General features: G+C 45.1%; 16 protein-coding genes (1 of these 16 running past the window's edge). 7 read left to right on the forward strand and 9 right to left on the reverse strand.

Annotated elements, in window-relative coordinates:
• A partial coding sequence (locus Xind_RS07300) for a non-ribosomal peptide synthetase (RefSeq protein WP_187649757.1) occupies positions 1-3,832 on the forward strand: 3,832 nt, incomplete at its 5' end.
• Positions 3,829-28,494: a non-ribosomal peptide synthetase gene (locus Xind_RS07305; RefSeq protein WP_187649758.1), complete on the forward strand. Its 24,666-nt coding sequence runs from the start codon at positions 3,829-3,831 to the stop codon at positions 28,492-28,494. The genes Xind_RS07300 and Xind_RS07305, both read left to right, overlap by 4 nt.
• Positions 28,495-28,543: 49 nt before the next feature.
• On the opposite strand, the gene Xind_RS07310 is transcribed toward Xind_RS07305, so the two are convergent.
• The 9 genes from Xind_RS07310 to pntA form a co-directional block, all read right to left on the reverse strand.
• Complete coding sequence (locus Xind_RS07310) at positions 28,544-29,500, reverse strand: fimbrial protein (RefSeq protein WP_052189618.1); 957 nt, start codon at positions 29,498-29,500, stop codon at positions 28,544-28,546.
• 12 nt (positions 29,501-29,512) lie between these two features.
• Positions 29,513-32,011, reverse strand: coding sequence for a fimbria/pilus outer membrane usher protein (locus tag Xind_RS07315; protein WP_187649759.1), 2,499 nt, complete (start codon positions 32,009-32,011; stop codon positions 29,513-29,515).
• Positions 32,012-32,090: 79 nt separating this feature from the next.
• On the reverse strand, positions 32,091-32,693 hold the full coding sequence (locus tag Xind_RS07320) for a fimbrial biogenesis chaperone (protein ID WP_338114338.1): 603 nt from the start codon (positions 32,691-32,693) through the stop codon (positions 32,091-32,093).
• A gap of 195 nt (positions 32,694-32,888) precedes the next feature.
• Positions 32,889-33,437, reverse strand: coding sequence for a fimbrial protein (locus Xind_RS07325; RefSeq protein WP_187649761.1), 549 nt, complete (start codon positions 33,435-33,437; stop codon positions 32,889-32,891).
• Between the two features lie 345 nt (positions 33,438-33,782).
• Complete coding sequence (locus tag Xind_RS07330) at positions 33,783-39,785, reverse strand: non-ribosomal peptide synthetase (RefSeq protein WP_187649762.1); 6,003 nt, start codon at positions 39,783-39,785, stop codon at positions 33,783-33,785.
• Positions 39,782-44,500, reverse strand: a complete 4,719-nt coding sequence (locus Xind_RS07335) for a non-ribosomal peptide synthetase (RefSeq protein ID WP_246432483.1) — start codon at positions 44,498-44,500, stop codon at positions 39,782-39,784. The genes Xind_RS07330 and Xind_RS07335 overlap by 4 nt, the downstream gene beginning before the upstream one ends.
• Positions 44,497-48,018, reverse strand: coding sequence for a non-ribosomal peptide synthetase (locus Xind_RS07340; protein ID WP_187649763.1), 3,522 nt, complete (start codon positions 48,016-48,018; stop codon positions 44,497-44,499). Before Xind_RS07340 ends, Xind_RS07335 begins: the two co-directional genes overlap by 4 nt.
• A gap of 545 nt (positions 48,019-48,563) precedes the next feature.
• Positions 48,564-49,952, reverse strand: coding sequence for a Re/Si-specific NAD(P)(+) transhydrogenase subunit beta (gene pntB, locus Xind_RS07345; protein ID WP_047682070.1), 1,389 nt, complete (start codon positions 49,950-49,952; stop codon positions 48,564-48,566).
• Between the two features lie 10 nt (positions 49,953-49,962).
• Positions 49,963-51,492: a Re/Si-specific NAD(P)(+) transhydrogenase subunit alpha gene (gene pntA / locus Xind_RS07350; RefSeq protein ID WP_187649764.1), complete on the reverse strand. Its 1,530-nt coding sequence runs from the start codon at positions 51,490-51,492 to the stop codon at positions 49,963-49,965.
• A gap of 413 nt (positions 51,493-51,905) precedes the next feature.
• Here pntA and ydgH point away from each other — a divergent pair, with 413 nt between their 5' ends.
• The 5 genes from ydgH to Xind_RS07375 all read left to right on the forward strand — a co-directional run.
• Positions 51,906-52,859 (forward strand): DUF1471 family protein YdgH, encoded by a 954-nt coding sequence (ydgH, locus tag Xind_RS07355; protein WP_187649765.1) that lies wholly within the window; start codon positions 51,906-51,908, stop codon positions 52,857-52,859.
• A gap of 477 nt (positions 52,860-53,336) precedes the next feature.
• The gene (locus Xind_RS07360; protein WP_047682076.1) at positions 53,337-54,728 is read left to right on the forward strand and encodes a basic amino acid/polyamine antiporter; all 1,392 of its coding nucleotides are present in this window, start codon (positions 53,337-53,339) and stop codon (positions 54,726-54,728) included.
• An 849-nt stretch (positions 54,729-55,577) separates the two neighbouring features.
• Entirely contained in the window at positions 55,578-56,117 is a 540-nt protein-coding gene (locus tag Xind_RS07365; RefSeq protein ID WP_047682079.1) for a fimbrial protein, read from the forward strand.
• A 115-nt stretch (positions 56,118-56,232) separates the two neighbouring features.
• Entirely contained in the window at positions 56,233-56,919 is a 687-nt protein-coding gene (locus Xind_RS07370) for a fimbrial biogenesis chaperone (RefSeq protein WP_052189556.1), read from the forward strand.
• A 40-nt stretch (positions 56,920-56,959) separates the two neighbouring features.
• A protein-coding gene (locus tag Xind_RS07375; protein ID WP_187649766.1) for a fimbria/pilus outer membrane usher protein crosses the window boundary here: on the forward strand, positions 56,960-57,671 show its start. 1,829 nt of this gene lie beyond the right edge of the window; 712 of the gene's 2,541 nt are visible here — the first part of the coding sequence; the start codon lies at positions 56,960-56,962; the stop codon falls past the right edge of the window.

A 57,671-nucleotide genomic window follows, 5' to 3' on the forward strand; every position in this document is an offset into this window, starting at 1 on the left:
TGCCGACTATATGTTACCGGGCGCCTTCGTCACCCTTGAGGCTTTCCCGCTGACGCCTAACGGCAAAATTGACCGTCGGGCTCTACCGGCACCGGATTTATTTGCAGTGGCAACACGTGGCTATGAAGCACCAATGGGTGAGATAGAAACCACTCTGGCTCAAATTTGGCAGGATTTATTGGAGCTGGAACAAATCAGTCGTCATGACCACTTCTTTGAGCTTGGTGGTCACTCATTAATGATTGTCAGCTTAATTGACAGGTTACGCAGCTTCGGTTGGCGGCTTGATGTTCGCAGTGTGTTCTCTGCGCCGATACTCACTGAAATGGCGCAATCTATTTTGGCATATCAAGATGATGTAAATACCTTTGCAGTACCACCAAACCTGATCCCTGAAGAGTGCACTGCCATCACCCCTGATATGTTGCCGCTCGTTTCACTGGCACAGGCTGAAATCGATGTTATCGTCGAGTCAGTTCCCGGCGGGGCAAGTCATGTTCAGGATATTTACCCACTGGCACCGTTGCAGGAAGGTATTCTGTTTCATTACCTGATGCAGACACAAGGTGATACCTATCTGTTACAGAGTATGCTCGCCTTCGATACCCGTGAAAATCTCGATATCTTCCTGAATGCTTTACAGCAAGTCATTGACCGCCACGATATATTACGTACTGCGGTCTGCTGGCAAGGGTTGACACAAGCGGTTCAAGTGGTCTGGCGTCAGGCATCTCTGAATATCAATATCTTTACCCCCGCTATGTCGTCGGACAATATCGCTGACAATGTTCTGGCTCAACTACGTGCTCACACGGATCCGCGCCAGCATCGTCTCGACCTAAGCCGCGCACCCCTGTTTGCCGCAGATATTGCTTTCGATCCGGCTCTGAACGAATGGCTATTGGCGCTACGCTTCCACCATCTGGTCAGCGACCATATGACAATGGAACTTATCTTTGCTGAAATTGAGCTAATATTACAAGGCCGCACTGAAATGCTTCCTACTGCTCTGCCTTACCGTAATTTTATTGCTCAAATTTCAAGTATTCCGGCCACAACACATGAAACCTATTTCCGTGGTCGGCTTGCCGATATTGATTCTCCGACAGCACCATTTGGTGTACTCACAATATCAAGCAACGATACTCCAATTGCTGAAACGCGTCTTTCTGTCGAACCTGCACTGGCGAAGACGATTCGCATCCAGGCACGTCGTCTGGGTGTCAGCCCAAGTGTGCTTTTCCATGTGGCCTGGGCACAGGTGCTGGCACAGACCAGTGGCTGTAACGATGTTGTCTTTGGCTCTGTACTGTTGGGCCGCTTACAGGGAGGAATTGGTGCTGATCAAATATTGGGGATGTTTATCAATACGCTGCCGATACGGATTTCTCTGAACGGTAATAATGTACAAGACGTGGTGCAAGCTACCTACCGTGATTTAATGATGCTGCTGGAACATGAACAGGCACCATTGACATTGGCCCAACGCTGTAGCAGCGTCCCACAGCCTATGCCACTATTTAGTGCTTTACTGAATTATCGCCATTCTCAGGCCAGCAAGGCAGATACCGCGAACACAAATCCGGCTAAAAACGAATTCTGGTCAGGTATGCGTGTCATCGCAACTAAAGAGCAGACAAACTATCCACTTACTTTGTCGGTAGATGATTTTGGCACCGGTTTCCATCTGACGGCTCAGGCTGTGATTGATATCGATCCTGCCCGGATAATCGATTATATGGTGACAGCGATCAGCGGTTTGGTCGAAGCCCTGGCTCATGCTCCGCAAACACAGATTCAGGCGTTACCCATATTACCGCTGTCAGAACGGCAACAATTGTTAGTCGATTTTAATGCCACTCAGACGGATTTCCCCCAAGATGCTCTGCTCCATCAATTATTCGAGGCTCAGGCAGTACGTCAACCTAATGCCACAGCGGTGGTATTCGAAGACCAGACGCTTAGCTATGGTGAACTTAACCGTCGGGCCAACCGGCTGGCTCATCATCTGATGGCATTGGGTGTACGTCCGGACGACCGTGTAGCAATTTGTGTCGAACGCAGCCCGAACATGGTGGTGGGTTTACTGGCTATCCTCAAAGCCGGCGGTGCTTATGTCCCACTCGATCCGAACAACCCGCATGAGCGGTTAGCATATATGCTCAATGATGCAACGCCGATGGCCTTATTGACCCAAACAGAGTGGCTCAACAAGCCAGGCAACTCTGTACCTGATTCAATACCGATAGTGTTACTTGATATGCAGGAAACGGCTGCTCGGCAAACCTCTCCAGCCACGCAATCCACCGATAATCCAGATGCACAAGAGTTAGGTCTGACATCACGTCATCTGGCCTATGTGATTTATACTTCCGGTTCCACCGGATTGCCCAAGGGGGTAATGGTCGAGCATCGCAATGTCCTGCGTCTGATTATCAATAATGGCTTTGCCGATATCGGGCCTGATGACTGCATCGCCCATTGTGCAAATATCTCATTTGATGCGGCTACCTGGGAAATCTGGTCTGGTTTGGTGCATGGGGCACGTATCCTGTTGATTCCCGAAAAAACCTTGCTACAGCCAGCTCACTTTGGTCAGTGTCTGTCATCGGAAGGGGTCAGCGCGCTGTTTCTTACTACGACGTTGTTTAATCAATACGCCAGTTTGATTGCCCCCTCATTATCGGGTTTACGCTATGTCCTTTTCGGTGGCGAACAAGCCGATAACCATTCCGCCATTCGTTTGAAGGCTGATTACCCACCGGAGCACTTACTGAACGGATACGGGCCAACGGAAACAACCACCTTCGCAACAGTCTATGAAATACCATGTATTGAAAGAACTGCTATTGAAAGCACTATTGAAGAAAGTACTACTGAAGAAAATACTACTGAAAACGAAGGTAGAAAAATTCCCATCGGACGACCGATCAGTAATACCCGGATTTATATTCTGGATAAACAACGTCATCCCGTTCCTCTCGGTGCTGTTGGTGAAATTTATATCGCTGGCGCAGGTGTTGCCCGTGGTTATCTGAATCGCCCTGAACTGACCGCTGAATGCTTCCTGCCTGATCCGTTCTTTCCAGACGCAGATGCCCGTATGTATAAAACCGGCGACCTCGGCCGTTGGTGGCCTGATGGCAATATCGAATACCTCGGTCGCAGTGATTTTCAGGTCAAACTGCGCGGCTTCCGTATTGAACTTGGCGAAATTGAGTCAAGGTTAGTTCAATGTGATGGGGTACGTGAAGCGGTGGTTCTTTTGTGTGAAGAGGAAAAGCTACAAGAACAACTGGTCGCTTACGTCATACCTCAGGCTGGCGTTGAATTAGTACCGGCTGAACTACGCCAGCAACTGGCGCAACACCTCGCCGACTATATGCTACCCAGTGCCTTTGTGGTGCTTACAGCCTTTCCTCTCACTCCTAACGGCAAACTTGACCGTCAGGCATTGCCGGCCCCTGATGCATCGGCTGTCGCAGCACGTGGTTATGAAGCACCGGATGGTGAGAAAGAAACTATTTTGGCTCAGATTTGGCAAGACTTGTTGGGGCTGCAACACGTGGGCCGCCACGATCACTTTTTTGAACTCGGTGGTCATTCTCTGTTGGTCGTGCAATTAGCAATGCGCATACAAACAGAATTTTTAGTCGATATTCCTGTCGCTTCACTGTTTCTTGCACCCAAATTGATGGAACAGGCCGACATCATTTTGGCAGCACAAATGGATGCTATAGGAGAAAGTGATATTGAATCACTCCAAAACGCGCTTGATTCAATGTCAATGGAAGAATTGATGGCAATTATAGGTGGAGATAATAATCAATGACAAAGACAGACATGAACCTCAATGCTCTGAAACGTGCTGCTCTGGAAAAGAAAATTAAAGAGCAATTGCAAGCTCGGCAACATCAGCAGCGACCTCCTATTAAGCAGGCTGAGCGTGGGTTTCCTTTACCCCTGTCCTTCGCCCAACAGAGATTATGGTTCCTCAATCAATTCGATCCTGCTGCCAGTCTGGCTTACCATATTCCGGTGGCGCTGCGTCTGACGGGACAGCTTAGCCAGCACGCCTTATCTACCGCACTTGATCGCCTGATTGCCCGCCACGAAAGCCTGCGTACCCGCTTTGTCCTGATTGACGGGCAACCCTGCCAGCACATTGACCCCGCTGATATTGGTTTTACTCTGTCCTGCCAAGATCTGTGTTCATTAACGCCAGAAGAACAGGCTAGTCACATTGCGGAGCTTACCACTCTTGAAGCCCAGACACCGTTTGATTTTACTCAAGGCCCACTGATTCGAGGTCAACTGCTGCAACTGGATGATGAAGAGCATGTATTACTGCTGACTCAGCATCATATTATCTCCGATGGCTGGTCCATTGGTGTATTGGTACATGAACTGGGCTCGATTTACCGAGCAGTTCTCGACGACCACGATGATCTATTGCCACTACTGCCTATTCAATATGCCGACTATGCCGTCTGGCAACGTGACTGGTTGCAGGGAGATGTTCTCGCGACACAACGCGATTTCTGGTGCCAACAACTGGCAGGTGTGCCGGCCTTATTGGCCCTGCCCACTGACCGGCCACGCCCGCCAGTGCAGACTTATACGGGTAACCAAGTCTTGATCCACCTTGATGTCGCCTTGTTGGAATCACTTAAATCACTCGGACAGCACCATAACACTACCCTATTTATGACCCTTCTGGCGGCCTGGAGTATCGTACTCTCCCGGATGAGTGGTCAGGATGATATTGTTATCGGTACGCCAGTCGCTAATCGTTCAAATCCTGAACTGGAAGGCTTAATCGGTTTCTTCGCCAATACTCTGGCTTTGCGTGTCACGCTGAATGATACTCCCCAAGTGGCTGACCTGCTTGCACAGGTTCGGGAACGGGCGCTGGCCGCCTATGCTCATCAAGATCTGCCTTTTGAGCAAGTGGTAGAAGTGCTACAGCCAGAACGCAGCCTCAGTTACAGCCCGATTTTTCAGGTGATGCTGGCCTTAAACAATACGCCATCACAAACCCTGACATTACCCGGCCTGCAACTAACGCCAATTGAGTCAGTGCGCCAGAGCGCCCATTTCGACTTGACATTATCGCTGACTGAAACCGATGCCGGTCTGGTTGGGGATTTAGAATATGCTGCCGATTTATTCGATTCTGCAACAATTAAACGCATGGTGGGATATTTGAAGCAAGTCCTGTTAGCCATGACAACCGATGCAACACAAACTATTGCCAGCCTGCCAATGCTACCTGCTCTGGAGCGGCGACAACTGCTAATAGAATTCAACGCCACTCAGGCGGATTTCCCGCAGGATGCCTTGATTCACCAACTGATTGAAAATCAAGTTGCCCGCACTCCCGGTGCAACGGCTGTGGTATATGGAGAGCAATCGCTCAGTTATGCAGAACTGAACAACCGTGCCAATTGTCTGGCCCATCATCTGATTACGTTGGGAGTACAACCTGATGATCGGGTCGCCATTTGTGTTGACCGTAATCTGGAGATGGTGATTGGCCTGCTTGCCATCCTGAAAGCCGGTGGTGCTTATGTGCCACTCGATCCGACCTATCCCGCTGAGCGGCTGATCTATATGCTGGAAGATGCCACGCCGATAGCTTTGCTGACTCAAACGACACTCGTCGACAAACTCACCAACTCTGTTCCCACAGTAATGCTCGATACTCAACAACCGTATCTTGAAACACAGCCGGCTCGTAATCCCGACACGCAGACGTTAGGATTAACAGCACATCATCTGGCCTATGTGATTTATACTTCCGGCTCCACCGGTCAGCCCAAAGGTGTGGCGATCACTCATCGTAATGCAGTGAATTTCCTGACCTGGGCACAACGAACTTTTAGCCCGGAAGAACTGGCACATACCCTTCTTGCCACTTCGCTGAATTTTGATCTGGCGGTATATGAATGTTTTGCTCCACTGATTTCGGGTGGCACGGTTTATCTTGTCCCCAATGTGCTGTCGCTGGTCACAACGGAGCAACCTGTCAGTCTGATCAATACCGTACCCTCTGCCATTACACAGTTAATTGAAGCGAATGCGGTTCCCATGACCGCCAAAACCGTCAATTTAGCCGGAGAAGCACTAAAACCCCATGTCATTGAACATCTGTTTGCCCGCTCGTCTGTTCATAATGTGTGCAACCTGTATGGCCCTTCCGAGACGACGACTTATTCAACCTGGACACGCATGCACCGGACGGCAGGTTTTGTCAGCCATATCGGCCGTCCAATCGCCAACACGCAGATCTATCTTCTCGATCCGCATGGTCAGCCGGTGCCTCTTGGTGTGACGGGGGAAATCCATATTGCCGGAGCCGGCGTAGCCCGTGGCTATCTGAATCGCCCTGAACTGACGGCCGAACGTTTCCTGCCTGATCCCTTCTCTGCCTTGCCGGACGCCCGTATGTATAAAACCGGCGACCTCGGCCGTTGGTTGCCTGATGGCAATCTCGAATATCTTGGCCGCAATGATTTTCAGGTTAAATTGCGCGGTTTTCGTATTGAACTTGGTGAGATCGAAGCCAGATTAATGCAATGTAACGGAGTACGCGAAGCCGTAGTGCTGGCGCGTGAATATATCCCCCATGAAGAACCTATTGCTGATAAAAACGATTTCCATAAAAATAATTCCTATAAAAACACAGCGGGGCAAAAACGTCTGGTGGCTTATGTCCTGCCTCAGCCTGGCGTTGAACTGGTGCCGGCTGAACTACGCCAGCAACTGGCACAATACCTTGCCGATTATATGCTGCCCAGTGCCTATATCATACTGGAAGACTTCCCGCTAACCCCTAACGGCAAGCTGGATCGTCAGGCGCTACCTGACCCTGATTTATCGTCTTTTATCGCACGCGGTTATGAAGTGCCAGTCGGTGAAATCGAGACGGCGCTGGCGGAAATTTGGCGAGACTTGCTAGGCGTGGAGCAAGTGGGTCGCTACGACCATTTCTTTGAACTCGGCGGTCATTCGCTGATGATTGTCAGTCTGATTGAACGGTTGCATCATTTCGGTTGGCAACTTGATATGCGCAGTGTATTTGCAACGCCTGTTCTTGCTGAACTGGCGCAAGCTATCTTGGCAGATCAGGACAGCAATTGTATTTTTGAGGTGCCTTCTGTTTTAATCCCCGACGGTTGCACTACCATCACGCCGGATATGCTGCCGCTGGTTTCACTGTTTCAAACTGAGATTGATACCATCGTCGAGGCAACTTCCGGCGGGGCTGGTAATATCCAGGATATCTATCCGCTGGCACCGTTGCAGGAAGGTATTCTGTTCCATCATCTGTTGCAGACACAAGGTGATGATTATTTACTCCAGAGCTTGCTTGCCTTCGATACCCGCGAACACCTTGATGCTTTCCTCTCTGCCTTGCAGCAAGTCATCAACCGTCACGATATCCTGCGTACCGCCGCCTGTTGGCAAGGGCTGGCCCAACCGGTTCAGGTGGTCTGGCGTCAGGCATCGTTAACGGTTAATGTTTTTACCCCCGCCACTGCGGAAGACATCCCGTCTCAGCTACGAGCCTACACAGATCCGCGCTGGCATCGGCTTGACCTGAGTCGTCCCCCCCTGTTTGCTGCGGATATCGTCCATGATCCGGCACAGGAGGAATGGCTGCTGGCGCTACGCTTCCACCATCTGGTCAGCGATCATATGACACTGGCGCTGATTTTTGCCGAAATTGCCCAAATATTACAGGGCAAAGCTGAAACACTGCCCACGGCATTACCGTACCGCAACTTTATCGCCCAAATCCTGAGCATACCGGCTGCTGTACACGAAACTTATTTCCGCGCCCAGCTTGCTGATATTGACGAACCAACCGCACCGTTTGGCATACTCAAAGTACAAAACGGCAGTAACCCTGTCAGCCAAGCTCAGTTTCCGCTTAACTCTGCGCTGGCAAAAACGATTCGTACCCAAGCCCGCCGTCTGAAGGTCAGTCCAAGTGTGCTGTTTCATGTAGCCTGGGCGCAAGTACTGGCACAAACCTGCGGTCGTGATGATGTGGTCTTTGGCTCGGTGTTACTGGGGCGTTTACAAGGAGGAACTGGTGCCGACCGGATATTGGGCTTGTTTATCAATACTCTACCCGTGCGTGTTTCTTTAAATAAGCGCAATGTACAGGAAGTGATACAAGCTACCTACCGCAATCTGATGACGCTGCTGGAACACGAGCAAACACCGTTAGTACTGGCGCAAGGTTGTAGTGGTGTAACTCAATCCATGCCGCTGTTCAGCACCTTACTGAATTACCGTCATAGTCAAATTGGTAAAGCCGATACAGATGCAAACGAGACAATTTGGGCCGGTATGCGTGTCATTGCCGCCGAAGAACGAAGTAACTACCCCATTACTCTGTCGGTAGATGATCTGGGAACTGATTTCCATCTGACCGCCCAAACTGTGGATGGTATCGATCCCGTTCGCATAAACACGTATCTGGTCACTGCTATCAGCGGTCTGGTTGAAGCGTTGATTCGTGATCCACAACAAGCTATTGTGCAAATCCCCATTCTGCCAATCTCGGAGCGACAACAATTATTAGTTGACTTCAACGCTACTCAGGCGGATTTCCCGCAGGATGCTCTCATTCACCAACTTGTTGAGATGCAGGCAGTACAGTGTCCAGAAGCGATTGCTGTGGTATTTGAAGAGCAAATGTTGAGTTATGGTGAACTCAATTGCCGCGCTAATCGCCTGGCGCATTATTTGATTTCATTAGGCGTGCGCCCGGATGATCGGGTGGCAATATGCGTCGAACGCAGTCCAGACATGGTGGTAGGCTTATTGGCTATCCTTAAAGCCGGTGGTGCCTATGTACCGCTTGATCCGGCCTATCCGTCTGAGCGACTGGCGTATATGCTTGAAGACGCTACTCCCGTGGTATTACTGACCCAAACCGTGATCCAAACTACCCTGGTTGACCTGCTGAACCGCCCTGTTCCTACTGTGGTACTTGATGTACAAGCAGCCTTGTTAAGAACACTGCCTGCTCACAATCCAGATGCGCAGGTATTGGGATTGACGTCACGCCATCTGGCCTATGTGATTTACACCTCAGGTTCTACCGGATTGCCTAAAGGGGTGATGATCGAGCACCGCGGCCTGACTAACCTGATTGTCAATCAACAAAATACACTGGCGCTTACCTCCAACAGCCGTATCTTGCAATTTGCCTCAAACAGCTTTGATGCCTGTATCTGGGAGTGCTGTATGGCACTTGTGGCAGGGGCCAGCCTCCATCTTGCTTCGCGTACAAAATTGTTGCCCGGTGAGGCTTTGTTGAAAACACTGGAAACACAGGCTATTACCCATGTGCTTCTGCCGCCAGTTGCATTGTCAGCGATGGATGCTGTACCAGAAACATTGGAGACTTTGCTGGTCGGGGGTGAAGCCTGCCCGTCTTCGCAGGTCAAACGCTGGGCAACAGGGCGGCGTATGATTAATGCCTATGGCCCGACAGAAAATACTGTTTGTTCAGCGATGTATTTATGTGACAGTCAGGAAACCGAAGCACCGCCCATCGGACGCCCGATTGCCAACACGCAGATCTATATCCTCGATCCGCAGGGTCAACCGGTTCCCATTGGCGCGGTCGGTGAAATCTATATCGCTGGCATGGGAGTTGCCCGCGGCTATCTGAATCGTCCTGAACTGACGGCCGAACGTTTCTTGTCTGATCCATTCTCTGCCTATCCCGATGCACGTATGTATAAAACCGGTGATCTCGGTCGCTGGCGCTCTGATGGCAATATTGACTATCTTGGTCGCAATGATTTTCAGGTTAAACTGCGTGGGTTCCGCATCGAGCCTGGCGAAATTGAAGCAAAATTGATGCAATGTCACGGGGTAAAAGAAGCCATCGTGTTGGTTCGTGAAGACTTACATAAAGACCTACATAAAGAACAACATGAAGGAATGTCTGATGAGAAAACAGGTAACCAGAAACGGCTGGTTGCTTACCTGCTCGCCGCGGAAGGCGTTGAACTGAAGCCCGCCGAACTGCGTCAGCAACTCGCACAACATCTTGCCGACTATATGCTGCCGAGTGCCTTTGTCACGCTTAAAGCTTTCCCACTGACACCTAACGGTAAACTTGACCGTCAGGCATTACCAATGCCGGATTTATCCGCAGTGATAGCACGTGGTTATGAAGCCCCCGTCGGTAAAACTGAAATCATACTGGCTAAAATCTGGCAAGACCTGCTAGGGGTTGAAAAAGTCGGCCGTTACGACCATTTCTTTGAACTGGGCGGACATTCACTGTTTGCTGTCCAGCTCGCTTCACGCGTGCGTCAAGAACTGGCACAAGAATTACCATTGCAGCAACTCTTTGCCCGGCCTCTGTTGGCAGATCTGGCACAGGTGATCAACGATACTTCTGCCGATTTCTCAGCGACCGAACAAATCACCATTATCTCTCCGGCTGAGCGTAACCACCCGTTGCCCCTGTCTTTCACCCAACAGCGATTATGGTTTCTTGACCAACTCGATCCGGCAGCCAGTCTGGCTTATCATGTTCCGGTAGCACTACGTCTGACAGGACAACTTAATCAGCACGCTTTATCTGTCGCACTTGATTGCCTGATTGCCCGTCACGAAAGCCTGCGTACCCGCTTTATTTTGGTTGAAGAGCAACCCTGTCAGTACATTTCCCCGGCGGATATCGGCTTTGCGCTGTCCTGCCAGGATCTGCGCCAGTCAGCACCAGAAGAACAGACTCATCACATTACGGAACTTGTCACTTTTGAGGCACAAACACCGTTTGATTTGACTCAGGGGCCACTGATCCGCGGTCAATTGCTGCAACTGTCGGACGAAGAGCATGTGCTGCTGTTAACGCTGCACCACATTATCACTGATGGCTGGTCTGTTAGTGTGCTGGTGCATGAACTGGGGGCGTTCTACCGGGCTGCCCTCGATGGCTACGATGCTCTGCTACCACCACTGCCCATTCAATACGCCGACTATGCCGTCTGGCAGCACGGCAGGCGACAAGAAGAGACTTTTGCTGAACAACGTGATTTCTGGTGTCAGCAACTGGCAGGTGCACCGGCCTTATTAGATCTGCCCACTGACCGGCCACGTCCGCCAGCACAGACTTATGCCGGTAGACAGGCGTCCTTTAAATTTGATGTCGCTTTACTGACATCCCTCAAGAAACTAGGACAACACCATAACGCGACCCTATTTATGACCCTTCTGACGGCCTGGAGCATTGTTCTTGCCCGCCTCAGTGGTCAGGATGAGATTGTTATCGGCACTCCAGTTGCCAACCGCCAGCATCGGGAATTGGAGGGATTGATCGGTTTCTTCGCCAATACGCTCGCTTTACGTGTCACATTGGATGATACCGCCAGCGTTACCGATCTTCTCATGCAGGTTCGGGAGCGGGCGCTGGTCGCCTATGCGCATCAGGATCTGCCCTTCGAGCAAGTGGTAGAAGCACTGCAACCTGAGCGCAGCCTCAGTTACAGCCCCATTTTTCAGGTGATGCTGGCTTTAAACAATACGCCAGCCCAAACATTGTCACTACCCGGTTTACAGCTTTCAGCGGTTGAACCAGTGCGCCATAGCACCCAATTCGATATGACATTGTCACTGAGCGAAACGGATGTTGGTTTGCTCGGTAATTTAGAGTATGCCACTGATTTGTTTGACTCAGAGACTGTCGTGCGCATGATCAACTACTTGCAGAATGTACTGACGGCGATGGTCGCTGATCCGACACAAATTATTAGTCGCTTGCCCATGTTGCCGGAATCGGAACGACAACAGTTACTGAACGGATTTAATACCACCCAAGCCGATTTCCCGCAGGATGCCTTAATTCACCAATTGTTTGAATCTCAGGCAGAACACCATCCTGATGTCACTGCTGTGATATTTGAACAACAAACTATCAGCTATGGCGAACTGAACCGCCGGGCCAATCAACTGGCACATTATCTTATTGGGCTAGGCGTGCGTCCTGATGATCGGGTAGCAATTTGTGTCGAACGTAGTCTGGATATGGTGGTGGGCCTGCTTGCTATCCTGAAAGCGGGTGGGGCTTATGTTCCGCTTGATCCCACCTACCCCGCGGAGCGGTTGGTCTATATGCTTGAAGATGCCGCTCCTGTGGTATTACTTACCCAAACGACGTTGATCAATAGGCTGGATAGTTTTGTAGACAGTTTTATAGATCGTGTTGTAATCACCGTGGTACTTGATGACCCGAAATTGCCACTGGCAATCTACCCGACTCATAACCCAGACGCACAGGCATTGGGCTTGACGTCACGTCATCTGGCCTATGTGATTTATACTTCAGGATCTACCGGTAAACCCAAAGGCGTTATGATTGAACACGCCAATGTTATTCGTCTGTTAGCCGCAACCCAAGCACGTTTCCAGTTTGATAGTGATGATGTCTGGACGTTGTTTCACTCGTTCGCGTTCGATTTCTCTGTGTGGGAAATATGGGGTGCTCTGTCTTATGGTGGTCGGCTTGTCGTGATCCCGGCTGATTGTACCCGTTCACCACAGATGTTTTATGCGCTGTTATGCCATGAACAGGTGACGATCCTGAACCAAACCCCCAGTGCTTTTCGCCAGTTGATTTCAGCTCAGGAAGATACCCCCCATGCACTACGCTGCATCATCTTTGGTGGTGAAGCATTAGAATTGCCTACACTTGCCCCGTGGGTCGCACGTAATCCCACACAGCAGACACGTCTGGTTAATATGTATGGCATTACTGAAATTACTGTACATGCAACTTACCGTGAACTCACGGAAGCAGATATCTACGCTGGACGTGGTAGTTTAATCGGTCAACCACTCGCTGACCTGCGTGCTTATATTCTCGATACCTACAGTCAGCCCGTTCCTATTGGTGTGACCGGCGAAATTTATATTGCCGGCGCCGGTGTTGCCCGCGGTTATCTGAATCGTCCTGAATTGACGGCTGAACGTTTCCTGACCGACCCCTTCTTCCCTGCGTCAAAAGCCCGCATGTACAAGACCGGTGACCTCGGCCGCTGGCTCCCTGACGGTACTATCGAATACCTTGGCCGCAATGATTTTCAGGTTAAGTTACGCGGCTTCCGTATTGAACTGGGAGAAATCGAAGCCAGATTGATGCAATGTCACGGAGTACGTGAAGCCGTGGTGCTGGCTCGCGAAGATATTTCCAGTGAGAACACGATTTCCAGTAAGAACACAACAGAGAAACGGCTGGTTGCCTATTTACGTCCTTTGGATGGTATCGAACTGATCCCCGCCACGCTGCGTCAGCAACTCGGCCAGCATCTTGCGGAATATATGCTACCTAGCGCTTTCGTGATACTGGATGCTTTTCCGTTAACACCTAACGGTAAACTTGACCGCCAGGCATTGCCTGCACCGGATTCCTCTGCGATAGCCACGCGCGTTTATGCTGCTCCGAATGGTGAAGCAGAAATCGCTTTAGCTCAGGTTTGGCAAAATCTGCTAGGGTTAGAGCAAGTTGGTCGTCACGATCACTTCTTTGAACTGGGCGGTCACTCATTGATGATTGTCAGCCTGATTGAGCGGCTACGTAATCTCGGTTGGCAACTTGATGTTCGTAGTGTATTCACTGCACCAACCCTCACCGATATGGCGCAAGTTATCCGGCGTGATACCCATGCCTTGGCCGTATCAGGTAATCTGGTAGCAAACAACCTGGCACCGGCCAATCGTATTCCCGCAGATTGCACGACTATCACGCCCGACATGTTACCGCTGGTTTCACTGGCACAAAATGAAATTGATGCTATCGCTGAGACAATCCCCGGTGGAGCAAGTAATGTACAGGATATCTACCCGCTGGCGCCATTGCAGGAAGGGATTTTGTTCCATTACTTATTACAGGAACAAGGTGACGACTATTTGCTGCAAAGCCTGCTCGCCTTCGATACCCGCAAACGTCTTGATACCTTCCTGATCGCCCTGCAACAGGTGATTGATCGTCACGATATCCTGCGTACTTCTGCTTACTGGCAAGGACTGGTACAACCGGTTCAGGTAGTTTGGCGTCAGGCTCCCCTCCATGTTAATAATTTTATTCCTGCTACAGTGGATGACGTTCCGGCTCAATTGCGAGCTTACACCGATCCGAAACAGAACCGCCTCGACCTGAGCCACGCGCCATTGTTTGCTGCTGATATTACTTATGATCCGGTACAAGAAGAATGGCTACTGGCGCTACGCTTCCACCATCTGGTCAGCGACCATATGACACTGGCGCTGATTTTCGCGGAAATTGCGCAGATACAACAGGGTTGTGCCGCAATGCTGCCCGAAGCACTACCCTATCGTAACTTTATTGCCCAAACCTTAAGTGTGCCGATCTGCGAACACGAGGCTTATTTCCGCACCCAACTTGCCGATATTGACGAACCGACCGCTCCGTTTGGCATCCTCAACGTAAAAACCGGCGGTGCCCTCGTCATTGAAGATCGTCTCCCTATCGCACCCGCGTTGGGGGAAGCTATCCGCATCCAAGCCCGTCGTCTGGGCGTGAGTCCGGGTGTGTTGTTTCATGTAGGCTGGGCGCAAGTACTGGCGCAGACCAGCGGCCGTAATGATGTGGTCTTTGGCTCTGTGCTGTTGGGCCGACTACAGGGAGGCGTTGGCGCTGATCGGATATTGGGTATGTTTATCAATACATTACCAATACGGATTTCTCTGACCAACAAGACTGGACAAAAAAACAAAACCGAACAAAAGACGGTACAAGAAGTGGTGCAGGCGACTTACCATAGTCTGATGATGCTACTGGAGCATGAGCAAGCACCGTTGTCGCTGGCACAACAGTGCAGCAATATGGCGCAATCGACACCGTTGTTCAGCACATTATTCAATTACCGTCACAATCAAATCAACACAGCAGATGCGGCGAACACAACTTGGGACGGTATGCGTGTCTTGGCCGCAGAAGAACGTACAAATTATCCTATTACCCTGTCGGTAGATGATCTGGGAACCGATTTTCAACTGACCGCTCAAACGGTAGAGGGCATCGATCCAACTCGCGTTACTGCCTATCTGGCTACGGCCATGAGGGGTTTGGTTGATGCGCTGGCCCACAACCCACAACAATTGATTCGGAATATCCCGGTTTTGCCTCCCGAAGAACGGCAACAACTATTGATGAATTTCAATGCCACTCAAACAGATTTCCCGCAAGATAATCTCATCCATCAATTATTTGAAGCTCAGGCAGTGCAGCGGCCAGATGCTATAGCCGTGACGTTTGAAGAGCAGATGTTGAGTTATGACGAGCTCAACTGTCGTGCCAATTGTCTGGCTCACTACCTGATTGAACTAGGTGTTCGCCCGGATGATCGGGTGGCGATTTGTACTGAACGTAGCCTGGATATGGTCGTGGGCTTACTGGCTATTCTCAAAGCAGGTGGTGCTTATGTGCCACTCGATCCCACCTATCCAGCCGAACGGCTGGCTTATCTGTTTGAAGATGCCGCCCCTGTGATCTTGCTGACCCAAACAGCCTGGAGCGATACGCTGGATAGCCCCGTACCTATTGTATTACTGGATGTTCAAGATTCAGCTATAGCGACACAACCTACCCACAATCCAAAGCCACAGGCGTTAGGTTTAACATCGCGTCATCTGGCCTATGTGATCTACACTTCAGGCTCCACTGGATTGCCTAAAGGGGTGATGGTCGAGCACCGCAACGTGCTTCGTCTCATTATCAATAATGGCTTTGTTGATATTGGCCCCGATGACTGCATTGCTCACTGTGCCAATATGGCTTTCGACGCTTCGACGTGGGAAATTTGGTCTGCCTTGTTAAATGGCGGCTGCTTATGTGTCATTCCGCAATCAACGTTGCTTGATCCAGAAAGTTTCCGCCACTCACTTATCAGAGGACAGGTGACAGCTCTCTGGTTAACGTCGGGTTTATTCAATGAGTATTTAGACGATCTTGAGTGCTTGTTTGGTCAATTACGTTACTTGCTTATTGGCGGCGATGTACTTGACCCAAGCAAGATACGACGCGTTCAGTCGGCTGAGTCGCAGCCAGCACACTTAATCAACGGTTATGGCCCAACGGAAACCACAACATTCGCTGCAACTTATACCATGACTTCACTTGTTGATGCGGCTCGCTCTATTCCTATCGGCCGCCCGATAGCCAATACTCAGATTTATATTCTCGACGCCTTCGGTCAGCCTGTTCCCCTCGATGTCGCTGGCGAAATCTATATCGCTGGTGCGGGAGTGGCCCGCGGCTATCTGAACCGCCCTGAACTGACGGCTGAACGCTTCCTGGTCGATCCGTTCTCTTCCGATCCGAATGCACGCATGTATAAAACCGGTGACCTCGGTCGCTGGCGCTCTGATGGTAATATTGATTATCTCGGCCGTAATGATTTTCAGGTCAAGCTCCGTGGATTCCGCATTGAACTGGGAGAAATCGAAGCCAGATTGATGCAATGTCACGGGGTACGTGAAGCCGTCGTGCTGGCTCGCGAAAATATTTCCGCTGAGAACACAGCAGAGAAACGGCTGGTCGCCTATCTGCTACCGTCAGAAGGTGTTGAACTGATTCCCGCCGAACTGCGTCAGCAACTTGCACACCATCTCGCCGACTATATGTTACCGAGCGCCTTTGTCACGCTTGATGCTTTCCCATTGACGCCTAACGGTAAACTTGACCGTCAGGCACTGCCTGTGCCGGATTTATCCGCCATGATTGTACGTGGCTATGAAGCCCCCATCGGTAAAACCGAAATCGTTCTGGCGCGGATCTGGCAAGAACTACTAGGAGTGGAACGGATCAGCCGTCACGACCATTTCTTTGAACTGGGAGGACATTCGTTGCTCGCTGTCCAGTTTGCCGCGCGTATACGTCAGGAATTGGCACAGGAATTACCGTTGCAGCAACTCTTTGCTCAACCTATCTTGATGGAGCTGGCTCGCTCACTCATCAGTGTTTGTCCAACTTCTCAGAGTGTTATCCCTACGGCTGACCGCAATCAACCACTGCCACTCTCCTTCGCTCAACAGCGTCTATGGTTCCTTGGACAGCTTGATGAAGCAGCCAGCCAGGCTTACCATATTCCAGCTGCACTCCATCTTACCGGTTTGCTTGATCGTCATGCTTTGACCACCGCACTTGATCGGCTGGTCATCCGCCATGAGAGTCTGCGTACCCATTTTGTTCTGATTGAGGGGCAACCTTATCAACACATTGAGCCTGCAAATATCGGCTTTACCTTATCCAGCCAAGACCTGCGCTCGTTAGCGTTAGAAGAACACGCTCATTACATTGCGGAGCTTGCCGCCCTTGAAGCCCGGACGCCGTTTGATTTTGTTCATGGCCCACTAATCCGAGGTCAGTTGTTGCAACTGGCGGATGAAGAGCATGTACTGCTGATCACTCAACATCATATTATCTCCGATGGCTGGTCTGTCGGTGTGTTGATACATGAACTGGGTGCGTTCTACCGTGCCACCCTCAGCGGCCAAGATGAACCATTGCCGCCGCTGCCCATTCAATATGCTGACTATGCTGCCTGGCAGCGCAATTGGTTGCAGGGAACCGTTTTTGCCGAACAACTCGATTTTTGGCGTCATCAACTCCAGGGGGTTCCGACCTTACTGACGCTGCCAACCGACTATCCGCGGCCATCAGTACAAAGCTATGCTGGCGACCGGGTGCCTCTCTGCATTGATGCGGCCTTATTGACATCTCTTAAGACACTGGGGAAACGTCATAACGCCACTTTATTTATGACCTTATTGACGGCTTGGGGTATCGTCCTTGCCCGACTCAGTGGGCAAGAGGATATTGTTATCGGCACGCCAGTCGCTAACCGCCCGTATCATGAACTTGAGAATTTAATCGGTTTCTTCGTCAATACACTCGCTTTACGGGTCACGCTGAGTGATACATCCAATATAGCCAGCCTGCTTGCTCAGGTTCGGGAACGTGCGTTGGCCGCCTATGCTCATCAGGATTTGCCCTTTGAACAGGTGGTAGAAGCACTACAGCCAGAACGCAGCCTCAGCTACAGCCCGATCTTTCAGGTGATGCTGGCTTTAAACAATACGCCGGCTCAAACATTGTCACTGCCCGGCTTGCAACTTTCAGCGGTTGAGCAAGTACGTCACGGTGCTCACTTCGATCTGATGCTGTCACTGACCGAAACAGAAGCAGGGTTAGTGGGTGATCTGGAATATGCCTCCGATTTGTTCGATGCCGCAACCATTGAGCGTATGGTTGGTTATTTAATGAAAGTACTGGCGGCAATGGCAGCGGATGCAACACAAGCAATAGCAACCCTGCCGATGTTGCCGCAAGCAGAACAGCAACAACTATTGGTGGATTTCAACACAACACAAGCAGACTTCCCGCAGAATGTCTTGATTCATCAATTGTTCGAAAAACAGGCAGCGATCAATCCCAATGCAACAGCAGTGATATGCGGAAAGCAATCGCTCAGTTACGACACTCTGAATCGCCGGGCCAATCAACTGGCTCATCATCTGATCACACTGGGCGTTCGCCCGGACGACCGGGTGGCAATGTGTGTCGAACGCAGTCTGGAGATGGTCGTGGGCCTGCTTGCCATCCTGAAAGCCGGCGGTGCTTATGTTCCGCTGGATCCGGCCTATCCGGCTGAGCGACTGACTTATATGCTTGAGGATGCGACTCCCACCGTGTTACTTACCCAAACAACATGGCGCAATACTGTGTCTTATGCCGGGCCAGTCGTGTTAATTGATATACAAAAACTCGATACACTTGAGTTCGATACGCAAGACCCTTGCATGGCAATGCAGCCGGATCACAATCCGGTGGTATCAGGTCTGTCTCCACACCGTTTGGCCTATGTTGTTTACACTTCCGGTTCAACAGGGCTACCCAAAGGCGTGATGAACAGTCACCAGGCCTTGTGTAACCGACTGTTATGGTTCGTCCGCGATATCGTAACAACGCCATTGGTAGCGGCTCTGAAAACCAGCATCAGTTTTGTCGATTCTATAACCGAGACGTTGGGCGTGTTGTTATCCGGTGGCAAACTGGTGGTGTTCAGTGATCATGAGGTGAAAGATCTCAGCCGTTTCGGTGATGGTTTACGCCGTTCTGGCGTTAATTATCTGGTAGTGGTGCCTTCGCTGTTAAAACACTTAATCCAAGGCCATCATGATGAGTTGAAATCCATCAGGACGTTGGTTTGCAGCGGAGAACGGCTAGCGCCTGAACTGGCCCGACAAGTTGTGACAGATTGCCCGTGGCTCCGTCTGTTAAATTTCTATGGTTCATCCGAAGTCAATGGTGATGCTACCTGGTATGAATACAAGGCTCAGGCCGGGATACCGGAAGCATCAGTGATTGGCCGACCTATCGCCAATACCCAGATTTATCTTCTCGACCCTCATGGACAACCTGTCCCTCTCGGCGTGACAGGTGAAATTCATGTTGCTGGTGCTGGTATTGCCCGTGGTTACCTGAACCGTCCTGAACTCACTGCCGAATGCTTCCTGGCCGATCCGTTCTCTTCCGATCCGAATGCCCGCATGTATAAGACCGGTGATCTCGGTCGCTGGTTGCCTGACGGCAATATTGACTATCTCGGCCGTAATGATTTTCAGGTCAAATTGCGCGGCTTCCGTATTGAGCCTGGAGAAATTGAAGCAAAATTGATGCAGTGCCACGGTGTACGCGAGGCGGTAGTGCTGGCTCGCGAAGATGAACCTGAGCAGACACGTCTGGTTGCCTATCTGCGACCTCTGGATGGCATTGAGTTAGTGCCGGCCGAACTGCGTCGGCAATTAGCTCAACACCTCGCCGAATATATGTTGCCTGGTGCCTATATGGTACTAAAAGCGTTTCCGCTGACCCCTAATGGCAAACTCAACCGTCAGGCGTTCCCTGCCCCTGATCAATCAGCCATAGTCACCCGCAGTTATGAAGCTCCCGTTAATGAAATAGAAATGGTTCTGGCGCAGATTTGGCAAAATTTACTGGGACTGGAGCGAGTCGGCCGTCACGATCATTTCTTTGAACTCGGTGGTCATTCTTTGATGATTGTCAATCTTATCGGACAATTGCATGGTTTCGGCTGGCGCCTCGATGTTCGCAGTGTATTTGCAACTCCGGTTCTCACTGAACTGGCACAATCTATCTTGGCACATCAAAATAATGCAGATGCCTTTGTTGTGCCACCTAACCTTATTCCTGAAAACTGTACCGCTATCATTCCTGATATGCTGACATTGGTTTCACTGTCGCAAACTGAAATTGACGCTATTGTCGGTGCAGTCCCCGGTGGCGTAAGTAATATTCAGGATATTTATCCGCTGGCACCGTTGCAGGAAGGTATTCTGTTCCATCATTTGTTACAGACACAAGGCGATGATTATCTATTACAAACGTTGCTCGTTTTCAATACCCGTCAGCGTCTCGATATTTTCCTGTCAGCGTTGCAACAGGTTATCGATCGCCATGATATCCTGCGCACTGCGGTTTATTGGCAAGGGCTGGCACAGCCTGTTCAGGTAGTCTGGCGTCAGGCACCGCTGCATATTAACCGTTTTACGCCTGCTACACCGGATGATGTCCTTACTCAGCTACGTGCCCATACTGATCCTCGTCGATACCGCCTCAACCTGAATCGCGCGCCGTTGTTTAGCGCGGATATTGCCTATGATCCGGTACAGGATGAATGGTTGTTGGCCCTGCGTTTCCACCATTTGGTCAGTGACAACATGACAATGGCACTTATCTTTGCCGAAATTGTGACGTTGTCACAGGGAAATGCCGAATTACTGCCTGCCGCATTACCTTATCGTGATTTCATTGCTCAGACCTTGAGTGTACCAACCTCGGTACATGAGGCTTATTTCTGCAATCAACTTGCCGACGTTAATGAACCAACAGCACCGTTTGGCGTACTCAAAGTACAAGATGACAGTGAACCTGTCATCGAAGCCTTCCTCCCACTCGAACCTACTCTGGCAAAAGCGATTCGGACGCAAGCCCGCCATCTGGGTGTCAGCCCAAGTGTATTGTTCCATGTGGCCTGGGCGTTGGTGCTGGCTCAAACCAGTGGTCAAGATGATGTTGTTTTTGGCTCTGTACTGCTAGGCCGATTACAAGGTGGAGCCGGTGCTGACAGAGTACTGGGCATGTTTATCAATACCCTGCCAATACGCATCTCTTTGGCAGGTCATAGCGTACAAGACATCGTACAAACGACTTATCGTAGTTTAACCATGTTGCTGGAGCACGAGCAGGCACCGTTGACGCTGGCACAACGGTGCAGCGGCGTAATTCAACCGATGCCACTGTTCAGTGCCTTACTCAATTACCGCCATAATCAAACCAGTAGTCAAACCAGCGAAGCTGACACAACCTGGGCGGGTATGCGAGTCATTGACATCGAGCAGCGGACTAACTATCCCGTCACGCTGTCAGTCGATGATCTGGGTGTTGATTTCCGTCTAAGCGCCCAGACCGTAACCAGCATTGACCCAAATAGATTAACCCATTATCTGGCTATCGCCCTTCGTGGTCTGGTGGATGCTCTGACGCTCGACCCGCAGCAGTCAATCCTGCAAGTGCCAATCCTGCCAGAATCAGAGCGGCAGCAGTTGTTAACAGGGTTCAATACCACTCAGGTAGACTTCCCGCAGGATGCACTGATCCACCTGCTTTTTGAAGTTCAGGCAGCGAATCATCCGGAGACTACCGCAGTGGTGTTTGAGGAACAGATTCTCAGTTATGGTGAACTCAACTATCGTGCCAATCAACTGGCTCACTGTTTAATTGCACAGGGAGTGCGACCTGATGATCGGGTAGCGATTTGTGCCGAACGCAGTCTGGAAATGGTGGTGGGCTTGCTCGCTATCCTGAAAGCAGGCGGTGCCTATGTACCGCTCGACCCCACTTACCCTACGGAGCGGCTTAATTATATTCTGACAGATAGCGAACCTGTGTTAGTTCTGACCCAGAATGGTTTACAAAATCACTTACCAGAAACCGATGTTCCGATCTGGATATGGGAAAGCGAAGAATTCCAGAAAAATGTCGCTAATCAACGGCAGGATAACCTGCCTGTTACTGATTTAGGACTCACATCCCGTCATTTGGCTTATGTACTCTATACCTCCGGTTCAACCGGTCTAGCCAAAGGGGTTATGAATGAGCATCGCAGCGTCGTCAACCGTTTGTTATGGGCCAAAGATGAATATCAATTAAATCAGTCTGATCGCATATTGCAGAAGACCCCATTCAGCTTTGATGTTTCCGTATGGGAATTTTTCCTGCCTTTACTCTCCGGTGCTCAACTCATCATGGCACGCCCTAACGGGCATAAAGATCCGCTCTATCTGTTGGAAGAAATTGAGTCTCGTGGTATTACCACTATTCATTTTGTTCCTTCTATGCTGCAAAGTTTTATCCATTTCACGCCAGCCGGTCGCTGCCTCTCTTTACGGCAGATTTTATGTAGTGGAGAAGCATTATCATATTCCCTGCAACAACAATGTATGGCTCATTTTGCTCACTGTGAGCTGCATAATTTATATGGCCCAACTGAAGCCGCTATTGACGTCACATCCTGGCGTTGTACAGCGGATAAATACATCGGATTAGTGCCAATCGGCCATCCTATTGCCAACACGCAAATCTATATTTTGGATAAACACGGCCAGCCCGTTCCTGTTGGTATAGCGGGTGAAATCCATATCGGTGGTGTGGGTGTTGCCCGTGGTTATTTGAATCGTCCTGAACTGACGGCTGAACGTTTTATTTCTGATCCGTTCAGCAATGGTAATTTATTCAATAACAACACTGATGCACGCATGTATAAAACCGGGGATTTAGGGCGCTGGCTGCCCGATGGCAATATCGAATATCTCGGCCGCAATGATTTTCAGGTCAAGCTGCGGGGCTTCCGTATTGAGCTTGGTGAAATCGAGACCAGATTGGCACAATGCCACGGTGTGCGTGAAGCGGTGGTGCTGGCGCGTGAAGACGCTTCTTATCAAAATAACGGGGAACAAAAACGGCTGGTTGCCTACATTCTGCCTTTGAATAGTGTTGAACTGAATCCGGTTGAATTACGTCAACAACTTGCTCAGCATCTCGCTGAATACATGTTGCCCAGTGCATTTGTGATATTGGATGCTTTCCCGCTGACACCGAATGGTAAACTCGACCGCCGGGCACTTCCCGCTCCCGATCAATCCGCTGTTGTAACCCGCGGCTATGAGGCCCCGATAGGTGAAATAGAAACCGTTTTGTCTCAGATTTGGCAGGATTTATTGGGGCTGGAACAAATCGGTCGTTACGATCATTTCTTTGAACTCGGTGGTCACTCGCTGATGATCATCAGCCTGATCGAGCGGTTACGTCGCATCGGCTGGCAACTTGATGTTCGCAGTGTGTTCTCTGTTCCCGTTCTGGCTGATATGGCACAGCTTATCCAGCGTGATACCGCGGTTTTTGTCGTGCCAGCTAACCGAATCCCGGCAAGCTGCTCTGCAATTACACCTGATATGCTTCCTCTGGTTTCACTGTCCCAAACTGATATTGATGCCATTGTCGAGGTTATTCCCGATGGAGCCAGGAATATACAGGATATCTATCCGCTGGTGCCATTGCAGGAGGGAATTTTATTCCATCATTTGCTGGAGCCAAATAGAGATCACTATATTATGTCGTTGCTGTTCAGCGTCGAAAATCAAGAAAAACTTGATGCCTTTGTTAAAGCATTACAGGCTGTCATCGACCGACACGATATCCTGCGTACGTCGATTCACTGGGCGGGATTGCCACAACCCATTCAAGTGGTACATCGACACGCGCAGTTACCGGTGAATATACTGACATTTGATGGTGATAGTGACATAGTTACCAGTATGCAGGCGCGCATGGGATTGTCATACCTGCATATGGATTTATCTCATGCACCGCTTATGCGTTTACAAGTTGCAACTGATCCGCATGCGTCGAAATTATACGTCTTGTTTCAGTTGCATCACCTCATTGACGATAATCTCTCACTCCGATCTTTGCTCGCAGAAACAGCCGCATTCCTGATGGGAAGTGGTCATGATTTACCTCCGTCAGTTCCTTACCGTAATTTTGTTGCTTATGCCTGTCAGGAAGGAAAAACGGAAGAAGCGGAAGCTTTCTTCCGAACGTTCCTGGCAGATATCGATGGGATCACAGCTCCCTTCGGCTTGACGGATATTCAGGAAAATGACGAGTGCCAGACTGGAGCACTAAAAGTCCTTGATGCCGAACTTTCACACGCAATTCGTGATACGGCCCGCCGTTTGGGAACTCACCCTGCGATTCTGTTCCATGCCGCCTGGGCACTTGTCGTTGCACGTACCAGTGGGCGAGACGACGTTCTATTCGGCACGGTTTTATCAGGTCGTATGTCGGGTATAGAGGGTAGTGCGCGTGCTCTGGGTATGTTTATCAATACCCTGCCCTTAAGGTTGAAACTGAAAGGCAACAGTGTTGCGGAATTCATTAACATGACGAGTGACGCCTGTTCCAATCTGCTGCGTTATGAACAGACACCACTATCTCTTGCACAGCGTTGCAGTGGACTTAGTGGAATACCCTTGTTCAGTGCATTGTTAAATTTCCGCCATAGTAGTTTCCAGAATAGCGTCCAGGACAGCAAACGTGATACTCCTAATCTGGCGTTATTGGGTTTAACCAGTTTAGGTGGCTACGAACGTACCAATTATCCATTTGAAATGTCGATTGATGATGATAGTGAATGTTTTATGCTGTCAGCCCAAACCGCGAATGGTATCGATCCAGATAGGATAAATAGCTATCTCACGCAAGCCATGGAACAATTGATATCGGCATTGGTTGAAGCGCCAGATATGCCTGTACTGGCGTTAGATGTATTGCCCGCAACCGAACGGCAGCAATTACTGGTGAATTTTAATGCTACTCAAACAAACTTCCCACAGGATGCACTGATCCACCAATTATTCGAGGTTCAGGCTGCACAGTGCCCCGATATTACAGCAGTGGTATACGCAGACCAGTCACTCAGTTATGGCGAACTGAACTGCCGTGCTAATCGTCTGGCTCACCATCTGATTACATTGGGTGTACGCCCGGATGATCGGATAGCGATTTGTGTTGAACGCAGTTTGGATATGGTGGTGGGATTACTCGGTATCCTCAAGGCAGGCGGAGCCTATGTACCACTTGATCCGGCCTATCCGACTGAACGACTGGCATATATGTTGGAAGATGCCACTCCCGTGGCTTTGCTGACCCAGACAATGCTGGTGGACAAACTTGCCAGCTCAGTCCCCACGGTGTTGCTCGATACTCAACAACCCCTTTTTGGAGCACTACCTGACAATAACCCAGATGCGCAAATTTTGGGGCTGACATCACATCATTTGGCCTATGTGATCTATACCTCCGGCTCTACCGGTCTACCCAAAGGCGTGGCGATCACCCACCGTAATACAGTCAATTTCCTCACTTGGGCGCAACGGACTTTTAGCCCGGAAGAGTTAGCGCATACACTGTTTGCCACTTCGTTGAATTTTGATCTGGCGGTGTACGAATGCTTTGCTCCGCTTATTTCTGGTGGCACGGTTCATCTTGTTTCTGATGTGCTGTCACTGGTCACAACTGAACATCCCGTCAGCCTGATCAACACGGTGCCTTCCGCCATTTCACACTTGCTTGAAGTCAATGCAATACCCATGTCTGTCAAAACCATCAATTTAGCCGGTGAAGCATTGAAACCACACGTTGTTGAGCATTTGTTTGCCCGCTCTTCTGTGCAGGATATATGTAATTTATATGGACCATCTGAGACAACAACTTATTCGACCTGGACACGTATGAACAGGTCGGAAGGTTTTGCTAACCATATCGGTCGCCCGATCGCCAATACGCAAATTTATCTCCTCGATTCGTGGGGACAACCTGTCCCTCTTGGCGTGGTCGGTGAAATCCATATTGCCGGAACCGGCGTAGCACGTGGTTACCTGAATCGCCCTGAATTGACAGCCGAACGTTTCCTGCCTGATCCGTTCACTTCTGAGCCAGACGCCCGCATGTTCAAAACCGGCGACCTCGGCCGCTGGTTGCCTGATGGTCATATTGAATATCTCGGCCGCAATGATTTTCAGGTTAAATTGCGTGGCTTCCGTATCGAACTCGGCGAAATCGAAGCGCGATTGATGCAATGCCGCGGCGTAAGCGAAGCGGTGGTACTGGCGCGTGAAGACGCTTCTCATCAAAAAAACGGGGAACAAAAACATCTGGTTGCCTACATTCTGCCTCTGCACGGTGTTGCGTTAGACCCGGCTGAACTACGCCAGCAGCTTGCTCAACATCTCGCTGAATATATGTTACCCAGTGCCTTTATCGTGCTTGAGGCATTCCCGCTGACACCTAACGGCAAACTCGACCGTCAGGCACTCCCCGCCCCTGACGCATCTGCTGTAGTGGCACGCGCTTATGCAGCTCCGCTTGGTAAGATAGAGATGACGTTGGCGCAAATTTGGCAAAATTTGTTGGGATTGGAAAAAGTCAGCCGTTACGACCATTTCTTTGAACTTGGCGGTCATTCACTGCTTGCTATACAGATGTTGAACCATATGCGGGAACAAGATATGGAAGTTCCATTAGTCGTCTTGCTTGCTCATCCGATATTGTATGATCTGGCTTTGGCCATTAGTAAGCATGTTGACTTGCCAACCTCGCCGTTCGATGCCAATCCTGTGCCGCTCAGACCCGCAGGAGATTTGTCCCCGTTGTTCCTGATACACGAAACGTCCGGCGACCCATTGGTCTATTCACCACTGGCGTCCTTACTGCCGCCCGGACTTCCTGTTTATGCACTACAGGCTCTTGGTATCCACATGCTTGAGCATCCCCCGGAATCACTTGAAGCGCTCGCGGCCTGCCATATTCAGGCAATCCGTCGTGTTCAACCACAAGGCCCCTATCGCCTTGCGGGGTGGTCTATTGGTGGCTTGATCGCTTATGAAATGGCTCATCAACTAATAAACGACGGTGAGGCAGTAGAATATCTCGCTATGATCGATTCTTATAACAATGCTAATACCAATAAAAATAAGCATGAACGACAAAACTCGCCTGTTCATGCTGTCGATACAGAGACGAAGCGTATTGAGCTACTTATTGACTCACTGCGTACTCAGGTGGACGTTAATGATGAACAGATATTAAAAGAATTAGAAAAACTCCAGCAGCTCAGTAACCTGGAACAGGTTCTTGATTGCTGCATTGAACAACAATGGTTACCTGTCGGTATCACACGTGATGATATTCTCCTTCGTCTGTACGCCTCCGAGATCACGGTACAACTTGGTCAGGACTATCTTGCACCAAAATCGTCCCTGCCTATTCATCTCTATACCGCAGATGAAACTATTAACGAGGATATCTGGCTCGGTTGGTTTGGTGTTGTCGGTCTTGATTCCATACGCCACTCTATCGGTGGAACGCATTTCTCTATTATGCACCCTCCTTTCCTGAACCAGATAGCGGACTCAATCAGCGACCACTTGCAGGCTGTACCGATTTACGATCCGCGTGTTACGATTCAACGAGGCTCTCAGTCAGTACCACCGCTATTCTGTATACCCGGCGCAGGTGCCAGTTCTTCCAGTTTGCTTGAGCTGGCGCTGTCATTCCCAGCGCAACTTCCGGTATACGCTTTGCAGGCTCGCGGATTAACTGACGAACACAACTGCCCTCATACAAGTGTAGAAGGCGCTGCTCGTGCCTATATCCAGTACATCCGCCAAACTCAGCCTCATGGTCCTTATCATCTGTTGGGTCATTCTTTTGGTGGCTGGATTGCTTTCGAAATAGCCTTGCAACTGCAAGCGGCAGGAGAACGAGTATCTGATCTGATTCTTATTGATACCGATGAACCTAATCCGCCAGGAAATATTCCCAAGCCGGTTAACCGAGTCGGGACGATAATGGAACTGATCGATATCTACAATATGATGTTGAGCCAACCTCTGCCCCTCACAGAGCAAGATTTTGCTGATCTGGCTCCAAATGAACAGATTAAGTATCTGCTTCGTGCTTTGGTGAATGTCGGTCTCCTCCCGGCCAAAACACCAACGTCACTGTTACAAGGGGTCATCCGCGTGATGCAAGCTAATCTGAACACATGCTATACCCCTCGCACTTGCTATGAGGGGCTTGTTCATCTGATCAGTGCAGAGAAAGGCAATATAGAGGAAACAAAAAACCGTGAAGCTATGTGGAGTACTTACGTAACTCAACTAAACCCTGTGCTTGTACCCGGCAATCATATGACCATGCTATCTATGCCCCAGACTAAACACTGGGTAGCTCAGTTATGGCAGAAGCTGGAATACATGCAAAAAACAAATTTCGGCAGGATAAATAAGTAGAGAATGACCCAAATTCTGAGGAGGCAATTAGCCTCCTCAGAATTAATGATTACTTATAATTGATAGTGAAAGTGGCCGTGGCATTAACGCTACCGGCAGAAACACGATCATGGGTTTGGTAATACTTCGCCATATATGACAATGTTTCCGAAGAATTTATCGTGCCAAGATCCTGCGGTTGATTAAATATCACAGGCTTACCTCCGCTATCTAAAATCTGGATGCCGATCCCTGTTGCTGATGAGGTTGAATCAGCATTTATCACTCCATTTGTATCAGTTTTTCCCGGCTCCCAGATAATACTCGCGTTCGGGGATCCCTTGCATTGCACGTTAATATCGAAAGAACGTCCACCAACGGTATTACCTCTGTTTTTAAATTGACTAACTAATACAGTTCCCATCGGAACATTAACAACTGGCGTGGTTATTTTACAAGTTCTTGCTGTGACGTTAAAAGCCGGAATGATATATTCGTATAAAATCTCTTCGGTTTTATTTCTCTTCTCATCTTGACGAGCCATCATTATTTTTATCTCATTGACTTTTCCGGATTGAACACTATCATCAATCTCTATATAAAATTTACTCTCAAATGTCTTTTCTTTGCCGATCCCTCTAACACTGCCCTGTCTCATTTCCGCATGCTCCAAATCATTAGGTTTGAGGCTCCATTTAAATCTGACACCGGAGAGACTGGTATTATAAAAGTTATTTTTGTGGTAATTCTTTATTCCATTGATATCTTTGACGTATATATTCTGATTGTATTTACTACATTTTACCCCATTCCCATTACTGAAGATGGTTTTCCTATACGGAAAAGATGTTTCATTATAGTCAACAGAAATATCGCCAAATGTGATTATCTGAGTGTCATTATTAGCCGTACATACTGCTGCGGTAACCCGCGTTGAATAACTCCCCGCGACAATGATAATTAATAATGCCAATAAAAAGTTATTAGCTTTAATCTGAAAGCGATTATTACGTTCAACATTAAACATGATAAATTCCTTTTAACTGCGGCAGTCCGCGGTCAGGCGTAATACGCCTGATTTTTCGGGCAGCACTGATAAATCTGTTTTTGCATGACATTGTTGATCTTCATTTTTTCCCCATTGTACTTTTATTTCTGCCTGCTCTGGGACAGCATTCAAATACAGTTCACCGTCATCACCAACAATCCCGCTACTGTCACTGTTTATTAACGCTGCGCTGGCACCAAAAGGTACGGGTTTGCCGTTGTGGCGTAATGTTACTAATATCCTGTGCCCCTGACGGACGCGAAAATCGGCAGCAATCACGGCACCGCGAGTCGGTACAATGTGTTGCACAGCGTTGTCAAGATCAATACCATCAGCCAGCATTTCAGTATCCAGGGCAACCCGGTTGTAGGCATAAGGTTCGACCGACGGGATTACGGCATAGCCACGTTTATCCGTTTTAATTCCACTGTGATTTAAAATCTTTGTTTCTGCTGCACCAGCCGCTTTAACCAGTACCACGGTCTCACCCAATGATTGAGAAAACGTAATGCCGTCTTGATGGGCAACGAGACCACCAGACAGCCCGTAGTTAAGCGATTGGCTATTATCACTGTAGCTGTAACCCAGATTCACACGGCCAAAAGAATGGCTATATCCCAACGAAGCACCGCCGCTCGCCCCTTCCATATTATGGCTGTGCTCCCCGTGGATACTATAGGACAAGGCATGATCGTCCAATGCACTGCCACTTATCGCCAGTTGTTGACTTCCCTGACTGCGGCCGTTTCTGCTGATGCTGTAAGTTGCCCATCCATTAGGTAGCCACTTATCCAATGGAATAGAGACGTTAAACGATGCCTGTATATCCTTACTCTTAATGGATTCATGATTGGCATTGTAGGAAAGGTTCAATCCATAACTGATCCCGGCAAGGTTAATGTTATAACCCGCAGATAATGATCGGTTGGTGCCTTGTTTTCCCCAGTAATCTTGCTGATAGGCAGATACATAAAGATTGCCAAAATCCCCCATCCCCTGGTTCAGGGTTAGCTCCAATTGGCTTCGCTTATTTTGTGCACGGCTGGCGTCTTTTCTGACTGAGTATTCATTTGCCTCTGCAAATGAATAGTATTCCGGTGTGGAATAACGATAACCGGAGAAAGTCAGGGATGTCCCCGTCGCCTCAATACTTTTCGTATATCGAATTCGATACGATTGCCCTCGTTTACGTTCATTCTCCGGCAATCTGGCATCTGCCAGTGTCATATCCAGAGAAATTGCACCAAAATTACCTAGTCCAACCCCCAGTCCCGCGTTAAACGCCCTATAGTTTTCTGCTACCTGCATACCAGATAGCAAACTTAACCGATTGGAGAACCCATAAATAAATGCTGCTTCGCTAAAATAAGGTTTATAAGTGTTGGCATTGGAATAACGGTAGCGCCCCAGGGTAACCTGATATTTTAACTGCCCTTCTCGCTGCATCATTGGCACTGATGAAAATGGTTGCACAAATTTACGTTGCCGCCCGTCCTTTTCGGTGATCGTGACATCCAAATCACCGGAGCCGGAGGTTGAATAAAGATCCGTAATAACAAAAGGCCCCGGCGGAAAATAGCTTTCGTAGATGACGTAATTATTTTGGCGAATCGTTACGCGCGCGTTGGTTTGAGCAATACCACGAATAATTGGCGCAAAGCCACGTTGGCTGCCGGGCAACATTAAGCTATCGGATGTCATAGAAGCACCGATGAACGGCACGCTTTCAAATATATCTCCGTCAGTAAAAGTTTCGCCAAGAATGAGTTGACTTTTTAGTCCATGAATGTCCCGTTGGATGTAACTGTTAATGGATGAAAAACGACTCTTACCTTTACTGGTTCCAGGATCATTTTTTCCAGAATCATAGTCATAAACGGATTGATTCCTTACCCGCCACGGTCCGATATTTATCCCGCTGTGTAAATTTAAAAAATAACTCTGGTTTTTTGTATTCTTACTATAATTCTCTGACCCACTAAAATTATAGCTCATTAAAAATGCTGACTCTCCTTGTTGCCATAAATGTGATGCCACAGTATCTCTGGCTTGATTATCCAATGCCGCTTGCGGAATACTGATATCCAGACGTTGCTCATAGAAATCAAATGAAGCCGATGCCTGTGGAATATACTCGCTAATATCATCAATAATTTGTTCAGGCGAGAGTGTCATCAGCGCAGGAAAAACCGAGATTTTTACGCCAAACTGTTTTAAATTATCGACCGTTAGCTGTGGCGACAGTTTGCCGTTTTCCAGTTTAATAAAATTAACTTGTTTTGTTTCTTTCTCTTTGCCGTTAAGAAATATATTCACCTGATATTGACCCGGTAATTGGCTGCCGGGGGATGAAAATGTGCTTAAATCAATTACCGATTGAGTATCATTTAATTCCAATGCTGATAATCGAAAATAATCCTTTGCCATGACGGGTAATGATAACAACACAGAAAAACATAGAATAAAGACCGAAAGCAAACATGTTGGCATGACTGTGCTGCTATTTGTTTTATATTTAATAAATATGATTTTTTGTCCCCAATATTCTTTGTTATCTTTCATCTTCTTTTTAAGGCAAGTTTTTAATTATCTCTTTGCTGACACCACCATAACTGTTAATACTATTCCAGCTAACTAAGCCGGGTGATTCAGATGGCAGAACGAAATGTGCAACACCCTGTGGCGCGATCATGTCAGTCCCCGTCAGGGTTTTCCCGGCTACTTTGAGCTGCCCGATGGTTACGTAATAATTACTGGGGTTTCTGACCTCAAGTTGGTGACCCATGCGACGAAATGTCAGCGTCTTATAAGCTTCTTCGGCATCACCTTCAATGCCTTCAGGCCGATAAAATAATTTGATTCGGGTTTTCACCGTAATCAATAAAGTATTCTGTTCGTTTTCTTGTATGGAAGGAATAGATTTCACATTCAGGTAAAAAACCGATTCCCTATCCTCAGGTAAGTTACCGCCGGTACGGACAATACGAAGTATACTTTCTTTGCCCGCATCCAAACGGAATAGCGGTGGTGTCACAATGAACGGCGCTTTTTCTCCCTTTGAATCAGTACTGATAAAAGACTGAATTAAATAAGGCCGGCTTTCATCAGAATTTTTCACTGAAATTGAAGTTTCTTTTTTATTACCTTTATAAATAACGCGGGTTCCACCCACGGTTACACCTGCCCAGGATGGCAATACAAAAAATAATGAGCATATAAGTGCTATTTTTTTCGTTAGCATATACGATGTAAATATTCTTTTTATTTTATCTTTCATTATTACATGACTATTTATGATGTTAATAGGTCAAGGCCGCAGCCATAAAAATGCCTCTGCGGCCAGGAAATAAATATTTATAAATGATTTTTATTTGTAATTTATTTCGAAATTAAGTGTGGCATTGGCCGTTCCGGCTTTAGCGGTTTGTCCATTAGATACATAAGCCGCTTGTAAAAGTATTTCCTTACTAGCTGTATCGATATCAATATCATCTAATTTGTGAGAACCAGAAGTAAAATCCATCTGGGTACCTTTGGAGTCATAAACACTGATGCCAATCCCTTCTGCACCCGACGAGTCTATTGCTAATAGCCTAGGATTATGGGCATCCTTAGTCCCAGATAATGTGATCCCCATTTTTGAAAAAGGTGTAGTAACAGGGCACCCAGTTAATTTGATTTTAAAATCCTTTTTGCTACCCGTAACTTCACCTCCTGAAGAGCCAGGAATATCGCTTTTGAGATATGTCCCCATGTTCACAATCTTGTCAGAATCACTGCCAACAGAGCAGGTTGATTCTACAATGTTCCCCTGAAATTTTACTGTCCCTGTTGTTGGCAGAAGTGCTGCATAAGAAATATTGCTTACTGAAATCAGCATTACAGCAATAAAAGATGATGCTAAAGTTTTTTTCATTTACATATCCATAAAAATCATAATATACAACTAGTTGTTATGTATAACACAAAATAATAAAGCGTTATAACGAAAAGATTTCGAGCACAGTTTTGTGCGCGAAGAAGAAAAATTTACCTTAAGAATCAAAAAAGATCAATAATTTGATCGGTATTGACGATCGATGGTCAATATATTGATAGGATTTATCAATCAAGGAAAAGTAAAGTGAAACGGAGAAACGTTTTTTTACATATGCGCCATAATTGCATAGATTAACGTTAACAACTGACTGAGGCAACTTTCGCCGCCGAATTCGATATTGGCCTCATTGACGAGGCCAACATGTTAATTTTTCAGGAAAATTTAGCCATAAAACTGACTGATGCTCTCTTTTTCTTGACCGGATATAATGACATTCAGTAGTCGTTCATAATATTCAGCCAGGTTATCAATAACTTCTCCTGTATACAGTTCTGGATTGTAATTGAGTGCACACTCGATCTTTTGTGGCATGTATATGAGATTCATTCCAAGTGATTCAAAAGGAATCACTTGGGCCTCTATCAATTCCACATCAAGATTTGGCAGTGATAATTTTCCATTCTTGGACATATCGATAAAATCATAGAGATTTTGCGCATCCAAATAGTTAAACAGAACATTAAATATATTATCTATCGCCTTTTCTCCCACCACTTCAAGCACAACAGACATGTGAGTATTTGAATTTTCTATGAAGTGATGAACAGACTGACTAACCTGCTTAATGACTTCTTGCAGGCTCATCTCCTTACTAATAGTCGATTTGACTATTAAGTCACTTAAGAATAACCCGACTGTTTGATGGCTTTCTATGCGATTACGGTCAGCTTTTGGTGAGGTAACAATATGTTGTGACTCACCGGAGTGCATAAAAAGACAAGTGTGGAATAAAGCCATAAATAACATATAAGGCGTTATCTTATGAGTTTCACAATATTGTGAAACGGCTTTATCGAGTGAATCAGGTATTTTGATATGACGGGAATGAGAGCGATATTTTGAGGCCAGATGACGTTTGAAAGGAACGGGAAAATTACGTTCTGTACTAACATCGGAAAATTGTTGCTGCCAAAATTTAATCTGTTTTTTAACTGCCTCAGTTGTATGAGTTTCTTGCAAGTCATAAACATAATCAGAATATTGCATAGCAACTGGTGGTAACGTATTTTCTTGTCCCTGAGAATAAGCCGTATATAACTGTTTAAACTCATTCATTATGACATTGATAGACCATCCATCAGAAATAATGTGGTGCATATCAACAAATAATACTGTCATTTTTTCCGAAACAGGCAATAAGAATGTCCTGATCAATGGACCTTTGTAAACATCAAAAGGTGTTCTTAATTTCTCTTCCCAGAGTTTGTTAATTTCAATAATAATTTTTTCTTTCTCTATTTCTTTTGGTAATGCTTCGATAACTTGCAGATTAATTTTCATTTTATTATCAGGCTGCATGAAAATTTGCTCGTTTTCTTTATAAAACTTAAAACGCAAACTTTCATGCCGCTCTAAGATGGTATTTAACGTTTTTTCCAACGCACTATGATTCAGTTTTCCTTCCATCAGTAAAGCAACTGGTACGTGAAAACTGTCCTCCAATAATTTTTCTTGAATAAAATACCAAAACAGTCTCTGACTATAAGAAATAGGTATTTTTCCATCAGATATATTAGGTGTTGTCTTTGGTACAGATATTTCGTGCTTATGACTGTTACGAATCACACTTGCAATTTGTGCAATGGTTGGATTTGCAAATAGCTGCTGCATACTGAAATTATTGGTTAAAGTACTTCTTATGGCAGCGGTTATCTTAACGGCCAGGAGTGAATGACCACCGAGCGAGAAGAAATGATCATAAATACCAATTTGATTGATTTTTAGATGTTCTTGCCATAACTGACAGAGTTTTTTCTCAATTTCATCTCTCGGTGCGATATAAGTCTGACGATGTAAGTCACTCTCATCTGGAATAGGTAACGCTTTTTTATCCACTTTATTATTCAAATTCAGTGGCATACGTTCCAATGGGATATAAAGACTGGGCACCATATAATCAGGCAATTGTTTTTTCAGAGCAGATTCCAGTAACTCCGCAAGTTCTCCACCAATGGCAGGGAGTTGTGGATAATTGGCCAAATGAGTTTGGCTGTAATCTGAACGTGCCTGTATTTGAGGTAATTCACCCCGGCTGAAAATGACATCCAGCAAGTCAGGTCGTTGTTGTGACCATGTCACACCACACTGATAACCACACTGTTCGGCATAATGAAGCAAAGACTCCAATGCCTGAATTTGCTTCGTTGCTTGCGGAGAAAAACCACCTGCATATTCTGACGGCGATATCATTTGATTGGCTGGCCAATGGCGTAGCCCTTCCGCTAAGTCAAAATCATCTTTGATGCGGGCATTAGGTATGCCTGAAATACCGAATGTCGGGTCTATCCCTGCCTGCAATAAATCACGCAAATTTTCCAGAGTAGAGAAATCGTACCAATTGCAAGATAAATCATCACAAGATGTCGTCTGCGCGTTTCTCTTATGCAGAATGACATCATACCGATAGCGCAGCATTTCATTATCACCGATGCCACGTTTGACCAAAATATCAACCCGGCTAATTTCAGGATAACGTGTTGGTAACTGGGTAAAATAGGTTGGGCTAAGCAGCAATTCGGTTTCTTGTTGTAATCGCCGTTGAATACGATTTGCCAATGTGCTGACTTCAATGCGTTGCCCATTCAGGTGACCTTGCTCAATGGCCGTGACATGTGCAGTTAATAGATCTAAGTTACGAATATCGCCCAACAAGGCTTTTCCGCCTGTCTCCATGATTGACAGTAGCTGAGTAAGCACTTTTTCCAGGTATTGAACATTGGGGAAGGATTGCACAACGGAGTTAATCACAATGGTATCGAACTGATCAGGCGTGGTTGTGCCCAAATTCAGTGCATCCCCCCTTCTTAGTGCTACGTGCGACCAGCCACGCTGTTGCAAAATCTTCTGGTGACGAGCCAAGACTGCCGCTGAAATATCAGTGGCCAATACCGATTCACACTGAGCCGCATAATGGTACAACAAATCCCCTGTCCCACAGCCGATTTCCAGTAAACGACGGGGACGCAAGGATTCAATTCGCTGTACAGTGCCTGTCCGCCACTCTTTTATTTGGTCCAGCGTAATGGGCTGACCGGTATAACTGTTTATCCAGCGACTGAAATCCGTGTCTGAATCTACTACTCCATTATTGTCATGATGGGTATTTTCCGATGTAGATTGTCCTTCAAAGACATTTTTCCTGTTTTCAATATAGTTCTCATTCAATGCGGTCACTTTTTCGTCTAACCACGCCGTTGTGGGACTGATATAAGCAATGAGTTTTTGATTTTCGCCTTGACTATACATGCTTACCACCGCATGACTCACAATATCATTGGCTGCTAAAACAGCCTCAATTTCCCCCAACTCTATCCTGTACCCTCTGATTTTAATCTGCGAATCCAGCCGGCCAATAAATTCCAGTTCACCTTCCGGCGTCCAGCGCACTAAATCCCCTGTACGGTAAAGCCGGTCTGCCGGATTGGTGCTGAAAGGATCAGGAATAAACTGTTTTTCTGTCATGTCCGGTGCATTACGGTAACCCCGTGCCAGTTGAATACCACCGATGTGCAGTTCCCCGACAGCACCAAAAGGCACCAGATGGCCGTCAGAATTCAGGATACGCATCACGGTATTTGGCAACGGTTTCCCAATCGTCACTCGCTTATCGGCGGTTAATAAGGCGGCAGTCACAATCGACGTACACTCAGTCGGGCCATAAACGTTAAACAGCTTTCTGCCCTGTGACCACTGTGCGGCGATATGCGGCAACACCGTTTCCCCCGCTAACAGCAAGGTTGAAACGGTGCGCCATTTGTTGAAATCCAGATGAGGCAGCAGCGCCGGCGGGAGTACGGCATGGGTTATATGGTGTTTTTCAACCATCTCGTCCAGCCATTCAGGTGAACGGCGGTGTGTTTCTGAAATCAAATACAGCGTGGCCCCATAAGCCAAAGTCATGGCCATTTCCAACACAGCGGCGTCGAAGCTCCAGGAAGCAAATTGCAACCCGCGAATATCAGCCCCCGCACCAAATAACCGGGCTTGCGCCTGTGCCAGATTCACCCACCCCTTATGCTCCAGCATTGCCCCTTTTGGCCGGCCGGTAGAGCCTGACGTATAAATGACATAGGCCAGATGATTTTCTGTCAAGGGCACCGGGCGATGAACAAGATTACCGGCGGGCAGGTTTTGCACCTGCGACTGTACCGTGTCGGAATCCAGACAGATAACGCGTTGCTGGCTGATGGGTAATTTATCCACCAGCGCTGTTTCAGTCAGGATAAATTCCGCCCCGCTGTGCTCCAGCATATATTGCAGGCGGGCTTGCGGGTAACTGGCATCCAGCGGCACATAAGCGCCGCCGGCTTTGAGAATCCCCAACAGGGCAATCACCGTTTGTAACGACCGGGGAAGGCAAATGGCCACCAGAGTATCTGGCCGGATACCTTGTTCAATCAGGTAATGAGCCAACTGATTGGCCTGAGCATTAACGGCCTGATAACTTAAAGCTTCCTCCCCAAAAACCAGCGCGTTTTTTTCAGGATTCAGGGCCGCCTGTTCTTCAAACAGTTCATGGAAGCACCGCCCTGGTGGATAATGATTCTGTGGCCCATTTAATTTATGCAGTAAGGTCTGTTTTTCAGCTTCTGCCAATAATGGGAGTTCATGAACGGAAGGTTCTTTATTGATTGAATCATCTGTCATCACCTCAACAATGCCAGAAAGCAAGGTTTCGTAATTGGCGATGAATCTCTCAACGGTGCTACTGTTGAACAGACTCGTGTTAGAGACCCATACTATAGATAATTCACTTGTCTGTTCTTCTTCATAAACATGGACTTCCAAATCAAATCGAGTCGTTTTAAGTAAATCATCGCCAAAATCAGTAATATTATCCTGTTCCAGCGTTGTATCACGTTGGTTGTTCTGTACCGCAAAGATAATCTGGAATATAGGATTGTGATTTAAGCTTCGTTCCGGACTGAGCTTTTCTACCACTAGCTCAAATGGCAGATCTTGATGCTCATAGGCATCCAGAATGGTACGACTGTTCTGCTTTAATAATTCACTAAAAGTAGGCTGACCGGATAAATCCGTTCGGATAACCAGTGAATTGACGAAAAAACCGATCAACGGCTCAATATCATGGTGTCTTCTCCCTGCCAGCCCCGTTCCAATCACAATATCTTTTTCATTACTGTAACGGCTCAGCAATACAGCAAAAGCCGTTTCCAGGAACATGAATAAAGTCACGTTATGTTTAGCACACAATCCCCTGATTGCTTGGGTCAGACGCGAGGAAATGCGTTGTGTATGAAAACATCCCTCGATATTTTGTTTCTCCAGACGTGGATTATCCAGTGGCACACGATGGACGGGTGAAATACCCGCTAACTGATTCTGCCAGTATGTCAGTTGCTTTTTCAGCACATCACCTTGTAACCAGCTCTGTTGCCATTGGGCGTAATCAGCATACTGAATTTTCAGCGGAGGTAACGGATTTACCTTTCCTTGACAATAAGCTTTATATAACGTGAAAAATTCATGGAGAAATATTGTTACAGACCAGCCATCAAAGGCGATATGATGAATCGTATAAATAATGACATAATCATTTTCTGCCAATTTTATTAACCGAATGCGCAGCATCAGATCTGTGCTAAGGTTAAAAATCAAACTCTCTTCTTCCTTACCAAGTTGTTTTACTTGATAGTTTTTCTCAGATTCAGAAAGTGCGGATAAATCATAATGTGTAATTGGTAAATCGTAATCAGTGGAAATAAATTGCCGCGGCTCGTTACCGACGGTTTTAAAATGGGTACGCAACACTTCATGGCGTTCAAGCAATGTCTTTACGGCTGCCTCAAACGCCTGTATGTTAATGGATTCCCATAACCTGAAATTCCCCATACAGTTATACTGAGGGCTGCCTCCATCCAGTTGATCAATAAACCATAAACGCTGTTGAGCAAATGAAAGCGGATAATGTTCCGCGTTACCAGCACGCGGAATATCTTGCAAAAAGTGATACGTTTGAGTTTGCTCTTCTGAATTAAGCTGGTTCAGAAAATTAATTAACTCTTGTTTATGTTGTTTCCACTCACTGAGCAATTCCGGTGGAATACTGTCGCGACTGGTCTTGTATTGTAAACGATTATCAGTAACGTACAGAGTAATTCCCTGATCTAAAGCTTCATTGACAATTCGCGCGGCATTTTTCATATCTCACCTTTCAAGAGTTCTTGTGCTGTTTCTTGCTCAGACTGGAAATGTTTTCTTTTTTCTTTAATAAGATGAATAGTGACAACTTGCGATAACTGCTCAAGTGTCGGATGTTCAAAAACATTTCTCAACGGCACCTCTACTTTTAAGTCATTGCGTATTGAACTAATAAGGCGGGTTGCCTGAAGTGAGTGACCACCCAGTGTAAAGAAATTGTCATAGATCCCGACTTGACTGACATTCAATAAACTCTTCCATAACTGACTGAGCTTAATTTCTATTTCATTTCTTGGTGCCACATAGTTTTGTCGGCGTAAATCATCTTCATTTGGGATAGGTAGCGCTTTTTTATCGACTTTATTATTTAAAGTGAGTGGCATTCGTTCCAGAGGAATATAAAGACCAGGAACCATATATTCTGGTAGTTGCTGCTTCAGTGCAGATTCGAGTAATTCTGAAAGTTCACCGCTAATAGCCGAAATTTGCGGATAGTTAGCCAAATGGTTTTGATTGTAGCTGGTACGTGCCTGTACTGGGGGCAATACTGCGCGGCTGAAAATCACATCCAGTAAATCAGGTTGCTGTTGTGACCATGTTACGCCACACTGATAACCACACTGTTCAGCATATTGCAGTAAGGATTCGAATTCCTGAACCTGTTTTAATGCCTGTGGGGAGAAACTGCCGGCATTTTCTGGTGGTGTTACCATCTGATTGGCTGACCAGTGACGTAACCCTTCTGCTAAAGCAAGATCATCTTTAACTTTGGCATTAGAAATGCCCGAAACACCAAATGTATCCTCTGTGCCCTTTTGTAACAAATTACGCAGACTTTCAAAAGAGTCGAAATTGTGCCAACTTAGCGGTATTTCATGACAAGATTCAGTATTTTCGTCTCTTTTATGTAGTATGACATCATAACGATAACGCAGCATTTCATTATCACCGATGCCACGTTTAACCAGAATGTCAACCCGGCCTATTTCAGGGTAACGCGTCGGTAATTGAGCAAAATAAGTTGGGCTGAGTAAAAATTCGGGTTCCTGTTGTAAACGGCGCTGAATACGATTCGCCAGCACTCCGACCTGAATACGCTGCCCGTTAAGATGACTTTGCTCTATTGCTGTAGCATGAGCAGTTAGTAGATCTAAATTGCGAATATCACCCAACAGAATTTTTCCGCCTGCGGTCACAGCAGGCATGAGTTGTTCAAGCACTTTCTCCAGATACTGAACATTGGGGAAATATTGGACAACAGAGTTAATTACGACAGTATCAAATTCGCCAACATGTAATGTGCCTAAGTTGAGCGCATCTCCTCTTCTTAATTGCACATGTGACCAGCCACGTTGTTGCAGAATATGTTGGTGCCGGTTCAGAACCTCAGCCGAAATATCAGTCGCCACCACTGACTCACACTGTTCAGCATAGCGATACAACAATAATCCGCTACCACAACCAATTTCCAGTAAACGGTGAGGATGCAGGGCATTAATCCGGTGCATGATCCCCGCTAACCACTCTTCCATCTGTTCAAGAGTAATCGGCTGTTTAGTGTAACTGTTCATCCAGCCACTGAAATCACTGTCAGATTCGACTGAATCACGGATACTGTCTTGCCGGGTATTATTCGTTATCGGTTGACGGTACTGCTCATCAAAAATTTCTGTCCAGTTCTCAACGCTTCCCGCGTTAAATTCAGTGGCTTTTTCACCTAACCATTCCGGACTTGGGCAGACATACGCGATGAGCTTTTTATCTTCATCTTGACCATAAGCGATAACAACAGCACTACTTAAAGCCTCGTGCCCGGACAAAACTGTTTCGATTTCACCCAATTCTATGCGGTGACTACGGATCTTAACCTGAGAGTCAACGCGGCCGATAAATTCCAACTGACCATCAGGTGTCCAGCGCACTAAATCGCCAGTTCGATACAGCCTGTTTTCCCGGCTATCCGTTGCGTGTGAACTGAATGGATCGCGAATAAAGTGTCTTGCCGTGATTTCCGGTGAGTTTCGGTAACCGCGTGCTAACTGAACACCACCGATATACAGTTCCCCGACAACGCCCATCGGAGCCAAGTTACCTTCTGGATCAAGAATACGCATCACAACGTTAGGCAAAGGTTTTCCAATTGTGATCTTCTCGTCAGTTAATAAAGCCGTGGTAACAATGGATGTACATTCTGTCGGGCCATATACATTAAACAGTTTTCTATTCTGTGACCAACGAACAGCGATCTGTGGTGGTACGGTTTCACCCGCTAAAAGCAACGTTGAGACAGAATGCCATTTGTTAAAATTCAGATGAGGAAGCAGTGCTGGGGGTAGTACAGCATGGGTTATCTGATGTTTTTCAACGATTTCATCCAACAATTCAGGGGAACGCTGTTGTGTTTCTGAAATTAAATACAGTGTTGCACCATAGGCTAATGTCATGGACATCTCTAAGATCATGGCGTCAAAACTCCAGGAGGCAAACTGCAATCCCCGGCTATATGAATCAACACCAAATAATCCTGCTTGCGAAAATGCCAGATTAACCCACCCCTTATGTTCCAGCATCACCCCTTTCGGTTTGCCAGTAGAGCCGGAAGTATAAATCACATAAGCCAGATGATTTTCCGTTAGCGGGAATGGACGCTCAGTAATATTACTTGTGGGCATGTATTGCAGTTGTGACTGTATAACCGCCGTATCCAAACAGATGACTTTCTGCTGGCTGATTGGGAGTTTTTCAACAAGGTGAGTTTCGGTCAGGATAAACCCCACTTCACTGTGGTCCAACATATATTGGAGACGGGCTTTCGGATAACTGGGATCTAACGGTAAATAAGCCCCGCCTGCTTTAAGAATACCCAACAACGCCACAACAGCCTGTAATGATCGTGGTATACAAAGTGCAATCAATGTATCCGGTTTGATCCCCTGCTCAAGCAGATAATGCGCTAATTGGTTGGCTTGTTGATTTAATGACTGATAGTTCAATGACTGACAATTCAGGGAATCATCCCCAAAGATCAGGGCATTTTTTTCAGAGTGTTGTAAGACCTGATCTTCGAAAAGTTCATGGAAACATTTCCCGGTCTGGTAAGAAACTTGTGGCCCACTCCATTCATGCAGTAAGGTGTTCCGCTCAACATCTGCTAATAATGGAATGTCATGGACGGATGGCTCGCTAGTGCCAACATGATGTTTCATCACATCAACAATGTTGGTCAGCAAAACTTCGTAATTGGCGATTAATCTGTTAATAGTAGCACTTCTGAACAGGCTGGTATCCGAGATCCACCCAATAGATAACTCACCTTCGTCTTCTTCGTATATATGGACTTCCAAATCAAATCGGGTCGTCAGAAGTGAACGTTCTTTAGATGTAACAACACTATCCTGCTCCAGAATTGTATCCCGTTGATTATTCTGTACTGCAAACATGATCTGGAAAATAGGATTATAATTTAAATTCCGTTCTGGACTGATTTTCTCTACCAACATCTCAAAAGGCAGGTCTTGATGTGCATAAGCATCGAGAATGGTACGACTGTTTTGTTTTAATAATTCACTAAAAGTAGGCTGGCCGGATAAGTCAGTTCTAATCACCAGTGAATTGACGAAAAATCCAATCAAAGCCTCAGTGTCACGATGTCTTCGCCCTGCAAGGGGCATTCCAACCAGAATATCTTTTTCGCTACTGTAACGGCTCAACAACACAGCAAAAGCTGTTTCCAGAAACATAAATAACGTCACTTTATGTTTGGCACACAGTGCGCGTATTTCTTGGGTCAGAGTCTTCGGAATACGTTGTGGATGGACATCCCCTTCAAAATTCTGTTTTTCTGGACGTGGATTATCCAGTGGAAAACGGTGAAGTGGTGAAATACCTGATAACTGGTTCTGCCAATAATCCAGTTGTTTTTCCAGAATATCACCTTGTAACCAATCCCGTTGCCATTGGGCATAATCGGTATATTGAACTTTTAATGGTGACAGAGGATCATCCTCGCCCTGGCAATAGGCACGGTATAATGTGAGCAGTTCACTGATGAATATTGCCAGCGACCAGCCATCACAGGCGATATGATGGATCGTATAGAGAATGAAATAATCATCCTCTGCTAATTTTAGCAACCGAATACGCAGCATCAGGTCAGTACTGAGGTTAACGACTTGTTTCCACTCTTGTTCACCAAGTTGTTTAACCTGTTGCTCCTTCTCAGATTCTGGCAACGAAGACAAATCATGTATTGTAATTGGTAAATCATAAGAAGTAGCAATAACTTGTCGGGGTTCATTATCAATCATTTTGAAATAAGTACGCAGTGATTCATGGCGTTCAAGCAATGTTGCTATAGCAGTCTCAAAGGCGTTGAAATTGAGCGGCTCTCTCAACCTGAAATCACCTGTGCAGTTATATTGAGGGCTGCCTTCGGTTAGTTGATCAATCAGCCATAAACGCTGTTGGGCAAATGACAGTGGATAATGCTCTGCACGTTTATAACGTGGAATATCCTGTAGCCGATGTATATTCACGTCTTCTTCTGATTCAAGATGTATCAGAAAATCAATTAACTCTTGTTTATGTTGTTTCCATTCATTAAACAGTTCCGGTGGAATACTGTCGCGGCTAGTTTCATATTTCAGTTTGTTATCAATAACAAACAGAGTAATCCCTTGATTTAAAGCCTCACTGATGATCTGCGCTGCATCTTTCATATATCACCTTCCAATAGTTCTTGTGTTGTTTCTTGCTCAGCCTGAAAATGTTTTCTTTTTTCTTTGATAAAATGAATAGCGACAACTTGCGATAATTGCTCAAGTGTCGGATGTTCAAAAACACTTCTCAAAGGCACCTCTACTTTTAAGTCATTGCGTATTGAACTAATAAGGCGGGTTGCCTGAAGTGAGTGACCACCCAATACGAAAAAGTTGTCATGAATACCGACCTGACTGACACCTAGCACTTCTTGCCATAATTGACTGATTTTTTTCTCCATTTCATTTCTTGGCGCAACATAATCTTGTTGACGGAAATCATTTTCATCTGGGACAGGTAATGCTTTTTTGTCCACTTTGTTATTTAACGTGAGTGGCATTCGCTCCAGTGGAATATAAAGGCTTGGAATCATGTATTCCGGCAGTTGTTTTTTCAGTGCTGATTCGAGTTGTTCTGAAAGTTCAGCTTTAATCTCTGAGTATTGGGAGATGTTTTCGGTACTAAGGTTTTCGATATTAACTTGCAGGACTCTTTCGCCCAACCAATCTGCGGTTGGGCAAACATAGGCAATCAATCTTTTGTCTTTATCGTTCCCATAAGTAATAACCGCAGCGCTGCTTAAGGCATCATGTCCCGCCAGTGCAGCTTCGATTTCTCCTAATTCAATCCTGAATCCTCTCATCTTGACTTGAGAGTCAATCCGACCAATAAATTCCACATTTCCATCAGGCAGCCAACGAGCTAAATCCCCCGTGCGATATAAACGTTGGGATTTGTCCGTCAAATCAGTAATAAATTTCGTTGCGTTCGTTTCAGGCGCATTCAAATACCCACGTGCCAGTTGGATGCCACCAATACATAATTCCCCCGCAACACCAATAGGAACTAGATTGCCTGATGGATCAAGAATACGGATAACGGTATTAGGCAATGGTTTCCCAATCGTAATTTTGTCATCAGTTATTAAGCCCGAAGTCACAATGGCAGTACATTCTGTCGGGCCATATGCGTTGAACAGTTTTCTGCCCTGTAACCAACGAACAGCAATTTGTGGTGGTACAGCTTCCCCCGCTAAAAGCAAGGTTGAAACGGAACGCCATTTGTTAAAATTCAGGTAAGGCAGCAAAGCAGGTGGTAATACAGCATGGGTAATCTGTTTTTTTTCCACTAACTCATCCAACCATTCAGGGGTATGCTGTTGGGTTTCTGAAATTAAATAAAGTGTTGCGCCATACGCCAGTGTCATAGATATTTCTAAGATCATGGCATCAAAGCTCCAGGAAGCGAACTGCAATCCACGGCTATACGAATCAACACCAAATAATTCTGCCTGTGAAAGTGCCAGATTCACCCACCCTTTATGTTCCAGCATCACCCCTTTCGGTTTACCCGTAGAACCTGAGGTATAAATGACGTAAGCCAGACTGTTTTCAGTTAGTTGAAATGGGCGTTCAACGATATTGCCCGTAGGCATGTGCTGCAATTGTGACTGTATTGCCTCAGTATCTAAACAGACGACTTTTTGCTGGCTGATTGGGAGTTTTTCTATCAGATGTGCTTCAGTCAGGATGAACTTAGCTTCGCTGTGTTCCAGCATATATTGAAGACGAGAGGTCGGATAGCCAGGATCTAACGGCAGATAGGCCCCACCGGCTTTAATAATCCCCAATAGTGCTACAACAGCGCGCAATGAACGAGGAATACAGAACGCAACCAATGTTTCTGGTTTGATATTTTGTTCTATCAAATAGTGAGCAAGTTGGTTGGCCTGTTCATTTAATTCCTGATAACTCAATGAATTACTGCCAAAAACAACGGCTGTCTTTTCAGGATGCCGGGCAGTTTGTTCCTCAAACAGTTCATGAAAACAGCCGCCATGCTGGCTATGATCCTGTAGCCCATTCCATTCATGTAATAAAGTATGTATTTCAGTCTCTGCTAATAGCGGAATGTCATGAACAGAGGGTTCTTTGTGTATCAAATCTGAGCCGATACGTGGCTTCATCACTCTAACAATATTAGCAAGCAAAGTTTCATAATTGGCAAGTAATCTTTCGATAGTAATATTTTTGAATAGGCTGCTGTCATAAACCCACAAAAAAGATAATCCTCCCTCCTCTTCTTCATAAATATGAATTTCCAAATCAAATCGGACTTTCAAAAGCAGACGCTCTTCAATCTCAATATTATTATCCCGCGCTAACGTTGTACCTTGCTGAGTATTTTCCAGAGTAAAAGCGATTTGGAATATAGGGTTATAATTTAAGTTTCGTCCCGGACTGATTTTTTCTACCAGCATTTGAAATGGCAGATCTTGATGTGCATAAGCATCCAGAATGGTACGACTGTTCTGCTTTAATAACTCACTAAAAGTAGGCTGACCGGATAAATCCGTTCTGATCACCAGAGAATTAACAAAAAAACCAATCAGAGGCTCAATATCACGGTGTACTCTCCCTGCAAGGGGGGTTCCGACCAGAATGTCTTTTTCATTACTGTAACGGCTTAATAATACAGCAAAAGCTGTCTCCAGAAACATGAATAGAGTGACTACATGTTGGTGACATAATGCTCTGATTTCTTGAGTCAAATCCTTTGAAATACGTTGTTCCTTAAGTTTCCCTTCGAAACTCTGTTTCTCCGGTCGTGGACTATCCAATGGAAAACGGTGAAATGGAGAAATACCTGATAACTGGTTTTGCCAATAATCCAGTTGTTTTTTCAGAATATCACCTTGCAGCCAATTTCGTTGCCATTGAGCATAATCGGTGTATTGAATTTTAAGTGGCGGTAATGGGGCTATTTCCCCTTGATTATGAGCGCGATATAATGTGATAAGTTCATTGATAAAGATTTCTATTGACCAGCTATCGCAGGCAATATGGTGAATGGTATAGATAATGACATAATCATTTTCAGCCAGCTTAATCAATCGAATACGCAACATCAAGTCAGTGCTGAGGTTAAAAACCAAATTATCTTCTTCTTTACTCAGTTGTTTAACTTCATTTTTCTGCTCAGCTTCAGACAATGCCGTTAGATCATGCAGCTTAATGGGTAAATCATAGGAATTTGCTACAACCTGTCGTGGCTCATTATCAATCATTTTAAAATGAGTACGTAATGCTTCATGGCGTTCAAGCAATGCTTTTACCGCGGTTTTAAATGCATTGAGGTTGAGTGATTCACGTAATCTCAAATAACCGGGACAATTATATTGGGGACTCCCTTCGGTCAGTTGGTCGATAAACCACAAACGTTGCTGAGCAAATGAGAGTGGATAATGTTCTGCATTGCCATCACGTTGAATATTCTGTAACTGATGTGTTTGAATTTCTTCTTTTGAATCGATTTGGCTCAGGAAGTCGATTAACTCTTGTTTATGGTGTTTCCATACACGGAGCAATTCTGCTGGAATACTATCGCGGCTAGTTTCGTATTGTAAACGGTTATCAGCAACAAATAGAGTGATTCCCTGATTTAAAGCTTCATTGACAATTTGCGCTGCATTTTTCATATATAACACCTTTTACATAAAAATAATTTTCAGGCACGTTTCAGTCATCTTTCGAAAAAAGATTGATTAATAATTTTCTTTATCATTTTTTGAAATGGGTAAGTTATGTTTTTATGTAATTATAAATCCGATGCATTAACATATACCGTGCAATAGATATTTTTTGAAATATTGAATTAGACAGGTAAGAAGGGAAATTAATTTTAACATTATTCAAGTGATTCTTCATGATATTTAAAATGGTAAAATGAAAAAATTAATAGCCATGTTAGCATATGAATATCGAAAATCCTTAACGGTATTGTTTGATTTAGTTATCAAAACAATGAAAAAACATAAAGTTTTTTTAATGGTTGCATAATATAAAATTCACATCAAAACTAATAATATTCAGAGGAAAATATAACAATTAAGTTTTAACTTCGCTATCTATATAAATTTTAATTTAATTAAATAATCAAATATAAAAATACTATTTTTAAACAAAAAAAGAGCTTCGATTTTTATACGAAGCTCTCAAATTTAACTCGATTAAATATATTCAATCATAGTGCACGTAAAATTGCTTCAACACTTGTTTTGGCATCACCAAATAGCATTTGTGTATTCTCTTTAAAGAATAATGGGTTTTGCACACCTGCATATCCGGTATTCATAGATCGTTTAAAAACAATCACATTTTGCGCTTTCCAAACTTCTAATACAGGCATTCCAGCTATCGGGCTGTTTGGATCTTCCTGTGCCGCAGGATTTACTGTGTCATTGGCACCAATAACCAAAACTGTATCTGTTTCAGAAAAGTCATCGTTAATTTCTTCCATTTCTAAAACAATATCGTAAGGCACTTTAGCTTCAGCCAGTAATACGTTCATATGACCAGGCAAGCGCCCTGCCACTGGATGGATACCAAAACGTACGTTGATTCCTCTTTCACGCAATTTTGCTGTAATGTCATGTACCGGATATTGTGCCTGAGCAACAGCCATTCCATAACCTGGAGTAATAATAACCGAAGTAGAATTCTTCAATAGTTCAGCGACATCTTCTGCGGCTGCTTCACGATATTCTCCCATATCCTGATCATCGTCCGCTGAGACACCATCACTACCGAAACCACCGGCAATAACACTAATAAAGGAACGGTTCATCGCCTTGCACATGATATAAGAGAGGATCGCACCAGAAGAACCCACTAAAGCACCAGTCACAATCAGTAAGTCATTACTCAACATGAAACCTGCCGCAGCGGCCGCCCATCCCGAATATGAGTTCAGCATGGAAATAACAACCGGCATGTCTGCCCCGCCGATGGATGCCACCAAATGCCAACCAAAAGCTAATGCGATTACCGTCATGGTGAGCATGGTGAAAACCTGTAAACCGACGCTTTCTGTTTTGATAAAGCTAATCATCAACACAAAAGAGACAACCAAAGCAGCCAGATTAAGTTTATGGCGATGTGGCAACATCAATGGCTTGGATGAAATTTTTCCGCGTAATTTACCAAATGCCACAACCGAACCTGTGAAGGTCACAGCCCCAATAAAGATCCCAAGGAAAACTTCTGTCAGATGAATATTTTCCATAATGGCATCAGCAAAAATATCGTGGGCCATAAAGCTATTGAACCCAACCAGAACAGCAGCCAAACCAACAAAACTATGCAAAATGGCGACTAATTCCGGCATTTCAGTCATCTCTACTTTTTTAGCAAGACGAGTTCCAATGACTGCTCCAATAATCATTGCCAGAACAATCCAGCCAACGTTACCTGTATCCGGCCCTAATATGGTTGCAATCAGGGCAATTGCCATCCCGGTTATGCCAAAGAGATTACCTCGCCTGGAACTTTCATGGCGAGAAAGTCCTGCAAGACTGAAAATGAATAAGATCGCAGCAACAATATATGCCGCAGTGACTACTCCATTCGACATGAGTTACCCCTTATCCTTTACGAAACATTTTTAGCATACGCTGTGTCACAGTGAACCCGCCAAAAATATTGATACTGGCAATCAACACTGCAATGAAAGAGAAGAAACTCACCCATCCACCTTCGCCTATTTGTAATACCGCTCCGACCACAATGATCCCGGAAATGGCATTAGTGACAGACATTAATGGAGTATGTAATGAATGGCTGACATTCCAGACAACGTAATATCCAACCACGCAAGACAGAGCGAATACGGTAAAGTGGGACAGAAACTCTTTCGGAGCAACATTTGCTAACCAACCAAAAAGGATAATGGCCAATGCCAGTAACCCATATTTCAACCACGGAGATTTAGGTGCTTCCGTCGGTTTAATGGCTTTCTTGGTAACATCAGGTTTGGAAGGTTGAGCTGAGACCTGAATTGGTGGCGCAGGCCAGGTAAGCTCTCCTTCTTTAATAACAGTGACACCACGAATAACAATATCATCGAAATCAATGGCAATTTCCCCATTTTTCTCTTTGCACAGTAATTTCATCAGGTTAACTAAGTTGGTGCTGTATAATTGTGATGATTGGGTAGGTAAACGGCTAGGTAAATCAGTATAACCAATGATCTTGACACCATTATCTGTCACAACAAGTTTATCGGTTTCTGTAAGTTCACAGTTTCCGCCATTTTGTGCAGCCAGATCGACAATCACACTCCCCCGCTTCATTGATTCTACCATTTCTTTGGTAATCAGTTTTGGTGCAGGTTTACCCGGAATCAAAGCGGTTGTAACAATAATATCAACTTCTTTTGCCTGAGCGGCGAACAGTTCCATTTCAGCCTTAATAAAGGCTTCTGACATCACTTTTGCATAACCATCCCCACTTCCTGCTTCCTCTTTGAAACTTAATTCCAAAAATTCGGCGCCCATACTTTGAACCTGTTCCTTAACTTCCGGACGAGTATCAAAAGCACGGACAATCGCACCGAGACTACCTGCCGCTCCGATAGCAGCAAGGCCAGCAACACCAGCACCAATAATCATAACTTTAGCGGGTGGTACTTTACCGGCAGCAGTAATCTGGCCAGTAAAGAAACGGCCAAATTCATGAGCGGCTTCAACAATGGCCCGATAACCAGCAATATTTGCCATTGAACTCAGGGCATCTAATGATTGGGCGCGGGAGATACGTGGGACAGCATCCATTGCCAGAACAGTTATTTTGCGTTTTGCTAGTTTTTCCATTAATTCAGGATGTTGTGCTGGCCAGATAAAACTGATTAATGTTGCGCCTTCCTTCATTAATCTAATTTCTTTATCTTCCGGAGCATTTATTTTAAAAACAATGTCTGATTGCCAAACTTCATGATGTTCTGCAATATCAGCCCCGGCTTTTTGATAAGCAACATCATCAAAACTGGCAAGAGACCCTGCTCCTGTTTCAACTGTTACATTAAATCCTAACTTCCGTAATTGCTCCACTGTTGATGGTGTTGCAGCAACGCGAGCTTCATTGGGAAATTGCTCTTTTGGTACACCAATATGCATAATGTTTCCTTCTTTAAGGATAAAATATTGCTGATTATTACCTGTTGAAGCCAATTTAACGATTAGATTGTTTTTATTACTACTATCAGTAAAACCTATCAATGAGATTTATCAACAAAAATACCAAATGATAACAAATGAAATAATACCATTAAGGTAACATAAGGATTCTGAAAGACAATATTTCTGAAAATAAAATAACCTTCAATGTAATCGATGATTGTTTTTATATAAATGACTATTTTCATTAAAATTCTTGGCGTCATGTGCCAAAAACAGATAAGCAGTTATTTAAATAGAATAAATTCTTGCGACAATTGGCATTAATACATGTAATAATTACGATCTATGTGATACAGAACAATGTTCAGCACGTTATAAATATTTTAATGCGCAAGGCGAAAGGATTTTTTATGAAGCTGAAGACCACGATCATCGCAACTGTGATGTTCTCATTAACAACAATTACCGCAGCACATGCAGCAAAAGAATTAACACCAGAGCAAGCTGCTGAACTTAAGCCATTTAAACGAATCGCAGTCACCGGACGTTTTAATGCAATTTATGAAGCAACCGATGCAGTTTCCCGTCAGGCTGAGAAAAAAGGTGCTGATAGTTTCTATATTCAGAGTTTAGACGATTTCAATGGAAGTGGTAATTTACGTGTTGTTGCTGATTTATATCATAAAGATGCAGAAAAAGTAGACAAAACCACTCACTATCGCATCTATCGTGGGATCAAAGAATTACCTAAAACCGAAGCTGTCACTCTGGAACCTTTCGATACGATAACAGTAAATGGTTATTTTCCAACTGATCCTGATCTAAAAGAAGCTCTTGCTAAAGCAGCTAAAAAGAAAAATGCCGCTTCTTTCTTTATTGTTCGTGATATTACCCCGAATAATGGTGGTAACCAGGTAGTTACAGCTTATATTTATAAAGAAGATGCACCGAAACGCCAAGTACAATCTGATAAGGCAGTCATTCCAGCCGATTCCGATGCGGGTCGTCAGTCTTTGGCACAAGGTGGGGAAGCTGCTGAGAAAGTTGAAATTCCGGGTGTTGCCTCGTCAACATCAACCAGTCATGTTATTGGTCGCTTTTTTGAGACCCAGTCATCAAAAGGCGGACGTTACACTGTAACCTTGCCTAATGGAACAAAAATTGAAGAATTGAATAAAGCATCTGCGGCTCAGATGGTGCCTTTTGATTCCATCACTTTCTCTGGCTATTACACAACTGCACCTGAAGTATCTTATCAGGTAGCTAAACGTGCAGCAGAAAAAGGGGCGAAATACTACCATATCACGAGAGAATGGCAGTCTAATGGTGGCAACGTTACCATTAGCGCAGATTTATTTAAATAATCAATTTTTTTCTCAAATCAATTTATGAAAGAAGCACACATTATTAGGTGTGCTTCTTTTTCTTCTATAGATCGCTTTTGTCATATCCATAAAATTCATTATTTAACCTTCATTTACACAATTTTCATAACTGTTTATTATTTGATTCACCGAGGTAAATTCAAATTTTACTCATTAAAAATGTTTATATTTTGAACACCTACTTGTTTCTTAAAAGCATAAGAAGAACAGAAAAGTCATTTGTAATTTATTTAGAGGAAAATATATTTTTATGCATAATTTTTATGTTTTTTTGCATAGTCACCCATTGCATACACCCCCTTCACTCCGTAGAATCGCCCTGTTTTTTAGTTTTAACTACTGAATATTTCTGCATTCCGTAGCATGGATGCAATAAATGTCCAATATGTGTTCGATATTCAGGATAAGTATTCTGGCTAATCGTGTTGATTTTATCTTACTTTTAGGAACGTATCTTTGGAAAAGAAATTAGGCCTTACGTCTCTAACAGCTCTCGTACTCAGTTCTATGGTTGGAGCGGGTGTATTCAGCTTGCCACAAAATATGGCATACGCAGGTAGCCCAGCGGCATTAATGCTTGGTTGGGGGATCACAGGTATAGGTATTCTCTTTTTAGCTACGTCTTTACTCTTACTCTCTCGCCTCCGCCCTGATTTAGACGGTGGTATCTTTACTTATGCTAAAGAAGGGTTTGGTGAATTAGTTGGCTTTTGTTCTGCATGGGGATATTGGTTCTGCGCTATTATTGCCAATGTTTCTTATCTGGTGATCGTCTTTGCGGCGTTAAGTTTTTTTACTGATACCGAACATTCCGTGATTTTCGGTGATGGAAATACTTGGCAAGCGTTGATTGGTGAATCGATTTTACTTTGGTTCGTTCACTGGCTTGTGCTCAGAGGAGTACAAACGGCGGCAGGTGTCAATCAATTGGCCACAATGGCAAAGCTGTTACCTCTAGGAATGTTTATCGTTTTGGCTGTCATCGCTTTCAAGATAGACGTATTTACATTCGATTTCACCGGTATTGAGATGGGTGTCCCCGTTTGGCAGCAAGTCAAAGATACCATGCTGATAACCTTATGGGTGTTCATTGGTGTTGAAGGTGCCGTCGTGGTTTCTGGCAGAGCCAAAAAACGTAAAGATATTGGTATTGCAACTATACTGGCTGTTGTTTCAGCATTAGGTGTTTACGTGCTTGTTACCCTACTCTCATTGGGATTAGCTACCAGACCTGAATTAGCTGCAATGCGTAACCCTTCTATGGCAAATTTGATGGTAGGGTTAATTGGCTCAGCGGGTGAAGTGATTATTGTTGCTGGTTTAATCGTTTCCGTCTGTGGTGCTTATCTGAGCTGGACAATAATGGCAGCAGAAGTTCCTTTTATTGCTTCCCTGCATGGCTCATTTCCAAAGGAATTCAGTAAACAAAATGATAAAAAAGCACCTGCATCCTCGTTGTGGATCACAAATGGGGCCATTCAGCTTGCATTGGTCTTGATTTGGTTAAGTGGCAGTAATTACAACACATTGCTTTCTATCGCATCAGAAATGATACTTGTCCCTTACTTTTTGGTTGGTGCGTTTTTAGTAAAAGTAGCATTTGAGCGTAGTAATCGAGTTTTATTGTTCATCGCTATCGGTGCTTGTAGCTATGGTTTATGGTTACTTTATGCTTCAGGTTTAATGCATCTGCTGCTTTCTGTTATATTGTATGCCCCTGGATTATTGGTTTTCCTATATGCAAGGAAGCAAAACCAGGGGTGTAATGGCCTAAATATGTTAGAAAAATCTGCGATTGCTATTTTATTACTGACAACGATTCCCTCTACATGGTTATTGATTCATTAGAGCCTATTCTTTGCATTCATTAACTATTTATTAGTCTAAATCACCTATCTGCCAAGATCATGGAGAGAAGTTTGCTTCTCTCCTACTCTTTTCTCCTGCTTCTTTCAAGCCTTTCTTCGTTTTTTGAAATGTTATCCTGCTGAGCTTTTTTGTTTGGTTAATGAGTGTTTTTTTTAAATAAGTATGTTGTAACTAATATGGATTTTTAAGATCAAAAAACATTCTATACATAAATATTTATTCTGTTTTATTGTTACAGGATTTTTTTAAGTCCCCATTATACAAATTATGCTATGTCAGTTATTATTGGCTATGAGTTAATTTATGTTAATTATATTAACTGGTGAATCTAAAAAGGCTGGTTTTATCATCTAACGAATGTAAAATACTTGGCATTAACTCCATGAATTGGATATTAATCACAAATAAATAATATTTAGTAAAATATATAGTAAAAATATAAAATCACAAAAATAAACACTTTTATCCTCATATTTATTCCCTCAGATTTTCTCCAATTAATAATTAATCTTATAAAACAGAATAAAAACTTATTTACGATTAAAAAACATTCTATTTTATGAATTACAACGCTATTAATGGAACGTTATTAGAGCAAAACTCCAAATATTGCGCTTTGTTGAGTTATTATTTTGATCTTTACTCATTGATCGCTACTATATTCTTCGAAATATCTGTCAGATAGAAAATATTAATATCATTTTTTATCATTTTTCAGGTATCAACTGAGACTACTCATTTGCTGTATTATAATTGTACGGCTTTAATGTTAATTTAATCAGCTATATCCCTGTTGTATTACTACACCAGGGATGGGATATATTAAAAATGAAAACCAAGTTAATTATTTCATCCTTATTTGTTTCATCTGTATTTATGTCTTTGGCACATGCCGCAAATGGTAATATTCAAGATGGAGAAATCAGATTCACAGGAAAAATTATTGCCGATGCATGTAAAATTGATTCAACCTCTAAAAATCAAACTGTAAATATGGGAACAATCAGTACAAATTCATTTAGTGGGGTCAATAGCACGGCAGCCGCGACACACTTCAGCATTAAGTTGACTGACTGCCCAAAAACCAATCAATATGCAAGTGTTAAATTTGATGGTCAACTTGATAATATTAATAATACACTTTTAGCATTAGACAATTCAAAGCCTGGAGCCGCTGACGGGATTGCTGTTGGTATTTATGAACAAAATAGCAATACGCCAATTCCTATGGCAAAGACTTCATCTAAAAAAATTATTGAAAATCAAACGGTTGAAATGAATTTCATTGCTAAGTATGTTGCAACCAAACAAACGATTATTCCTGGTACTGGTAATGCGATAGCTAATTTCACTATCGTTTACAACTAAAATATATAGCAAGAATACCTGATAAAAACACTATTGCCATTTACTATAACCAGTGAGTGGTAATAGTGGGATTAATATATAACCATAAAAAATAATATTACCCGGAGTATCTATTTTGAAATACTTTCGTATTTTGATTCTTATTATCATCTACATATTCAGCGCTAATGTTTCTTTTGCTGGTGTCGTTATTGGTGGCACTCGTGTTGTCTATAACAGTGATCGAAAAGAAGCTTCAATTTCTATCAGTAATCCAGAAACAGATGTTTCTTATCTTATTCAATCATGGGTTCAGGGAGAAAATGATGAAACTAAAGTACCTTTCATTATCACTCCCCCACTCTTTAAATTAACGGCAGGAAATGAAACTGTATTACGAATTGTAAAAACCGGAGATAATTTACCCAACGACAGAGAATCTCTTTTCTGGCTCAATATTAAATCTATTCCCGCAATAGTAAAATCTGAACAAAATCAGTTACAAATCACAGTAAAATCAAGATTTAAGCTATTTCATCGCCCTGCTGATTTAGCCGACAACGCAAGTATTGCTTATAAGGCACTGAAGTTCAAAGTTGATGGCCGTCAACTGACAGCCAAAAACCCGACACCATACTATGTTTCGTTTTCTTATTTAAGTATTGGAAATAGTTCAAAAAGCCATGAAATACAACCTGCTGGCATGATCACTCCTTTTGGTCAGTTAAGCTGGGATATTCCTATTAAGAATATCAATCATGTTTCCTGGAAAACCATCAACGATTTTGGTGGGGTAACGCCAGAAGAAAAATATACATTTTGAGCATAACTTTCATACAATCTATCAAGATTAGAAAATGATTATGGATAACAGCGGTCATTATCTTCAATATAATATTTCTGATAATTTGGTGTTATTTATTAAACCAATTAAGGTGTTTTTATGTGCATTAGCAACTATATGGCTTTTGGTTTCCAATGAGGTTTATAGCGAAGAATATTTCAATATCAATGCGCTGGAGAGCCTCTCTGGTCTCCCGGAAGATATTGATCTATCGATTTTCATTCAAGATGATCAACAACCACCGGGCCGCTATTGGGTTGATATTTATCTGAATCGCGAAAAGATAGATACTGGAAATGTTGATTTCGTTATCGTAAATAATAAGTTATCACCCAAAATTAGACTTAAACAATTCAAAGAGATGGGCGTAGATATTGATTTATTCCCATCTTTGTCGGCTTTACCACCAGAAACTGAAATTACAGATATTGGTCAGTATATTTCTGCTGCATCATCTTCTTTCGATTTCAACAAGCAACGGTTGGATATCAGCATCCCCCAGGCAGTTCTGCTTAATAAGGCGAGAGATTATGTTCCTTCTCATCTGTGGCAACAAGGATTAACGTCTTTACAAGTTAATTATAGCTATAGTGGCTCAATTAACTGGCTGGATGGTCAGCCCGGATCAACCCGCAATAACTTTCTCAACCTCAGAAGTGGTGCTAACTGGGATGCCTGGCGTTTACGAAATTATTCCACTTACAGCAGCCAAAACAATAAGTGGCAAAGTC

The sequence above is a fragment of the Xenorhabdus indica genome (genome assembly GCF_014467235.1).
Lineage (GTDB): Bacteria > Pseudomonadota > Gammaproteobacteria > Enterobacterales > Enterobacteriaceae > Xenorhabdus > Xenorhabdus indica.

Excerpts from the sequence above, each read along its gene's own strand:
- Xind_RS07305 (WP_187649758.1), top strand. The coding sequence starts at position 3,829 with ATGACAAAGACAGACATGAACCTCAATGCTCTGAAACGTGCTGCTCTG.
- Xind_RS07310 (WP_052189618.1), bottom strand. The coding sequence starts at position 29,500 with ATGTTTAATGTTGAACGTAATAATCGCTTTCAGATTAAAGCTAATAAC.
- Xind_RS07315 (WP_187649759.1), bottom strand. The coding sequence starts at position 32,011 with ATGCCAACATGTTTGCTTTCGGTCTTTATTCTATGTTTTTCTGTGTTG.
- Xind_RS07325 (WP_187649761.1), bottom strand. The coding sequence starts at position 33,437 with ATGAAAAAAACTTTAGCATCATCTTTTATTGCTGTAATGCTGATTTCA.
- Xind_RS07330 (WP_187649762.1), bottom strand. The coding sequence starts at position 39,785 with ATGAAAAATGCCGCGCGAATTGTCAATGAAGCTTTAGATCAGGGAATT.
- Xind_RS07335 (WP_246432483.1), bottom strand. The coding sequence starts at position 44,500 with ATGAAAGATGCAGCGCAGATCATCAGTGAGGCTTTAAATCAAGGGATT.
- Xind_RS07340 (WP_187649763.1), bottom strand. The coding sequence starts at position 48,018 with ATGAAAAATGCAGCGCAAATTGTCAATGAAGCTTTAAATCAGGGAATC.
- pntB (WP_047682070.1), bottom strand. The coding sequence starts at position 49,952 with ATGTCGAATGGAGTAGTCACTGCGGCATATATTGTTGCTGCGATCTTA.
- pntA (WP_187649764.1), bottom strand. The coding sequence starts at position 51,492 with ATGCATATTGGTGTACCAAAAGAGCAATTTCCCAATGAAGCTCGCGTT.
- ydgH (WP_187649765.1), top strand. The coding sequence starts at position 51,906 with ATGAAGCTGAAGACCACGATCATCGCAACTGTGATGTTCTCATTAACA.
- Xind_RS07365 (WP_047682079.1), top strand. The coding sequence starts at position 55,578 with ATGAAAACCAAGTTAATTATTTCATCCTTATTTGTTTCATCTGTATTT.